The 55,824-nt window shown below is 65.7% G+C and carries 47 protein-coding genes and 1 pseudogene; 24 read left to right on the forward strand and 24 right to left on the reverse strand.

The window, feature by feature from the left end; translation table 11 throughout:
• The 3 genes and pseudogenes from BLEFHOIH_RS26520 to BLEFHOIH_RS01790 all read right to left on the reverse strand — a co-directional run.
• A pseudogene (locus tag BLEFHOIH_RS26520) lies at window positions 1–373 on the reverse strand (hypothetical protein); the annotation flags it as partial.
• A gap of 158 nt (window positions 374–531) precedes the next feature.
• Window positions 532–1,137, reverse strand: coding sequence for a YceI family protein (locus tag BLEFHOIH_RS01785; RefSeq protein ID WP_170936941.1), 606 nt, complete (start codon window positions 1,135–1,137; stop codon window positions 532–534).
• 328 nt (window positions 1,138–1,465) lie between these two features.
• The gene (locus tag BLEFHOIH_RS01790) at window positions 1,466–1,885 is read right to left on the reverse strand and encodes a VOC family protein (protein WP_088342794.1); all 420 of its coding nucleotides are present in this window, start codon (window positions 1,883–1,885) and stop codon (window positions 1,466–1,468) included.
• Window positions 1,886–2,473: 588 nt separating this feature from the next.
• Here BLEFHOIH_RS01790 and BLEFHOIH_RS01795 point away from each other — a divergent pair.
• The 3 genes from BLEFHOIH_RS01795 to BLEFHOIH_RS01805 all read left to right on the forward strand — a co-directional run bounded on the left by BLEFHOIH_RS01795 (window position 2,474) and on the right by BLEFHOIH_RS01805 (window position 5,032).
• Window positions 2,474–3,052 (forward strand): cold-shock protein, encoded by a 579-nt coding sequence (locus tag BLEFHOIH_RS01795; protein WP_088342795.1) that lies wholly within the window; start codon window positions 2,474–2,476, stop codon window positions 3,050–3,052.
• 76 nt (window positions 3,053–3,128) lie between these two features.
• Window positions 3,129–3,536 carry a DUF192 domain-containing protein gene (locus tag BLEFHOIH_RS01800; RefSeq protein ID WP_170936942.1) on the forward strand — a complete coding sequence of 136 codons (408 nt, stop codon included), beginning with the start codon at window positions 3,129–3,131 and terminating at the stop codon, window positions 3,534–3,536.
• Between the two features lie 80 nt (window positions 3,537–3,616).
• Complete coding sequence (locus BLEFHOIH_RS01805) at window positions 3,617–5,032, forward strand: mannose-1-phosphate guanylyltransferase/mannose-6-phosphate isomerase (protein ID WP_088342797.1); 1,416 nt, start codon at window positions 3,617–3,619, stop codon at window positions 5,030–5,032.
• On the opposite strand, the gene BLEFHOIH_RS01810 is transcribed toward BLEFHOIH_RS01805, so the two are convergent.
• Window positions 5,029–6,006, reverse strand: coding sequence for a LysR family transcriptional regulator (locus BLEFHOIH_RS01810; protein ID WP_088342798.1), 978 nt, complete (start codon window positions 6,004–6,006; stop codon window positions 5,029–5,031). The genes BLEFHOIH_RS01805 and BLEFHOIH_RS01810 overlap by 4 nt on opposite strands.
• Before the next feature lie 148 nt (window positions 6,007–6,154).
• Between BLEFHOIH_RS01810 and BLEFHOIH_RS01815 the strand changes: the two genes are divergently transcribed.
• The 4 genes from BLEFHOIH_RS01815 (at window position 6,155) to BLEFHOIH_RS01830 (ending at window position 8,891) form a co-directional block, all read left to right on the forward strand.
• Complete coding sequence (locus tag BLEFHOIH_RS01815; RefSeq protein ID WP_088342837.1) at window positions 6,155–7,024, forward strand: NmrA family NAD(P)-binding protein; 870 nt, start codon at window positions 6,155–6,157, stop codon at window positions 7,022–7,024.
• Window positions 7,025–7,098: 74 nt separating this feature from the next.
• The gene (locus BLEFHOIH_RS01820; RefSeq protein ID WP_088342799.1) at window positions 7,099–7,440 is read left to right on the forward strand and encodes a metalloregulator ArsR/SmtB family transcription factor; all 342 of its coding nucleotides are present in this window, start codon (window positions 7,099–7,101) and stop codon (window positions 7,438–7,440) included.
• Entirely contained in the window at window positions 7,437–7,913 is a 477-nt protein-coding gene (locus BLEFHOIH_RS01825; RefSeq protein WP_088342800.1) for an SRPBCC family protein, read from the forward strand. The genes BLEFHOIH_RS01820 and BLEFHOIH_RS01825 overlap by 4 nt, the downstream gene beginning before the upstream one ends.
• A gap of 147 nt (window positions 7,914–8,060) precedes the next feature.
• Window positions 8,061–8,891: a sulfite exporter TauE/SafE family protein gene (locus BLEFHOIH_RS01830; protein ID WP_088342801.1), complete on the forward strand. Its 831-nt coding sequence runs from the start codon at window positions 8,061–8,063 to the stop codon at window positions 8,889–8,891.
• A gap of 51 nt (window positions 8,892–8,942) precedes the next feature.
• Here BLEFHOIH_RS01830 and BLEFHOIH_RS01835 read toward each other — a convergent pair whose 3' ends face one another.
• The 3 genes from BLEFHOIH_RS01835 to BLEFHOIH_RS01845 all read right to left on the reverse strand — a co-directional run bounded on the left by BLEFHOIH_RS01835 (window position 8,943) and on the right by BLEFHOIH_RS01845 (window position 12,222).
• A complete protein-coding gene (locus BLEFHOIH_RS01835) occupies window positions 8,943–9,530 on the reverse strand; it encodes a hypothetical protein (RefSeq protein ID WP_088342802.1) in 588 nt (195 codons plus the stop codon).
• A gap of 634 nt (window positions 9,531–10,164) precedes the next feature.
• On the reverse strand, window positions 10,165–11,838 hold the full coding sequence (gene groL, locus BLEFHOIH_RS01840; RefSeq protein ID WP_088342803.1) for a chaperonin GroEL: 1,674 nt from the start codon (window positions 11,836–11,838) through the stop codon (window positions 10,165–10,167).
• 96 nt (window positions 11,839–11,934) lie between these two features.
• Window positions 11,935–12,222, reverse strand: a complete 288-nt coding sequence (locus BLEFHOIH_RS01845; RefSeq protein WP_088342838.1) for a co-chaperone GroES — start codon at window positions 12,220–12,222, stop codon at window positions 11,935–11,937.
• 298 nt (window positions 12,223–12,520) lie between these two features.
• On the opposite strand from BLEFHOIH_RS01845, the gene BLEFHOIH_RS01850 reads away from it, so the two are divergent.
• Entirely contained in the window at window positions 12,521–13,531 is a 1,011-nt protein-coding gene (locus tag BLEFHOIH_RS01850) for a TRAP transporter substrate-binding protein (RefSeq protein WP_088342804.1), read from the forward strand.
• A gap of 122 nt (window positions 13,532–13,653) precedes the next feature.
• Window positions 13,654–14,856 (forward strand): pyridoxal phosphate-dependent aminotransferase, encoded by a 1,203-nt coding sequence (locus BLEFHOIH_RS01855; RefSeq protein WP_088342805.1) that lies wholly within the window; start codon window positions 13,654–13,656, stop codon window positions 14,854–14,856.
• Between the two features lie 351 nt (window positions 14,857–15,207).
• Here BLEFHOIH_RS01855 and BLEFHOIH_RS01860 read toward each other — a convergent pair whose 3' ends face one another.
• Window positions 15,208–15,387 (reverse strand): hypothetical protein, encoded by a 180-nt coding sequence (locus tag BLEFHOIH_RS01860; protein ID WP_088342806.1) that lies wholly within the window; start codon window positions 15,385–15,387, stop codon window positions 15,208–15,210.
• A gap of 358 nt (window positions 15,388–15,745) precedes the next feature.
• Here BLEFHOIH_RS01860 and BLEFHOIH_RS01865 point away from each other — a divergent pair, with 358 nt between their 5' ends.
• Window positions 15,746–16,786, forward strand: a complete 1,041-nt coding sequence (locus tag BLEFHOIH_RS01865; RefSeq protein ID WP_170936943.1) for an AI-2E family transporter — start codon at window positions 15,746–15,748, stop codon at window positions 16,784–16,786.
• On the opposite strand, the gene BLEFHOIH_RS01870 is transcribed toward BLEFHOIH_RS01865, so the two are convergent.
• From BLEFHOIH_RS01870 to BLEFHOIH_RS01885, 4 genes are all read right to left on the reverse strand, one after another.
• Entirely contained in the window at window positions 16,711–17,814 is a 1,104-nt protein-coding gene (locus BLEFHOIH_RS01870) for a DUF4239 domain-containing protein (protein WP_088342808.1), read from the reverse strand. The two genes, BLEFHOIH_RS01865 and BLEFHOIH_RS01870, sit on opposite strands and share 76 nt — an antisense overlap.
• Window positions 17,815–17,926: 112 nt before the next feature.
• Entirely contained in the window at window positions 17,927–20,065 is a 2,139-nt protein-coding gene (scpA, locus tag BLEFHOIH_RS01875; protein ID WP_245296829.1) for a methylmalonyl-CoA mutase, read from the reverse strand.
• Between the two features lie 42 nt (window positions 20,066–20,107).
• Window positions 20,108–22,207 carry a methylmalonyl-CoA mutase family protein gene (locus BLEFHOIH_RS01880; RefSeq protein ID WP_088342810.1) on the reverse strand — a complete coding sequence of 700 codons (2,100 nt, stop codon included), beginning with the start codon at window positions 22,205–22,207 and terminating at the stop codon, window positions 20,108–20,110.
• Between the two features lie 212 nt (window positions 22,208–22,419).
• Entirely contained in the window at window positions 22,420–22,827 is a 408-nt protein-coding gene (locus BLEFHOIH_RS01885) for a DUF4332 domain-containing protein (protein WP_088342811.1), read from the reverse strand.
• Between the two features lie 161 nt (window positions 22,828–22,988).
• On the opposite strand from BLEFHOIH_RS01885, the gene BLEFHOIH_RS01890 reads away from it, so the two are divergent.
• The 3 genes from BLEFHOIH_RS01890 to BLEFHOIH_RS01900 are packed head-to-tail and all read left to right on the forward strand — an operon-like array spanning window position 22,989 to window position 26,134.
• Complete coding sequence (locus BLEFHOIH_RS01890) at window positions 22,989–24,494, forward strand: helicase HerA-like domain-containing protein (RefSeq protein ID WP_088342812.1); 1,506 nt, start codon at window positions 22,989–22,991, stop codon at window positions 24,492–24,494.
• Window positions 24,495–24,515: 21 nt separating this feature from the next.
• Complete coding sequence (locus tag BLEFHOIH_RS01895) at window positions 24,516–25,343, forward strand: DUF2066 domain-containing protein (RefSeq protein WP_088342813.1); 828 nt, start codon at window positions 24,516–24,518, stop codon at window positions 25,341–25,343.
• A complete protein-coding gene (locus BLEFHOIH_RS01900; protein ID WP_245296827.1) occupies window positions 25,340–26,134 on the forward strand; it encodes a ribonuclease T2 in 795 nt (264 codons plus the stop codon). The genes BLEFHOIH_RS01895 and BLEFHOIH_RS01900 overlap by 4 nt, the downstream gene beginning before the upstream one ends.
• Window positions 26,135–26,693: 559 nt before the next feature.
• Here the strand turns inward: BLEFHOIH_RS01900 and BLEFHOIH_RS01905 are convergent.
• The 3 genes from BLEFHOIH_RS01905 to BLEFHOIH_RS01915 form a co-directional block, all read right to left on the reverse strand.
• On the reverse strand, window positions 26,694–27,233 hold the full coding sequence (locus BLEFHOIH_RS01905) for an antibiotic biosynthesis monooxygenase (protein WP_088342814.1): 540 nt from the start codon (window positions 27,231–27,233) through the stop codon (window positions 26,694–26,696).
• Window positions 27,234–27,324: 91 nt separating this feature from the next.
• Entirely contained in the window at window positions 27,325–27,729 is a 405-nt protein-coding gene (locus BLEFHOIH_RS01910) for a carboxymuconolactone decarboxylase family protein (protein ID WP_088342815.1), read from the reverse strand.
• Window positions 27,665–28,093: a MerR family transcriptional regulator gene (locus BLEFHOIH_RS01915; RefSeq protein ID WP_088342816.1), complete on the reverse strand. Its 429-nt coding sequence runs from the start codon at window positions 28,091–28,093 to the stop codon at window positions 27,665–27,667. Before BLEFHOIH_RS01915 ends, BLEFHOIH_RS01910 begins: the two co-directional genes overlap by 65 nt.
• Window positions 28,094–28,280: 187 nt before the next feature.
• On the opposite strand from BLEFHOIH_RS01915, the gene BLEFHOIH_RS01920 reads away from it, so the two are divergent.
• Window positions 28,281–28,772 carry a hypothetical protein gene (locus tag BLEFHOIH_RS01920; protein ID WP_088342817.1) on the forward strand — a complete coding sequence of 164 codons (492 nt, stop codon included), beginning with the start codon at window positions 28,281–28,283 and terminating at the stop codon, window positions 28,770–28,772.
• A 40-nt stretch (window positions 28,773–28,812) separates the two neighbouring features.
• Here BLEFHOIH_RS01920 and BLEFHOIH_RS01925 read toward each other — a convergent pair whose 3' ends face one another.
• Window positions 28,813–29,022, reverse strand: coding sequence for a hypothetical protein (locus tag BLEFHOIH_RS01925; protein WP_088342818.1), 210 nt, complete (start codon window positions 29,020–29,022; stop codon window positions 28,813–28,815).
• Between the two features lie 576 nt (window positions 29,023–29,598).
• Between BLEFHOIH_RS01925 and BLEFHOIH_RS01930 the strand changes: the two genes are divergently transcribed.
• Complete coding sequence (locus BLEFHOIH_RS01930; protein ID WP_088342840.1) at window positions 29,599–30,348, forward strand: SDR family oxidoreductase; 750 nt, start codon at window positions 29,599–29,601, stop codon at window positions 30,346–30,348.
• Between the two features lie 7 nt (window positions 30,349–30,355).
• On the opposite strand, the gene BLEFHOIH_RS01935 is transcribed toward BLEFHOIH_RS01930, so the two are convergent.
• Both BLEFHOIH_RS01935 and mtnA read right to left on the reverse strand, forming a co-directional pair.
• The gene (locus BLEFHOIH_RS01935) at window positions 30,356–31,018 is read right to left on the reverse strand and encodes a class II aldolase/adducin family protein (RefSeq protein WP_088342819.1); all 663 of its coding nucleotides are present in this window, start codon (window positions 31,016–31,018) and stop codon (window positions 30,356–30,358) included.
• Window positions 30,999–32,105 carry an S-methyl-5-thioribose-1-phosphate isomerase gene (gene mtnA / locus BLEFHOIH_RS01940; RefSeq protein ID WP_088342820.1) on the reverse strand — a complete coding sequence of 369 codons (1,107 nt, stop codon included), beginning with the start codon at window positions 32,103–32,105 and terminating at the stop codon, window positions 30,999–31,001. Before mtnA ends, BLEFHOIH_RS01935 begins: the two co-directional genes overlap by 20 nt.
• A 164-nt stretch (window positions 32,106–32,269) precedes the next feature.
• On the opposite strand from mtnA, the gene BLEFHOIH_RS01945 reads away from it, so the two are divergent.
• Entirely contained in the window at window positions 32,270–33,520 is a 1,251-nt protein-coding gene (locus tag BLEFHOIH_RS01945) for a TIGR03862 family flavoprotein (protein WP_088342821.1), read from the forward strand.
• 23 nt (window positions 33,521–33,543) lie between these two features.
• On the opposite strand, the gene BLEFHOIH_RS01950 is transcribed toward BLEFHOIH_RS01945, so the two are convergent.
• Window positions 33,544–33,744 carry a DUF1674 domain-containing protein gene (locus BLEFHOIH_RS01950; RefSeq protein WP_088342822.1) on the reverse strand — a complete coding sequence of 67 codons (201 nt, stop codon included), beginning with the start codon at window positions 33,742–33,744 and terminating at the stop codon, window positions 33,544–33,546.
• 146 nt (window positions 33,745–33,890) lie between these two features.
• Here BLEFHOIH_RS01950 and htpX point away from each other — a divergent pair, with 146 nt between their 5' ends.
• Window positions 33,891–34,832 carry a zinc metalloprotease HtpX gene (gene htpX, locus BLEFHOIH_RS01955; RefSeq protein WP_088342823.1) on the forward strand — a complete coding sequence of 314 codons (942 nt, stop codon included), beginning with the start codon at window positions 33,891–33,893 and terminating at the stop codon, window positions 34,830–34,832.
• 149 nt (window positions 34,833–34,981) lie between these two features.
• On the forward strand, window positions 34,982–36,268 hold the full coding sequence (locus BLEFHOIH_RS01960; RefSeq protein ID WP_088342841.1) for an RsmB/NOP family class I SAM-dependent RNA methyltransferase: 1,287 nt from the start codon (window positions 34,982–34,984) through the stop codon (window positions 36,266–36,268).
• Between the two features lie 101 nt (window positions 36,269–36,369).
• Here the strand turns inward: BLEFHOIH_RS01960 and purH are convergent, their stop codons facing one another.
• The 4 genes from purH to dnaK all read right to left on the reverse strand — a co-directional run bounded on the left by purH (window position 36,370) and on the right by dnaK (window position 42,355).
• Window positions 36,370–37,971, reverse strand: a complete 1,602-nt coding sequence (gene purH / locus BLEFHOIH_RS01965) for a bifunctional phosphoribosylaminoimidazolecarboxamide formyltransferase/IMP cyclohydrolase (RefSeq protein ID WP_088342824.1) — start codon at window positions 37,969–37,971, stop codon at window positions 36,370–36,372.
• 122 nt (window positions 37,972–38,093) lie between these two features.
• Window positions 38,094–38,816, reverse strand: coding sequence for an orotidine-5'-phosphate decarboxylase (gene pyrF, locus BLEFHOIH_RS01970; protein WP_245296828.1), 723 nt, complete (start codon window positions 38,814–38,816; stop codon window positions 38,094–38,096).
• A gap of 73 nt (window positions 38,817–38,889) precedes the next feature.
• Entirely contained in the window at window positions 38,890–40,032 is a 1,143-nt protein-coding gene (gene dnaJ, locus BLEFHOIH_RS01975) for a molecular chaperone DnaJ (RefSeq protein ID WP_088342826.1), read from the reverse strand.
• Between the two features lie 385 nt (window positions 40,033–40,417).
• On the reverse strand, window positions 40,418–42,355 hold the full coding sequence (gene dnaK, locus BLEFHOIH_RS01980) for a molecular chaperone DnaK (protein WP_088342827.1): 1,938 nt from the start codon (window positions 42,353–42,355) through the stop codon (window positions 40,418–40,420).
• 190 nt (window positions 42,356–42,545) lie between these two features.
• Here dnaK and BLEFHOIH_RS01985 point away from each other — a divergent pair, with 190 nt between their 5' ends.
• On the forward strand, window positions 42,546–43,241 hold the full coding sequence (locus BLEFHOIH_RS01985; protein ID WP_088342828.1) for an alpha-ketoglutarate-dependent dioxygenase AlkB: 696 nt from the start codon (window positions 42,546–42,548) through the stop codon (window positions 43,239–43,241).
• Here the strand turns inward: BLEFHOIH_RS01985 and BLEFHOIH_RS01990 are convergent.
• The gene (locus BLEFHOIH_RS01990; RefSeq protein ID WP_088342829.1) at window positions 43,229–45,328 is read right to left on the reverse strand and encodes an FHA domain-containing protein; all 2,100 of its coding nucleotides are present in this window, start codon (window positions 45,326–45,328) and stop codon (window positions 43,229–43,231) included. The two genes, BLEFHOIH_RS01985 and BLEFHOIH_RS01990, sit on opposite strands and share 13 nt — an antisense overlap.
• Window positions 45,329–45,644: 316 nt before the next feature.
• Here BLEFHOIH_RS01990 and ahcY point away from each other — a divergent pair, with 316 nt between their 5' ends.
• The 5 genes from ahcY (at window position 45,645) to addB (ending at window position 55,658) form a co-directional block, all read left to right on the forward strand.
• The gene (gene ahcY / locus BLEFHOIH_RS01995) at window positions 45,645–47,045 is read left to right on the forward strand and encodes an adenosylhomocysteinase (protein WP_088342842.1); all 1,401 of its coding nucleotides are present in this window, start codon (window positions 45,645–45,647) and stop codon (window positions 47,043–47,045) included.
• A 257-nt stretch (window positions 47,046–47,302) separates the two neighbouring features.
• A complete protein-coding gene (locus BLEFHOIH_RS02000) occupies window positions 47,303–49,858 on the forward strand; it encodes an ATP-binding protein (RefSeq protein ID WP_088342830.1) in 2,556 nt (851 codons plus the stop codon).
• Between the two features lie 179 nt (window positions 49,859–50,037).
• Complete coding sequence (gene tsaE, locus BLEFHOIH_RS02005; protein WP_088342831.1) at window positions 50,038–51,591, forward strand: tRNA (adenosine(37)-N6)-threonylcarbamoyltransferase complex ATPase subunit type 1 TsaE; 1,554 nt, start codon at window positions 50,038–50,040, stop codon at window positions 51,589–51,591.
• Window positions 51,592–51,826: 235 nt separating this feature from the next.
• The gene (locus BLEFHOIH_RS02010; RefSeq protein WP_088342832.1) at window positions 51,827–52,552 is read left to right on the forward strand and encodes a nucleotidyltransferase family protein; all 726 of its coding nucleotides are present in this window, start codon (window positions 51,827–51,829) and stop codon (window positions 52,550–52,552) included.
• Window positions 52,533–55,658 carry a double-strand break repair protein AddB gene (addB, locus tag BLEFHOIH_RS02015; protein ID WP_170936944.1) on the forward strand — a complete coding sequence of 1,042 codons (3,126 nt, stop codon included), beginning with the start codon at window positions 52,533–52,535 and terminating at the stop codon, window positions 55,656–55,658. The genes BLEFHOIH_RS02010 and addB overlap by 20 nt, the downstream gene beginning before the upstream one ends.
• Window positions 55,659–55,824 lie beyond the last annotated feature (166 nt).

Below are 55,824 nucleotides of genomic sequence, written 5' to 3' on the forward strand. Positions count from 1 at the left end.
TCGACACCGATCGCGATCGGGTGGTCGGCGAGGGCGCGGGCGCTGCGGCAGGCGGGGGCGATTTCGGGTCGGGCACCAGCGCCTTGCCGGTCTCGGCGGCGGGCGGCTGCACGCCGGTCTGGGCTTGCGGAACGGGCGCGGGTGCTGGCGCGGGAGCAGGCGCCGGGGCGGGCGCAGCCTCCGGCTTGGCCGCCTGACGCACGTCCGTGCGGGCCGATGGCCGCTCCTCAATGCGCGTGTCGAAATGTTCGCCCGCGCCCTCGCCGACCACCCGATCGCGATCGGTGTCGAACGCCAGGAACAGGATCAAAACCAGCATCGCCAGGATAATCAACGACGCCAGGAGTTTTTCGAACGCTTCGAGGAGTGACACGCGGAGGCCCCTTCGCTGTCGCGAGCCGTACTGCCGACAAGTCTAAAGCCGCCCCGCCGGTTTCGCAAAGGCGGCATTAATTTTAAGCTAATTTGCCTAACCGGCGGTTTCGCGGCGGCGGAACGCTACGTTCCGCCTTTGTAACGCTCCCCGGCCCCCTAATTGTCGAGCCGGGTCGCGGCCAGGTCGAGCTTCACCGTCACGATATTGCCGATCACCGTGCCCGAGACCGGGCCGTTCGGCCCGAGGCCGAAGACGCTGCGATTGATCGTCGTCATGCCGCGCACCGTCGCCTCGCCCTCGACCACCTTCAGCGTGAACGGCATGGAGATCGGCGCGCTCTCGCCCTTGATCGCCAGATTGCCTTCCAGCACATAGCGGCCGCCGCTCCCCGCCGGCTTGATCGCCTTGGCGCGGAAGCCGACAGCCGGAAAGGTCTGGGCGTCGAACCAATCCTTGCCGAGCAGGGCGGCATCGACCTGCGACTGGCCGGTCGTCACGGTATTCACGTCTATGGCGGCGGCGACTTCCGCCATGTCGGGATAATCGGGGTCGAAATGGATTTCGGCCTGAAAAGTCTCGAACTCGCCGGTGAGCAACTGGCCGCCCGCGTCGACCTCGAAGGTGATCTTGCTCTTGGCCTTGTTGACGGCCCATTCCTGCGCCGATGCCTGCCCGCTGCCCCCCGCAGCGAAGGCGATCAAGGCGAGCGGGACGATCAGCATCCGTGTCGAACTCACAAAACGCGGCAACATACGCAACATGACGTCATCCCTCAGAACGATAAGTGCCGCGGGAGCCGCGGCGATGTGGAGTATGAGGGGCGCCGGAAGCGCCCTGCCCAAGGCTGCGTGCAGAGTTTTGCGCGTGGGTTCAATGGTTTTTTTGTAACCGGGCGTTACTAGTTCGAAGGCGGGGATATGCGGCCACGGTACGGCCCGGAGCGGGCGGGTGCCGGCGCGCTTTGGCATCGGCGTCCGGCCCCGGGCGACGGCGATTTAGCGTCTCGAAGGCGCGAAGGCGACGGCCGCGATCGGCGCGGCCGCGGGCGCCCCTTCCTCTGCACTCGGTCACCCCCCCGATGGCCGCCTGCTACCACTCGCCGACATTGGGCATCGAAGTCCACGGCTCCTTCGGCGGCAGCGCCCCGCCCTTCTGCAGCAGTTCGATGGAGATCTTGTCCGGCGAGCGCACGAAGGCCATGCGCCCGTCGCGGGGCGGCCGGTTGATGGTGACGCCGGCCTGCATCAGCCGCTCGCAGATCTCGTAAATATCGTCCACCGCATAGGCGAGATGGCCGAAATTGCGGCCGCCCTTATAGTCCTCGGCGTCCCAATTATAGGTCAGCTCGACCTGGGCGGATTCATCGCCCGGCGCCGCGAGAAATATCAGCGTATAGCGGCCCTGCTCGTTCTCCATCCGCCGCAGCTCTTTCAGCCCGAATTTGTTGACGAAAAAATCCAGCGACTGGTCGATATCGGTGATGCGCAGCATGGTGTGCAGATATTTCATGGCAATCCTCATGGGCCGGTGGCGCCGGTTGGCTTTGGCGCTCGTGCTGCAACTTTAGCCGCGCGGCGGGCATGACGGCAATGCGGGGCGCAATTCACAAAACCGTGTCGTCCCCACTCGGCACCCCTGCATGTGGATAGCCGCGCTTAACCACATTTCTGCCCCATCCTGACGAAATAGTTAACGATCCGGGGACAGGGGAACTTCAATAAAAAAACTGGCTCACATCTCACCTGTGAAGAGACGGTGATTCGTGAAAAAAGCGTTTCAGTGATGCAACGTCCGGTTGTATAAGGGGTTCTGAGGCAACCGAATCCTAGGGATGGGTAATCCCTAGAACAGGTCGCCGGCGTCACCGGGTGAAGAGTTAAAAACAATGTAGAACAATAACTTACGACTGCGTGCGAGCCACAGCCAGGCTCAGGTCCGGTACCCTCGCAAGCAGACTTATCCAGTGCGGCGGAAATTTCGCTAGCAAGCAATTCGCCGAATGGTATGGTCCATTAACGATTTGCAAAGATTAGGGTTAGGCGGAAGACCTGATCGAGCAAATAGGAATAACAGTTGAAGTAAGCGGGGGATCACAAAATGGGGGAAAAATTACCTCCAGTTGTCTCATCGTTCGGTCAGGCGTCCGAACAACCCGGAGTCGACGTCACCGTCGTCGCCGGACAGATCAAATGGTTCGATGCATCCAAGGGCTATGGCTTCATAGTGCCTGATAACGGAATGCCGGATATCCTCCTGCATGTCACGGTGTTGCGCCGGGACGGTTATCAGACAGCCTATGAAGGGGCCCGCGTGGTTTGTGAAGTTCTCAATCGCGACCGGGGCCTCCAGGCCTTCCGCGTGCTGGGAATGGATGAAAGCACGGCCATCCACCCATCGCAATTGCCGCAGCGCACCCACGTCACCGTGACGGCGGAAAGCGACTGGCAGCGCGCCATGGTCAAATGGTTCAACCGCCTCAAGGGTTTCGGCTTCCTGACACGGGGAGACGGCACGGAAGACATCTTCGTGCATATGGAAACCTTGCGCCGCTTCGGCTTCGCCGAGCTGCGTCCCGGGCAGACCGTCCTGGTCCGCTTCGGTCATGGCGAAAAGGGATTAATGGCAGCGGAACTACGGCCCGATGGGGTGGCCTCAACTTTCCCTACGTCCCACTGACGTGACGCCTGTTACGTCAGTCAAACAGATCAGTAGGGCGGTCATCGCTGCCCTGCTTTCGATAGGCGTCGGGCTTATGGGGGCCTATGCCCACGCCGACAATCTCGAAAAGCGGCCGCTGACCCTGATCACCAGCTCCGGGCGGCACCCGATCACCGTCGAGGTCGCCGATAACGATCAGGAACGCAGCAAAGGGCTGATGTTCCGGCGCTCCATGGGCGACGATGAAGGCATGATCTTCCTTTATCCGCAGGATGAGGAAATCACCATGTGGATGAAGAACACCTACATCCCGCTCGACATGGTTTTCGTCGAAGCCGATGGCACCGTCCATCGCATCGAGGAACGCACCGAGCCATTTTCGGAGAGCATCATCCGTTCGGGCGGAAAGGTGCGCGCCGTGATCGAGCTGAATGGCGGCAGCGCCAAGCGCCTCGGACTGAAGTCCGGCGACAAGGTGGACTATCCGGCATTCCGGCAATAGGCGGCTACCTAGCGGTCCGTGTTCATTGTGTCCGTGAGGAAAACCGGATAGATCTGGCCTCCTGCAACGGAGACCTGCGCATGGCCCCGATCTATCCTTTCATTCTATCCGGCGGGTCCGGAACGCGGCTTTGGCCGCTGTCGCGCCGCGCATTTCCGAAGCAGTTCCTGCCGCTGACCGATGCGCCCAAAAGCCTGTTCCAGCAAAGCTGCCGCCGCCTGGAGGCTCCCGGCTTCGCCGCGCCGACCGTTCTGGGCGGCAACGATCACCGCTTCATCATCGCCGAGCAGATGCGCGAGATCGGCATCACGCCAAAGGCCATCGTGCTGGAGCCGGCCGCGCGCAACACCGCACCCGCCGCCGCCATCGCCGCCCTGATGGCTGCCCGCGAGAGCGAAACCGCGCTCCTGCTGCTGCTCCCCTCCGACCACGTCATCGCCGACGCCGCCGCCTTCCGCGACACTGTCTTGCGCGGCGTGCCGGCGGCGATGGACGGCGCGCTGGTCACCTTCGGCATCGAGCCGACCGAGCCGCATACGGGCTACGGCTATATCGAGACATCGCCGGGCGGGGACGCGCTCCGCGTCAAGCGCTTCGTCGAAAAGCCCGACGCCCGCACGGCCGCGACCTATCTCGCCAGCGGCAATTTCTTCTGGAATGCCGGCATTTTCCTGATGCAGGCCCGCGCGCTGATCGAAGCCTTCGCCAATCACGCGCCGGATATTCTCCGCGGCTGCGAGCGCGCGCTTGCCTCGGCCCAGCCCGATCTCGATTTCCTGCGGCTCGATCCCGCCGCCTATGCCGCCTTGCCGGACATTTCCATCGACTATGCGATCATGGAGAAGTCGCCGCGCGTCGCCTGCGTGCCGCTCAGCGCCGGCTGGAGCGATCTGGGCGCATGGCCCGCGATCTGGGAAATCGCCGAGAAGGACGCGCAAGGCAATGTCGCGCGCGGCGATGTGATCTTCCACGAGAGCCGCGGCAGCTTCGCCTATACCGAAAACGCCTGCGTTGCCGTCGTCGGCCTCGAGGACGTCATGGTGGTGGCGACCAAGGACGCCGTGCTGGTGTCGTCCAAATCCCATGCGCAATCGGTGAAAGCCGTCGTCGAGCGGCTGAAGGCAGAGGGCCGCCCGGAGATCGACCTGCATAAGCGCGTCTACCGGCCCTGGGGCTGGTTCGAAGGGCTCGACAATGGCGACCGCTTCCAGGTCAAGCGCATCATGGTCAAGCCGGGCGCGCAGCTCTCGCTGCAAAGCCATTTCCACCGCGCCGAACATTGGATCGTCGTGCTCGGCACGCTGGAGGTCACCATCGGCGACGAGGTCAAGCTGCTGAACGAGAACCAGTCGACCTACATCCCCGTCGGCGCCCGGCACCGCATGTCCAATCCGGGGCGGATCCCGGCCTATCTGATCGAAGTGCAATCCGGCGCCTATCTCGGCGAGGACGACATCGTTCGCTACGAGGACATTTACGGGCGGACCGATCTTTAGGCATCCGCGCTGGTTTGCGGTACCCCTGCGGAAGCGGGCTTGCGGCGCGGCTTTGGCGCTGTGTTGGCATCCGCGGCCAGCCGCGACTGCACGAAATCGATAAAAGCGCGCACCTTGGCGGCGGGCAGGTGCCGGGACGGGTAGAGCGCATAGAGCGGAAAGCTGTCGCCGAGCCAGTCCGGCAGCAACTCGACCAGCGCGCCTTGCCGGATCAGCGGCTCGACGCCGATCGCCTTCACCCGCGCGATGCCGACCCCGTCCAGGCAGGCGCCGAGCATGGTGCCGAACTCGGCCACCATCAGCCGGCCGCTGGTGCGGATCTCGGCCCGCTCCTCCCCGCGCCGGAACTGCCATGTCTCGATCGGCTGCCCGGTCAAGGAATCGCGCACCTGAATGCAGGCATGGCTCGCCAGATCGGCCGGAGCCGCCGGCACGCCATTCGCCTTCAGATAGGCGGGCGAGGCGACCGTAATGGTGCGCGTCTCCAGCAGCTTTCTTGCCACCAGCGAAGAAACCGGCGGCGTCCCGAAGCGCACGGCGATGTCGAAACCTTCGCCGATCAGATCGCCCAACTGGTCCCGCGCCACGAGTTCAAGCGATAAATCCGGATAAAGCGACAAGAATTCTAAGATATGCGGCGTGAATAATTGGCGCGAGAAGAACGCGTCGACATTCACCCGCAGCCGGCCGCGCACCGCCACCGAAGAGCCCGACGCGACCGTCACTGCGTCCTCGATGCCCGTCAGGAGAGGCGCGATCTCGGAATAGAGCCTGCGGCCCTCGTCGGTCAGCGCGACGGCGCGCGTCGTGCGATCGAGCAGCCGGACGCCGACCCGCGCCTCCAGACGCGACACCGCGCGGCTCACGCCCGAGCGCGACAGGCCAAGCGCCTCCGCCGCGCGGGCAAAGCTGCCGCCCTCGACGACAGCCGCAAGCACGCCGGCATTGGAGATCACGCGCCCGTCGAAAGCCATGAAGGTCGATCCGTTGATTTCAGATCACCAATCATATGACTTAATGGCACTCAATGCAACATAGGGAATGCGCCTAATGCTGGTCTTCGGTAAAGGCGCCCGGCGCGAGACCGCAAGACCTGCGCCCTGGCAAGGATGGAGTCCGATCATGTACGCAATCACAGGCATCACCGGTAAAGTCGGCGGCGAACTGGCCCGCAACCTGCTCGCCGCCGGCCAGCCTATCCGCGCGGTGGTGCGCGATGCTAGGAAGGGCGCGGCGTGGGCGGCGCACGGCTGCGAACTCGCCATCGCCGACATGCAGGATACGGCCGCGCTGACGGCGGCGTTCTCCGGCGCGGCGGGCGTCTTCATCCTGCCGCCGCCGGAATTCGACCCGGAGCCCGGCTATCCCGAAGCGCGGGCGGTGAATGATAGCGTGGTCGCGGCGCTGATGGCGGCCCGCCCGGCGAGGGTGGTTTGCCTGTCGACGGTCGGCGCGGATGCGGTCGAGGACAATCTGCTCTCCCAGCGCTCGCTGCTCGAGGCCGCCTTGCGGGATCTGCCGATGCCGCTGGCGATCGTGCGCCCCGCCTGGTTCATCGACAACGTCGCCTGGGACGTCGCCTCGGCGCGCGACACCGGCATCATCCACAGCTTCCTTCAGCCCACGGACAAGAAGCTGCCGATGGTTGCCGCCAGGGATGTCGGGCGTCTCGCCGCTGAACTCATCGTGCAGCACTGGAGCGGCACGCGCATCTTCGAGCTGGAAGGCCCGGAGCGGGTGTCACCGGACGATCTTGCCGCCGCCTTCGCCGCCGCGCTCGGCAAGCCGGTGCGCGCCGCGCCGGTGCCGCGCGAGAGCTGGGAGCCGCTGTTCCGCCGGCACGGCATGAAGAACCCGGAACCCCGCATCCGGATGCTCGACGGCTTCAACGAAGGCTGGATCCGGTTCCAGAACGGCGGCGGCGAGACAATCAAAGGCCCCACCAGCGCCGCCGAAGTCATCGCCGATCTCGTTGCCGGACCAAAGGCATAGGTCCCCTCCGCGCCCCGCGCCGACGCCAGATACTTAGCCATTGCGCTAAGTATTTCGCCGTGATACTTAGCCTTATGGAACAGTATCAAGACCGGCTCGACGGCCTCTTCCAGGCGCTTGCCGACCCGACTCGCCGGGCGGTGATCGGGCGGCTGGGCGAGGGTCCGGCCAGCATCAGCGAATTGGCCAGACCGTTCGGGATCAGCCTGCCCTCCTTCATGAAGCACATTCATTCTCTGGAGGAGAGCGGCTGGATCCGGACGCGCAAGCAGGGCCGCGTGCGCACCTGCGCGCTGGAGGAGGCGCCGCTTGCCGCCGTTCAATCTTGGCTGTCCGCGCAGCGCGCCCTGTGGGAGGGCCGCACCAACCGGCTGGAGCAGTTCGTCACCGCCCAAGGCCAGGAGCATCCGGAATGACCCAAATTGTGAACCCCGATCTCGACCTGACCATATCGCGCGTGATCAAGGCGCCGCGTTCGGCCGTCTGGAATGCCTGGACGGACCCCGCCAGCTTCGAGCAATGGTGGATTCCGGCGCCGGCCAAATGCAAGGTCGCCGCCATGGAGCTGCGCCCCGGCGGGGCCTTCGTGACGCAGATCAGCGAGAACGGAGCCGCCTTCGCGCCGCATCTGAGCGGCTGCTTCCTCGCCGTCGACGCACTGGAGCGGATCGTCTTCACCAATGCCCTCACCGGCGGCTGGCGGCCGGCCGAGCAGGCGTTCATGACGGCGATCATCACGCTGCGCGACCACCCGCTCGGCACCGATTACGCCGCCCATGTCATGCATAAGAGCCCGGCGGACCGGGCGATGCATGACGAACTCGGGTTTTATAACGGCTGGGGCACCGTCATCGGGCAACTGGCGGCGCTCGCCGAAAAAGCTGTGTAGAAGGAGCGGCACGCTCTGCCCGCAAGCCCAACTCCGATCACGCAATCTTGCTTTTCGCGCGGGGCTCCGCCATGCGGGGACCGGGCGGAAATGCTTGCTGCCCATTCCCTGGGCATCTAAGGTCCGGCGGGATTTTGGAGAGATTTCATGGATTTGGGCATGCCTGCGGGCGAGGTCGTGCTGCTCGTCTGCGGGCTGATGGCCGGCGGACTGATCGCCGGCGTCCTATCGGGACTGTTCGGCGTCGGCGGCGGCGGCATATTGGTGCCGGTGCTGTATGAGCTGTTCGGGGCGATGGGCGCGGCGGAGGACATCCGGCTGCATCTGGCGGTCGGCACCAGCTTCGCCGTCATCATACCGACGGCGTTCCGCGCCGCGCGCTCGCATTACCTGCGCGGCTCGATCGACGGCGACGTGCTGCGGATGATCGCGCCCGCCGCGCTGCTGGGCGTCATTCTCGGCGCGCTGACGGCGAAATATTCCGATGACGACGTGATGAAGCTGGTCTGGGTCGGCTCGGCGAGCGTGCTCAGCATCAGCCTGCTGCTGCGGCGCGCCCATTGGCGCATTCCGGGCGAGATCTCGAACCCGGCCATCGCCTTGCCGGTCGGCACGGTCGTGGGCTATCTGGCGACGATCATGGGCGTCGGCGGCGGGGCTTATATAACGCCGGTGATGACGCTGCTCGGGCGGCCGATCCATCAGGCGGTCGGCACGTCGGCGGGGTTCGGCGTCATCATCGCGATCCCGGCGCTGATCGGCTATGTCTGGGCGGGCTGGGGGGCGGAGGGCTTGCCGGTCGGCTCGGTCGGCTATGTCAGCCTGATCGGCGCGGCGGCGATGATCCCGACGGGGGTGCTGGCTGCGCCGTATGGCGTGCGGCTGGCGCATGGCCTGCCGAGGCGGGCGCTGGAGATCGCCTTCGCGGCCTTCCTGTCGCTGGTCGGATTGCGCTTCCTGATCGCGCTGATCTACTGAGCGGCGCGTTCGCCTGCCTCAATCACAGGCGGATCGGGCGACAGCGACAGGCTAGAGGCTATGCTCGGCGGCAAAGATCTTGCGGACGGGGGCTTCGGTCGGCTCGATGACGGCTTTGGCGATCGGCTCGCCGGTTGCCGGGCAGGCCGTGATGGCGAGATCGACCTTCGGCAGATCCTCGGCCGGCTTGGCGGCGGGAGCGGCGCCGGGGCGCGCCCCGAGAATGCGGAAGGAGAAGGTCTGGCCGTTCTTGGTGGTGACGGTCATGCAGCCGCCGCCCGAGAGGCGATCCCAGCCCACAGGCGCGACATTCGGCGCGGGCGTGACGGCTTCAGCCTCGGCGGTGACCGCCGGCTTCGGCGCGCCGGGAACGAAGGTTTCCCCGCTGACGCCGGAGAGCACTTTCAGCGGCTGGGCCAGGCTGTCGTCGCGCAAAGCGGCGCCGAACAGGGTGGCGCCGGCATTATCGCCGTCGCTCAGGCCGAGCCCGAGCATGAGGCTGTTCGGCGAACCCGCGATCACCCCTGCGCTCAGGCAGCCGGCAAACAGCCCGACTCCGAGCGGGAGCCAGGGCAGGCGGCGCTTGGTGGAGGGGGCAGCGTCTGGCGTCCGGAGTGAGGTGGCACGCGTCAAATTCATCCGATTTCCTCCGCAGGAAAACAAAGGCTGCAACTCTAACGTCGCTGTTCGTCCGCGCTCTGTTCACATTGGTGGAAAAGCGCCGAATGTCCAGCCCAAGATCACAAAATCATTGTGACGATTCCAGGACGCGGCGGAAGGGAGTAGAACTCCTTAGAAAAACAGAGACCGCCCGGCGGACGCAAAACAAATCGCCAGGGGGCCACTGTTGTCCCCTTTGGATCCGTTCCGTGGACCCATCTGAGCGTGTTTTTCGACACGGAGATGGGTGCCAGCAGCGACGTCCCGCGAGAGACAATTCCTTTATACCACCGAAGACCCGGGCCACAAAGAAAAGCCACACAAAGTTCCGCAATGATTCACAGCTATCATAATTTCTTTTGATAACTGTAATCGAAACTCCTCAGGTTCATATTCCGGTCCGAATCAGCAGGCTTCCGAAGCTCTGCATCGCCCAAGTCTTACAACCAAGAGTTGTATATTTGGTTATTGCGGCGAAAATGCGGTGACGGATCGGGACAACCGTTTTTCGCGCTCGACGCAACCCCGCGAAAGCCGACCGGCCGCCGAAGGGTCGCCCCTCCCGCAGCCGGAAAAGCATTACGACGCATGGCGGCAGAAGCCGGCGGCTGGCCTACATCATGCCGTCCATGCCACCCATTCCGCCCATGCCTCCCATACCACCCATGCCGCCCATTCCCCCCATGCCGCCGCCGGCTTCCTTCTTCTTCGGCGCATCGGCGACACCGGCTTCGGTGGTGATCAGCATGGAGGCGACCGAGGCCGCGTCCTGGAGAGCGGTCAGCACGACCTTGACCGGATCGATGATGCCGGCCTCGATCATGTCGACATATTCATTGGTCTGGGCGTCGTAGCCAAAGCTGTCTTTCTTCTTGTTTTCCAAGAGCTTGCCGACGACGATCGAGCCCTCGACACCGGCATTTTCCGCGATCTGCCGGATCGGCGCCTGCAGCGCCCGGCGCACGATGTTGATGCCCGCCGTCTCGTCCTCGTTCAACCCCTTGGCGGTAATCGCCGAAGCCGCCCGCAAAAGCGCCACGCCGCCGCCCGCCACGATGCCTTCCTCGACCGCCGCGCGCGTTGCGTTCAGCGCATCGTCGACGCGGTCCTTCTTCTCCTTCACTTCGACCTCGGTCGCGCCGCCGACGCGGATCACCGCAACGCCGCCGGCGAGCTTGGCCAGACGCTCCTGCAGCTTCTCCCGGTCATAATCGGAGGTGGTGTCCTCGATCTGCGCCTTGATCTGGGCGACGCGGGCCTGGATTTCCTTCTTCTTGCCGGCGCCGTCGACGATCAGCGTGTTGTCCTTGTCGATGCGCACGCGCTTGGCCCGGCCGAGCATCTTCATCGTGACGTTTTCCAGCTTGATGCCGACATCGTCCGAAATCAGCTCGCCGCCCGTCAGCACGGCGATGTCCTGCAGCATGGCCTTGCGGCGATCGCCGAAGCCGGGCGCCTTGACGGCGGCGACCTTCAGCCCGCCGCGCAGCTTGTTGACGACCAGGGTTGCCAGCGCCTCGCCTTCGACGTCCTCGGCGATGATCAGCAGCGGGCGGCCGGACTGCACGACGGCTTCCAGCACCGGCAGCATGGCCTGCAAATTCGACAGCTTCTTCTCGTTGATGAGGATCAGCGGGTCGTCCAGCTCGGAGATCATCTTCTCGGCATTGGTGATGAAATAGGGCGAGATATAGCCGCGGTCGAACTGCATGCCCTCGACGACTTCCAGCTCGCTGTCGAGACTCTTGGCCTCCTCGACGGTGATGACGCCCTCATTGCCGACCTTCTGCATGGCGTCCGCGATCATGTCGCCGACCGAGCCGTCGCCATTGGCGGAGATCTTGCCGACCTGGGCGATCTCGGCCGAATTGGCGACCTTCTTGGCCTTCTTGCGCACGGCGATGACGACATCGGCGACGGCCTTGTCGATGCCGCGCTTGACGTCCATTGGGTTCATGCCGGCCGCGACCGCCTTGATGCCTTCCTTGACGATGGCATGGGCGAGCAGCGTTGCCGTGGTGGTGCCGTCGCCGGCCTTGTCATTGGTCTTGGAGGCGACCTCGCGCAGCAACTGGGCGCCCATGTTCTCGAACTTGTCTTCCAGTTCGATTTCCTTGGCGACGGTCACGCCGTCCTTGGTCGAGCGCGGCGCGCCGAAGGATTTGTCGATGATGACATTGCGCCCTTTCGGTCCCAGCGTAACCTTGACGGCATTGGCGAGCATGTCGACGCCCCGCATCATGCGGTCGCGGGCATCGGAGGAAAAGCGGACGGTTTTAGCGGACATTGTCGAATTCTTTCTTGAGAAAAATGGTGCCAGGCTGTGCGGTGGACCATGGGGCGGCGGGCGCACGCCGCAAGGCGGCTCGCCCGCCCGGCGTGCTTATTCCAGCACGCCCATGATGTCGGACTCTTTCATGATCAGCAGGTCGACGCCGTCGATCTTGACCTCGGTGCCGGACCATTTGCCGAACAGCACCCGGTTGCCGACCTTCACGTCGAGCGGGACCAGCTCATTGTCATCGCCGCGCGCGCCGGGACCGACGGCAATCACTTCGCCCTGCTGCGGCTTCTCGGTGGCGGTGTCGGGAATGATGATGCCGCCTTTGGTCTTGGTTTCTTCTTCGACGCGCTTCACCACAACACGATCATGGAGCGGACGGAATTTCATCTGCATCTCCCGCGGTTTCATCAATTGATTTCAAAGAAGAGCGGCGAGGGCCGCTTGGCACTCATTCTACGCGAGTGCTAATCTCGGGCTTAGTGGACAGGCCATGGCATTGTCAAGACGCTAGAGACCCTATGGCAGCCGTGAACGCTTCACCTTTAGCGTGAAGCCGGCCGCCTTCCACACACTTTCCCACAAGCCCGCAGATTCATGTGCAAAGCCGCGCATCCCCCTCGCCCCGGCAAGTTGCAAGGTCTATCCATGAGACCACACGCAATTTTCCTCGTTTTGGCAGGCCATTATGCGCTTTTCTTTAGCCTGTTTCTTCATTGCCGCTCAGCTTCTCGCCCCCGCCGGCACTCCCGCCAAGGCCGAGCCGCGCGAGCTGGTGCTGGTGCATAGCGGCGCGCCCGGTTCGCTCTATGAAATCGGCGCCAATGAATTTGCCCGTAGGGTGAATGAACGGTTGCCGGAGGACTACCGCATTAGCGTGATCTCCGACCCCGCCCTCGGCGACAGCCCGGCGCTGGTCGATGCGGTGCGCAGCGGCGCGGCGGTGTTCGCCCTGCCCTCCTCGGCGATGATCTCGGTGAGCGATGCCTTCGCCGTCTTCGAGCTGCCCTACCTGATCCGCAACCGCGCCCAGGTGAAGACTATCCGCTCCGCGCTGCTTGAAAATTACCTACAGCCGGAGGCGGCGAAGAAGGGTTTGCGCATCCTCGGCATCTGGGAGAACGGCTTCCGACAGTTCACCAATGATGTCCGCCGCATCGACCGTCCCGCCGACCTGCGCGGCATGCGGCTCGCCATCCCGCCCAATCCCTGGCGCGAGAAGGCCCTGCGCGCCTTCGGCGCCGATCCTGTGCCGATGGCCACCCGCGCGGTCAGCGATGCGCTGCGCACCGGCGTGGTCGACGGCTATGAGGCGCCGCTGACCGAGATCAGCGCCCAGCATCTGACCGACGTGCAGCACCGGCTGTCGCTGTCGGACCATCTCTACAGCCCGGCTTTCCTCATCACCAGCCGCACCCAGTTCGAGCGTCTGCCGATGCCGATCCGCGCCGTCATCATGTCCGAGGCGCGGGCGATGGAGGGCTGGATCTCCACCCTCGCCATCGACATGGAGAGCGAGCTCGTCGACCAGCTCGACCGCGACATGGAAGTCACCCATGTCGACACGCAAGCCTTCCGCGCCGCCAGCCGCGGCGTCTATGGCGAGTTCATCCGCACGGTGCCCGGCGGCGCCAAGATGATCGAGGCGCTGACCGATGATCTCGCCCATGTCTCGGCGAATGGCGCACCGACGGACTGAGGTGATCGGGGCGGCTGCCGCCCGCGTGACCACGGGCCGCGCGGAATTTCGGCAAAACCGGCTTCCACTTTGCCCGAACCTGCTCTAGTTTTGCGCGTCACCCCACGAGATCGGAGGTTATCATGGGCCTGATCGCCGATGCGCTTGGCCGCGTCCAGCCGTCTCAGACCATCGCCGTCACGACGAAAGCGCGCGAATTGCAGGCCGCCGGCCACGATGTGATCGGGCTCGGCGCCGGCGAGCCGGATTTCGATACGCCCGACAACATCAAGGAGGCCGCGATCAAGGCCATCCGCGAGGGCAAGACGAAATACACCAATGTCGAGGGCATCCCCGAGCTGAAGGAAGCCATCTGCCGCAAGTTCAAGCGCGAGAATGGCCTGACCTACAAGCCGAGCCAGGTCATCGTTTCGCCCGGCGGCAAGAAGATCATCTTCAACGCCATGATGGCGACGCTCAATCCCGGCGATGAAGTCATCGTGCCCGCGCCCTATTGGGTCTCCTATCCCGACATCGTCTCGCTGGTCGGCGGCACGCCGGTCATCGCCGAGGCGACGCTGGAGAACAAATTCAAGCTTCAGCCGGACGCGCTCGAGAAGGCGATCACCCCCAACACCAAGTGGTTCATCTTCAACCACCCGTCCAACCCGACCGGCGCCGCCTATTCGCGCGACGAGCTGAAGGCGCTGACGGATGTGCTGATGCGGCACCCCCATGTCTGGGTGTTCACCGACGATATGTATGAGCATCTGGTCTATGACGATTACCAGTTCGTCACGCCCGCCCAGGTCGAGCCGGGCCTGTACGAGCGCACGCTGACCATGAACGGCGTCTCGAAAGCCTATGCCATGACCGGCTGGCGTATCGGCTACGCCGCCGGGCCGGAAGTGCTGATCAAGGCGATGACCAAGCTGCAATCGCAGACGGTGTCGAACCCGTCATCGATCAGCCAATGGGCCTCGGTCGAGGCGCTGAACGGGCCGCAGGATTTCCTGAAGGAGCGGGCGCAGGCGTTCAAGGAGCGCCGCGATCTGGTCGTCTCGATGCTGAATCAGGCCAAGGGCATCGATTGCCCGACGCCCGAAGGCGCCTTCTACGTCTACCCGTCCTGCGCGGGCTGCCTCGGCAAGACCAGCGGCAAGGGCAAGAAGATCGAGACGGACGAGGATTTCGTCACGGCGCTGCTGGAAGAGGAAGGCGTCGCGGTGGTGCATGGCGCGGCATTCGGGCTGTCGCCCTTCTTCCGCATCTCCTACGCGACCTCGACGGACGTGCTCGAAGAAGCCTGCCGCCGCATCCAGCGCTTCTGCGCCGAGCTGCGCTGACGCGATCGCGTCAGCCGAGCGTTCGTGTTGGTACCCAGTGCCCGGCTTGACCGCAGCCTTGCCCTCTCCCTTGGGGAGAGGGCGGCGCGCGTCAGCGAGCCGGGTGAGGGGTTGTTGAGTTAATGGTGAGGCACGAACCCCTCACCCCAGCCCTCTCCCCAAGGGAGAGGGAGCTTGGCTGCGGCTCGTATGGCCCTATTGCCAAAATTTGCGAGCGTCGAGGCGCCACCGGTGATGTACTCACTGTCATCCCGCGAAGGCGGGAATCCAGTGCTCCGCAGCGACAGCGTCTTAGCCTTTACTGGATCCACGCCTTCGCGGGATGACAAGGAAGGGGAAATCGCGGCCAGCCTAGCGAACGCCGAGCAATTCCTTGAGGCGGGCCAGCGCCGGCAGGTGCGCGTCATGGACGCGCGGCAAGGCAAAGCTGTCGGCATGACGGTCTTCGACCAGGAAGCGCGGGGGCGGGCCAAAATACTCCTCGTCGAGGATGTCGATTTCCGCCGCGTCAAATCCGTTCATCATCGTCATAACTCTAACTCCCGAATTCTCCCGGCCCTGTCGAAGGCCGTATCGCTCCATAAATGCGCCAAATTCGTATTTGGTTCCCGGAAATTGACGCGAGCTTAACCGTGCTGATCTCGCATACAATGTAACCCGAACTGGTGTCCGCCGTCTTAATGGACGTCGCCGGATCGGCCTTTGGCCGCCGCTTTTCAGCGCCAAGTTGCATCGCTGCACCGCAGATTTGCCCCCTCGCCGGCCTTGTGCGGAGCCAAAACCACAGCCCTTGCGGAAACCATAGCGCTCGCGAAGGTTTGATCGGTCACAGCAACCTGACCGGGCACCGAACGCCATGCCGACCACGCGCCGCACTGGGGAATCGAAAATGAGCGACTGGACATTTTTTCGCCGCGTTTTGATCGTGGCGGCGATCGTCGTCCTAGCCCTTCTGATCTGGCAGCTTCTGCCTGCCCTGCTCTTGCTCTTCGCCGCCGTGCTGTTCGCGCTGATGCTGGACGGCGGCGCCGATTTCGTCGAGCGCCACACGCCGCTCTCGCGCTCCTTTGCGCTGGCGCTGGTCATCCTCGCCATCGTCGGCCTGCTCGGCGGCGTGCTGTTCCAGTTCGGCGGCCAGATCATGACCCAGCTCGACGATGTCGCCCAGCGCCTGCCTGGGGCGATCGCCAGCTTGCAGACGCGGCTCGGCGTCGGCGACATCACCGGCAAGCTGATGGAGGAGCTGCGCACCAATACCGGCAGCATCCTGATCCAGATCACCTCCGCCGCCGGCTTCCTGATCAACCTCGTCGGCAACCTGCTCCTGGTCTTCGTCGCCGCCGTCTTCCTTGCCGCGCAGCCCGACCTCTACCACAGGGGCGTGCTGATGCTGGTGCCCAATTCGGAGCGCGACCTCTTCGCCGATACGCTCGACACCTCCGCCTCCGCGCTCAAGCAATGGCTGCTGGCGCAGCTCATCGCCATGATGATGGTCGGCGCGCTGACCGGCATCGGCCTCTGGCTGATCGGGCTGCCCTCGCCGCTGGCGCTCGGCCTGATCTCGGCGCTGGCCGAATTCATCCCCATCGTCGGCCCGATCCTCGGCGCCATTCCGGCCGTGCTGCTGGCGGTCTCCATCGACTGGACCACCGCGATCTGGACCATCGGCGTCGTCGTCGTGGTGCAGCAGCTCGAATCCAACCTCATCATGCCGCTGATCCAGCAGAAGCTGGCCGCCCTGCCGCCCGTCGTCACGATGTTCGCCATCCTCGCCTTCGGCCTGCTGTTCGGCCCGGTGGGCCTCGTGCTGGCCACGCCGCTCGCGGTGCTCTGCTACGTGCTGGTCACCAAGCTCTATATTCGCGAGCTGCTGGACGAGCCGGCAAAAGTCCCCGGCGAGGACGACGCGACCGTCGCCAATGCGGCTTGAACCGGCCCGGCGGCGGAGATCTCACCCAGATCCTCGCCAAGGGCGGCGGACAGCACCCGGAAGGGCTGCATGCTGACCACCCAGAAGCCCTCGAACGGATCGCTGATATCCGAGAGCATGAGCAGCAGGAAGCTGTTCAGCGCCCCGAGCAGGAAAATGATGTAATACTGCCCGAAGCGCGCCGGATTATCGACGAGGCCGAGCTCCGGCGGCGTGGCCGGAATGACCAGCGGCTCAGCGGTGAACGGCAGGATCAGCGCCAGCGCCATCAGCCAGAGCGCGGCGATCAGATAGCGCGGGATTTTCTCGCCGATGGCGTTGATCCGCTTCGAGCGCAGCGTCCCCAGCTCGCTATGCGCCGAGACCATGACCTGCAGCGATTCCTGATCGTTGGCGTCGCGCGGCTCGAGCTTGGCGATGTGGCGCTGGCAGTCGCGCAGCAGCCGCAGATTCTCATCGTCGATCCGCTGATCCCGCAAGGCCGCGACGTTCGCCGTGTAGCGAAGCAAATTGCGCCGGAGGCTGAGCACGGCATTGCGCGCCTCGCCGTCCTTGTCGATCTCAAAATAATGCGTCATCTCGGAAATGGCGCGCACCTTATAGGCCTCGTCCGAGACGTGGCGCTTGGTGGCGTCAAAATCCTCGATGCCCTTGACCAGCGCCAGGGCGGTGATGATGGCGTAGAGCGTGGCGATGCCGGAATAGAAAATCTCGTTATATTTGTCGCCGAAAACGAAGAACTTCGTGATCTCCGGCGCGACATCCAACCCATGCAGCAGGATATAGCTCTCGACGCAGAACACCCCGATCAGCAGCGGCAGCACGCAGCGGCACAGGATCGGCCCGCGCGTCGTCGTCAGCGCGGTGAGCATGATGAGCGCCAGCAGCGCGACGAGGCCGAGGCGGAACACCGGATGCCAGCCGGGATAGACGATCAGCCCGGCCAGGAACAAAAGCGTCACGCCGCTCAGCGACAGGAGAAATTTGCGCGGCCGGCTGGCGCCTGCTTGCTGTCTGCGCTCCTGCATCGGTCCCCCCAGCGCTCGCGCCAATGCGCGTTCCCCCGGCGCCGGGGCCTCCTCGCGAAACCGGCGCGGCAATAACAGCCAAGGTTAACGCAGTCGAGATGAACAGTCGCCGCTATTCAGCCGCTTCCAGCGTCGAATAGCCAAGCTGTGCGTTCAATTTGCACAGCAGATCCGTCGCCGCCGTCGCGATCACCGTGCCGGGGCCGAAAATGGCCTTGGCGCCGGCGGCGTAAAGCGCATCGTAATCCTGCGGCGGGATGACGCCGCCGACCGCGATCATGATGTCCGGGCGGCCTTGCGCCGTGAGTTCGCCCTTCAGCTCGGGCACCAGCGTCAGATGGCCGGCGGCGAGAGAGGAGACGCCGATAATATGCACGTCGTTCTCGATGGCTTGCCGCGCGCATTCGGCGGGCGTCGCGAACAGCGCGCCGATATCGACGTCGAAGCCGAGATCGGCGAAGGCCGAGGCGATCACCTTCTGGCCGCGATCATGGCCGTCCTGGCCGATCTTGGCGACCAGGATACGCGGGCGGCGGCCATCATTGGCCTCGAACGCATCGGTCAGCGCGAGCACGCGGCGCACATCCTCATTCATATGCCCGATCTCCTGCCGGTAGACGCCCGACACGGCGCGGGTGTCGATGCGGTGGCGGCCAAAGGCCTTCTCCATGGCGTCGGAAATCTCGCCGACCGTGGCCTTGGCCCGCGCCGCCTTGATCGATAGCTCGAGCAGATTGCCCTGCCCGCTTTCGGCGGCCTTGGTCAACGCGGCGAGCGCGGCCTGGGTTTCGCTTTCCTTGCGTTCGGCGCGCAGCCGCTTCAGCTTCTCGATCTGCTTGGCCCTGACCGCCGAATTGTCGACCACCAGCACGTCGATGGGCCGGTCGGCGAGCGGCTTGTATTTGTTGACGCCGACGATGGTCTGCGCGCCTGAGTCGATGCGGGCCTGCGTCCGTGCGGCGGCCTCCTCGATGCGCATCTTCGGCAGGCCGGCGTCGATGGCCTTAGCCATGCCGCCCAGCGCCTCGACCTCCTCGATATGCGCCCAGGCCTTCTTCGCCAGCTCATAGGTCAGCCGCTCGACATAATAGCTGCCGCCCCAGGGGTCGATGACGCGGGTGGTGCCGGTCTCCTGGGCGATGAAAAGCTGCGTGTTGCGGGCGATGCGGGCGGAGAAATCGGTCGGCAAGGCGAGCGCTTCGTCGAGCGCATTGGTGTGCAGCGACTGCGTGCCGCCATGGGTCGCCGCCAGCGCCTCGACGCAGGTACGGGCGACATTGTTGTAGACGTCCTGCGCCGTCAGCGACCAGCCCGAGGTCTGGCAATGGGCGCGCAAGGAAAGCGAGCGCGAGTCCTTCGCGCCGAGGTCCTTCATGATCTTCGCCCAGATCAGGCGGCCCGCGCGCATCTTGGCGACTTCCATGAAGAAGTTCATGCCGATGGCCCAGAAGAAGGACAGGCGCGGCGCAAAATCGTCGATGGCGAGGCCGGTCTTGATGCCGGCGCGCACGTAATCCATGCCGTCGGCCAGCGTGTAGCCCAGTTCCAGGTCGGCCGTCGCCCCGGCTTCCTGCATGTGATAGCCGGAGATCGAGATCGAGTTGAACTTCGGCATGTGCTTCGAGGTGTAGGCGAAGATGTCGGAGATGATCCGCATCGAGGGCGTCGGCGGATAGATGTAGGTGTTGCGGACCATGAACTCCTTGAGGATGTCGTTCTGGATGGTCCCGGCGAGTTTTTCCGGCGGCACGCCCTGCTCTTCCGCCGCCACGATATAGAGCGCGAGCACCGGCAGCACTGCGCCGTTCATGGTCATCGACACGGTCATCTCGCCGAGCGGGATGCCGTCGAACAGCGTGCGCATGTCGTAGATCGAATCGATCGCGACGCCCGCCATGCCGACATCGCCTTTGACGCGGGGATGGTCGCTGTCATAGCCCCGATGGGTGGCCAGATCGAACGCGATGGAGAGGCCCTTCTGCCCGGCGGCCAGATTGCGGCGGTAGAAGGCGTTCGACTCTTCGGCGGTCGAGAAGCCGGCATATTGCCGGATGGTCCAGGGCTGCTGGACATACATGGTCGGATACGGCCCGCGCAGATAGGGAGCCATGCCGGGAAGCGTTTCGAGGAAGTCGAGGCCGTCGAGCGCCGATGCGTCGTAAACCGGATCGAGCGCGATGCCTTCCGGCGTCATCCAGCCTTCGCCCGGCGCGGCCGATGCTGCTCCCGATTCCGGAAGCGCCCAGTCCATCTGACCAAAATTCGGCAAGCGGCTCATGGCGTCACGGGTCCGTTATGATCGGCTGCGGGGTTCGGCGGCGTCGTCATCCTCGTCGAATTCCTCCGACTCGACCTCGCCGAGTTCCTTCACCCGCATGATATGATGCAATTCCGTAAGCATCTTCAACATGTTGCAGCCATCGTGAACGATCCGGTCGATGGCCCGCTTATCGGCATCGGCCAGCATCGCCAGCGCCGAGGGCTCCGCCGCCAGATAGACCGCGACCGCCCCTGCCCCTTTTAGCGCGGCGGCGACGCCGGGCATGGCGGCGAGCGTCTTGTCCGAGGCGCAGATGCACACGCTCGGCGCGGGGCTGCGCTGGAAGGCGCGGGTCAGCTTGGCGAGGTCGGTGAAGCCGCCCTCATCGAAGGCTTCGATGCCGCCGGCGGCGAAGAAATTCTTGGCCCAGCCCGCGCGCGCATTGTAGTCGGCGAGCGCGCCGAGATTGGCGAGGAATATCGGCGGCCGGGCGCGGACGCGGCTCATGGCGCGGTCGGAGGCGGCACGGAGCTGTTCGAAGGCCTCGGCGGTACGGTCGGCGGTCGGCGGAATGAAGTCGAAGCGCTCGAGCAGGTTCTCGCAAGCGCGCTCGAGGCCTTTGAGCGTCGCGCCATTGGCGGCGGCGGCGACGATGGCGCCGAAACGCTTGCCCTTGCCGGCCGGCGGCAATTGCGGGACTTCGCCTTCCTCGTCGAGCGCGGCGAGGTCGATGGCAAGATCCTCGGGGCGCGAAAAGATCGGCTCTTCGGCGAGATTGGGATAGGACGAGACGCCGGTGATCTTGTCGCGGTTGCGGGCGAGGTTGGCGCTGCGCCGCAACAGCACATCGGTCAGCTTGCGCTCGACGAGCCCGGCTTCGAGCGCGGCGAGCAGGCCGCCGGTCGCTTCGACCGCGCGGAATTCGCCCCAGGCGGCGGCGGCGAGCTGATGCGTCAGGCTCTCGACATACCAGGAGCCGCCCGCCGCGTCGGCGACGCGGCCGATATAGGCCTCTTCCTGCAGGACGAGCTGCGTGTTGCGGGCGAGGCGGCGCGCGAAGGCGTCGGGCGTGCCGTGGCGGGTGTTGAACGGGATCAGCAACACGGCATCCGCACCGCCGACGCCGGCGCCGAAAGCGGCGGCGGTCGCGCGCAGCAGATTGACATGCGGGTCGCGCTCGGTGATGGCGCGGAAGGACATGGCGGCGATCAGCGGGGCGCGGCGCGGCTTGATGCCGGCGGCTTCGGTGACGCGCGCCCAGAGCGCCCGCATGGCGCGGAATTTGGCGATGGCGACGAAAATGTCGGTGTCGGCGGTCAGCGAAAAGCCGATGGCGTCGGCGGCCTCGTCGAGCGGCCAGCCGGCATCGATCAGCGCCTGCCAATAGGCGACGGCGGCGGCGAGTGAGAAGGCCAGCTCCTCACGCGCCGATCCGCCCGCCTGGTGCCAGGCGCGGTCGGAGACCAGGAACGGCCGCCAGCCGTAGGATTTCTCGCGCAGATAGGTGGCGACGTCGACCGCCTCGGACAGCGCCCGCTCGCGCTCGGCGGGGACGGAGCCGCTGGCGGCATAGAGGCTGAGCGGGTCGAGCCCGGCCGAGCCCTTGAGCCGGGCGGGCGGCGTGCCGCGCTTCTCCACCAGCGCCGCCATCAGGCCCGTGCCGGCAATGGCGTCGAAACCGCCGGAAATCAGGATGCCGATTTCGTCCAGCGCGACGCCGCTGAAAACCTTCTCCAGCGTCTCGACCCGGCGCGCGCCGATGGTGGCGCCGCCATAGGGGATCTGCCCGCCGAATTGCAGCCAGAAGCATTTGGCGCCGCCCGCAATATCTTCCTTGAGCTGACGGTTGGCTTCGGCGATGTCGAGATGGTCGAGGAACTGGATGATCGACCAGGGGCGCTCCGTCGCCGGCCGCCGTTCGCCGCGAATGAAGGGCGAGGCGCCGAGCTGGCCCGACAGGCGCGCGGCTTCCCCGCCATCGGCGGCAGTGTAGAGCGGCGCGGCCTCGATGCCCTCATAGAGCGCGGAATTCAGCTCGCCGAGCGCGCCGCCGCGCAGGGCCTTCAGCGCGGCCCGCTGCCAATCCGCGAAAGAAACGCCCGGAAACGCGCCGGCCAAATGCAAGTCGTTCATGCCCGTATCTTAATCAGAGGCGCCCCCGAGCGTCCAGCATCACTGGACCGCCGACGGCGGAATCATCCGGCTGCCGACGCCTCTATCACCCTTTACGGAAAATTGCCGCAGCGATTACCGTGTTTACGTCTAAGGGCTAATACGGATGCGGGAAGCGGGCGCGCGATGTATCCGAAAGGTTATCGAATACGCGGCGGCGCAACCCGGCCGTATCAGTATTTCATCACCGGCTCGATGGTCTTGGCCTGCGCGACCCAGCTTTCGACCTGCGCGAGGCCGGGCAATTGCCGGACCATTTTGCGCTTCTCATTGGCCTCCAGCATCGCCTTGTGCAGATTGTCGGCGCGGCGCTTCGACAGCTCCTTCACCGTGTCCACCCCGGCGACTTCCAGCAGCTCGGAAAATTCCTCGCCGACCCCTTTGATCCGCATCAAATCGGCCATATTTGCCCATTTCAAAATCAGGGTCTCGTCGACCCCGCTTTCGGTCGACAGATCCTTGCGGCCCTTGCGGGTCGCGGCCTTGTCCAGAAGCTGCTGGGTGTTCTTGATGCCGACCTTTTCGAGCTTTGCCGCGAATTTCGGACCGATGCCTTCAATCTTTTCAATTTTGTAGTTCACACTGCCCTCCTCAGTCTTCCTTAAAGTCCCGCACCCCTACAGCAATGGACCGATAAGATTGCGAACCTCTTAGAAAATGTTATGCAGTTCGCGCAATAGCTCAATCGGAATTTGAAGCAGCGAAGCTGCATGAGACCGGATTCATCAACAAGGACAGGATTATGAGCGGCCCAACGGATGATGCGGTTTTTCTCGGCGCGAGCGTCAAGCCGGAGCGGCTGCTGCTTCGGCTGGCGAACCGGCACGGGCTGATCACCGGCGCGACCGGCACCGGCAAGACGGTGTCGCTGCAGATCATGGCGGAGGGCTTTTCCGATGCCGGCGTCCCGGTCTTCGCCGCCGACGTCAAGGGCGACCTCGCCGGGCTCGCCGAGGCGGGCGTGTCGAAGCCGTTTCTGGAAAAGCGCGCCAAGGAGGTGGGGCTCGAGGATTATGCCTACCGCGCCTTCCCGGTGATGTTCTGGGATCTGTTCGGCGAGCAGGGCCATCCGGTCCGCGCGACCGTCGAGGATATGGGCGCGCTGCTGCTCGCCCGGCTGATGGAGCTGAACGATGTGCAGGAAGGCGTGCTCAACATCGCCTTCCGCGTCGCGCAGGACGAGAAGCTGCCGCTGATCGACCTGAAGGATCTAAGGGCGCTGATCGGCAATGTCTCCGAGCGCGCCGACGAGCTGTCGCAGAAATACGGCAATGTCTCGAAGAGCTCGGTCGGGGCGATCCAGCGGCGGCTCCTGGTGATGGAGCAGCAATCGGCGGCGCATTTCTTCGGCGAGCCGGCTTTCGATATCGCCGATTTCATGCGCAAGGATTCGGACGGGCGCGGCTATATCAGCATCCTCGCCGCCGACCGGCTGATGTCGACGCCGCGCCTCTATTCGACCTTCCTGCTCTGGCTGCTGAACGAGCTGTTCCGCAAGATGCCGGAGGCGGGCGACCCGGACAAACCCAAGCTCGTCTTTTTCTTCGACGAGGCGCATCTGCTGTTCGACGAAGCGCCCAAGGCGCTGATCGAGCGCATTGAGCAAATCGCCCGGCTGATCCGCTCCAAGGGCATCGGCGTCTATTTCGTGACGCAGAACCCGCTCGACGTGCCGGACAGCGTGTCGAGCCAGCTCGGCAACCGCATCCAGCACGCCCTGCGCGCCTTCACCCCGCGCGAGCAGCGGGCGGTCAAGGCGGCGGCCAGCACCTTCCGGCCGAACCCAAAATTCGATGCCGAGCGCGTCATCATGGAGCTCGGCGTCGGCGAGGCGCTGGTCTCGACGCTCGAGCCGAATGGCGAGCCCTCCATCGTGCAGCGCACGCTGATCCGTCCGCCCTCATCGCGGCTCGGCCCGCTGACGCCGGAGGAGCGCCGCGCGGTGATCGCGCAGAGCCCGGTGAAGGGCGTCTATGAGGAAGCCTTGGATCGCTCCACCGCCTATGAGATGCTGAAGCGCAGAACGGAAGCATCAACTTCCGCCGATACGGGAGAGGACGGCTTTGCGCGGCACGGCGAGTTCCGGGTGCCGAAAATTCCAGGCAGGGGTGAGGTCAGGGACCGGCCGGCGCGCTCATCCGGGCGGGACACGCCGACCGACACGTTCCTCAAATCGCTGGCCCGCTCGGTCGGCACGGTGCTGCCCCGCATCCTGGAACGCGTGCTCCGCAAGCCGCCCAGGCGCTAATTTTCTAGCAAGGGCTTCATCATGCATCTCATTCAAGGCGCAAGGATCGCCGCCGCTTTGGTGTCCGCAATGCTCGCCTTGCCCGCCGGGCCGGCGCGCGCGCAGAGCGATGAACTTTACAAGGCCGAAACCATTGTCACCGGCACGGATGAACGCGAGCGCGGCCGTGGCTTTGCCATCGGCGCGGAGGATGTCTTGATCAAGCTGACCGGAAAGGCGCAACTGGCCGGCACAGGAGAGGGCAAGGCCATCATCGCGCGCGCCGCCGAGCTGATGGCCGAGTTCACCTATGAGGACCGGATGAAGGGCATTCCGATCCATGACGAGCAGGGCACGCGCGACCGGCCGCATTTCCTGCGCATGCGGTTCGACGCGGAAAAATTCGACTCGGCGCTGAAGGTAGCGGGGCTGGCGAAATGGTCGGCGAAGCGCCCGGTGGTCGCGATCTGGGTCGGCGTCAGCGAGCCTCGGGGGAAATACCTACTGTCCCGCGAGGGCCGCGACGGCTATGGACAGCGCGAGGTGCTGAAGGGCGCGTCCGCCAAACGCGCCGTGCCGATCGTGCTGCCGGAGGAGACTCAAAACGCCGTGAGCTATGACGAGGTGGCGGTGGGCGACAGGGCCAGGCTCATGAAGGCGGCCGAGGCGCTTGGGGCCGATGCGGCGCTCTACGGCACGCTGGATTTCGACGGCAATGCCTATTGGAACGTCAACATGGCGGTGACGGGGGCGGCGGATGCGCAATGGAAAATGACGGGCGTCAGTTTCGACACCGCCTTGAAAGGCGCAATCGACAATGTCGCGGGGGCCTATGCGGCACTGGCGGAAAAAGAGGGTAAAGGCAAATGACATTCATGGGGCGGCTGCTTGCGGCCTTGCTCGCGCTGATCGTCCTGGCGCCGGCGGATGCGCGGGCCCAGGACAAGAACGTGCCGGGCGAGTTCGACTATTACGCGCTGGTGCTGAACTGGTCGCCGAGCTATTGCGCGACGCGTGCCGCCAATCCCCGGCCCGGCGAACCGCAATGCAGCGGCGAGCGCCCCTATTCCTTCATCCTGCATGGGCTGTGGCCGCAATATGAGCGCGGCTGGCCCGGCGATTGCCGCCTGCCCCAGCGCCCCTGGGTGCCGAACGAGCTGATCGACAAGATGCTCGACATCATGCCGAGCAAGCGGCTGGTGATCCATGAATACCGCAAGCACGGCACCTGCTCGGGCCTGCCGCCGCAGGAATATTTCGGCACCGCGCGGCGGCTGTTCGACAGCATCAAGATCCCGGCGCGGTTCCAGAATCCGGACGGCTCGCTGACGATATCGCCCGGCGAGGTCGAGAACGAGTTCCTGAAGGCCAATCCGCAATTGACGGCCGATATGATGAGCGTCTCCTGCCGCGACCGGCGGCTCGGCGATCTGCGCATCTGCTTCAGCCGCGATCTCAAGCCGCGCGCCTGCGGCGTCAACGAGCGCCAAGATAAGCTGTGCAACAGCCCCACGGTGGTGATGCCGCCGGTGCGGCGCGGCGCATCCAACGGCTCGGAGCGGAACGAGGGACAAGGCGGCAATCGCAGCTACCGCCAGGACCGCAACGACGACAATGGCGGCGACGACAATGACGATTACGAGAGCAACGACCGGTATTAGGGCAGCCACGGTTAAAACCCGATCCGCAGCAGTCCCCTGAGACCTTTGCGTATCGAAGGTCCTCTCCCCGTCGTCCCGGACGGCCGTCAGGCCGAGCCGGGACCCAATCATATTTCCGNCTCCCTCTCCCCTTGGAGACCTTTGCGTATCGAAGGTCCTCTCCCCGTCGTCCCGGACGGCCGTCAGGCCGAGCCGGGACCCAATCATATTTCCGCTATTGCTGCGGCAAGCGGAGAGGCGAGTGGGCCCCGGCTCTAACGGCCGGGGCGAAGGAATCGAAGTTTTGCAAAGGTCTTCATGGGGAGAGGGATAGGGTGAGGGGGTAATGCCTGTCGGTGAAATGGCGCGGCTCCTTCCGTCCGCAGCTCTTCGGCCGGGGCGATTTACCAAAGTCCCTAAGGATTTTCCGTGAGCCGCCGTGTCACACGGAGAGGCATTACCCCCTCACCCGGCACGCTTCGCGCGCCACCCTCTCCCCCTGGGAGAGGGAAAGGCTGCGGCGACTTGGGCTGGTGAGACAGATCGCGGCGCTGGCCCATACCGCCTTATGCGATCCCGCTCAGATCGTCCGGTAAAGCTCGACCTCGACCGCATCAGCGCCAGAATCCGCCGCGAGCCCCTGCTCGGCAATCTGCCGGCGCAGGACATCGAGACGCGCATGGGCGTAGTGCTCGAATGCCGCCTCGTCGGGACATTGCTGGTAGAGCACGAAGCGGTCGGGATCGCCCGTCGAGCGTTGCGGCGGACCGGAAAGCAGTCCGGGCCAATCCGGGCTGCCCGGCGGCAGATGATCGCGCAAGAGCTCGGCCATCGCGTCGCCTTTGCCCGGAGCCGCGCGGATGCGGGTCACGGCGGTCAGCGTTCCGGCTTGGGGGCCGCTCGCGGCAATGTCGAGCCGCCCGACCACCAGTTCCCCGATCTCCACCCGCCGCAGCCGCGCGCGGCCGACCGAGAGCCGCCCGATCGCCAGCGCGCCGACGGCCATCGCGCCGAGCGCCATCGCGCCCAAAGCAAGCGATCCAAGAGCGGCGGTTCCCGTCGCCTGCGCCCCGGTTGCCGTCGCGCCCCGTGCGGATTTCATCGGCGCCCGTCTCACCATGCTTGCCTCCCTACACTGCGACCATCGGATTTATCACGCTGCCGGCCCGATATCCGTGAACAAGACATCCAAAGCAACCATAGCGCACGCTCTATCCCTTGTCAGACCGCTGCGCAAACACCTCCTTGGCGGCGAACAGCCCGTTGACCGCCGCCGGAAAGCCCGCATAGACCGCCATCTGCATGATGGTCTCGGTGATCTCCTCGCGCGTCAGGCCGACATTGAGGCCGGCCTCGATATGCACCTTGAGCTGCGGCGCCGCATTGCCGAGCGCCGTCAGCGCGGCGATGGTCGCGATCTCGCGGGCGCGCAGATCGAGGCCGGGGCGGCTGTAGATGTCGCCGAACGGGAATTCGAGCACATAGGTGGCAAAATCCGGCGCGATGTCGGCGAGCGAGGCGACGACTTTCTCTCCGGCCTCGCCGTCGATTTCAGCGAGCACGCGCCGTCCGCGCTCCAACCGGCTTTCGGCGGCGTACTGGTGGGGTTGCGTCATAGTCCTTCATCCTCTGGTCGGGGCCGGCATAGCCGGCGATCTTGCTGTCGAGGACGAGAAGCGAGGCTTCGAGTTCGGCCAGATGGGCGCGGACGCGGTCGCGATGCCGCTCCAGCATTTCACGCCGCTCCGCCTCGGTGCCGGCGCCGCGCTCCCGCAGAGCCGCATAGCGCAGCATGTCCCGGATCGGCATCCCGGTCGTGCGCAGACGGCCGAGGAATTCGATCCAGATCAGGATCGATGCGTCGTAGTCCCGTTGGCTCGAAGAGTCCCGGTCCGCATAGGGCAGCAGCCCGATCCGCTCATAATAGCGGATGGTATGGGCCGACAGACCCGAGCGCTTTGCCAGTTCACCGATCTTCATGAGCCCCTGCTCTCGTCACGACGCAGCTACGGATACGGGTTAGAGCGCGCTCTAAGTCAAGAGGGCTTTTTCTGGTATTCGCGCGGCCCGGACGGCGCTGCACTCCCGCCCGTAATATTCCACACCTGTGGTCGGCGGGCGACAGACGGAACCGGGCGGCCCCTATAGGTTCGCGCCGGGGAATGATGTGGGGGACATCGTGTACAAGCATTCGAAGATTTTTCTGCCGCTGGCGGCATTGCTGCTCGGCGGCGCTCTGTCCGGCTGCGCCTCGCAGGGCATCGCGCAGAATGCGGAGCTCGCCGCCAAGCCGCTCGCCAAGTCGCAATCGCGGGTGAAGATCTTCCGCGCCGACACCACATTGGCGAGCGCTGCGGGCGCGCGGGTCAAGGTCGACGGGCGGGAGATCGCCGAGATCGACAATGGCGGCTCGACCATTCTCGACCTCGCCGCCGGCAAGCATGAGATCGTCGTCGACAATTGGCAGCATCCCAATGTCTTCAAGCTCGACCTCGTGGCCAAGCCGGGCATGATGTATGTGCTCGAGATCACGCCGCGCGAAGAGGCCGCCGTGGCCGGCGCCATGCTGGGGCTGGTGGGGATGCTCGCCGAAGCCGCCGCGAATGAGAATGGCGGCGTCTACAGCATTCGCGTCGTCGAGGAAAAGCGGATCAGCTAAGGTTTGGTTGCCGAGCCGTTAAGCACGAGGCCGCCGCGCGTCAGTCCATGCGCGCGGTGAGGCCGCCCTGCGCCTTGGCGGCGGTGAGCATGGGGTGATGTTCGTATTCGCCCGCCATGGCGGCGTCGAGGCCGGCGATGATGTCGCTGATGCTGCCGCGCACCGTGCTCATGAAGAATGCGGGGCTGTAATGGGCCTCATGGGCGAGCCACATCATGCAAATGGCGAAGAGGGCGGTGCGGGGGGCCATAAGAACCTCTGATATGCGTCTTGGTGCAGATCTCTGAACGCCGGTCCCGATTGACTGGCCACGCCCTGAATACGAGAAGATCCTTAATGCACCGTCGACGTGCCGGTTCTAAATGACACTACCGGAGATTTTACTCCGAAGACGGACGAACTGTGATTCCCCGGCAACAGCACCGCCGCGCCACCAACACGTGTCGCGCCGCGACCGAAGCCGCTGCGTGAAAAATCGGAATTGTTGTGGAAAGAGGGTGGCCGGATCCCGATGGGGGCTAGGATCCGGCCTTTTGGGCACTAGAGAGGGAGAGGATTGGTCATAAAGAGACAAGCCGAAACTTGTTGTCTTCACTTCCCATCCACTTACGCTACGCTACGCTTACAAAGCTCGCGCGCAACACAGCCTCCGCATTTGGCTTCAGAGCTAACCGGGAACTGGTTCATCGCGCCTCTTGGGATTACACTTAATACGTGCGTTTGGTGAACGCAACTACTTTAAGTGGCGGCGCTCGATTTTTCGCGGATAAGCTGTGAAAAAAGCGGCGGAGCGGCCGCCATTCCTGTGCCGCAAAGGACGGTGAAATTGAACCAGCCACGGCAAAAAACCACGCAAAATCAGGTGGTTCTGATCACCGGCGCGGCGCATCGCATCGGCCGGGCGATCGCGTTGAGCTTCGCCGGGCAGGGCTGGAAGATCGGCTTGCATCACCGCCATTCGCAGGAGGCGGCGCAGGCTCTGGCCGATGAGATTTTCACGCGCGGCGGCGCGGCGGCGATTCTTGCCGCCGATCTATCGCGGCCGGACGAGGCGCGCGGGCTTATTCCCCGCTGCATCGAGGCGCTCGGCGTCCCCTCATGCCTCGTCAACAATGCCTCGCTGTTCCAGAAGGACGATCTGGCGACGCTCGACGAGGCGAGTTGGCAGGCGCATATGGACGTCAATCTGCGCGCGCCGGTGCTTTTGGCGCAGAGCTTCGCCGCGCATCTGCCCGCCGGCGCGAGCGGCCATATCGTCAACATCATCGACCAGCGCGTGACGCGGCCGGCGCCGGAATTCTTCTCCTATGCGGCGAGCAAGGCCGGGCTGTGGTGGGTGACGCAGACCATGGCGCAGGCGCTCGCGCCCGCCATCCGGGTCAATGCCGTCGCGCCGGGGCCGGTGCTGCAGAGCATCCACCAGACCGAGGCTGAATTCGAAGCCGAGCGCGCCGCGACCCTGCTGGGGCACGGAGCGGCCCCGGAGGAGATCGCGGCGGCGATCCACTTCCTGCAGAATTCGCCCTCGATCACCGGGCAGATGATCTGCGTCGATGCCGGGCAGCATCTGAGCTAAAGGCGGCTCATTGCTGGCCGTAGCCGCGGAATTGGTCCAGCACGCGCTGCATGTCGTCATCGCTGAGCAGCGGTCCGCCGCCGATCTGCAGCGTGCGCAGATATTGGCCGGCGAGCGTCTCCACATCGCGGGCGAGGTCGGCGGCGGCGGCGAGGTCCTTGCCGCAGGCCACCTGTCCGTGATGCGCCAGCAGCGCCGCCTTGCGCCCGTCCAGCGCCGCGACCACTGCCGCCGCCAGTTCCGGCGTGCCGAAGGTGGCGTAGGGCGCGAGCCGGATGTCACTGCCGCCGCCGGCCGTGACCATGTAGTGAAAGGCCGGGATCGGCTTGCCCGCGCAGGCGAGCGCCGTCGCATCCATCGAGTGGCAATGGACAATGGCGGCGATTTCCGGCCTCGCCGCGTAAATGGCATGATGCAAATGCCATTCCGAGGACGGCCTGAGGCTCCCCGGCAAAGTCTCGCCACCCTCGCCGACGAAGACGATATCGGCCTCGCCGAGCCCGTCATAGGCAAGGCCGCTCGGCGTAATCAGCATCCCGCCGGGCACGCGCGCGGAAACATTGCCGGAGCGGCCGGGACTGAGCCCTTCGCGGCTCATGGCGCGCGCCGTCTCGATTACCGCGCGGCGCAGGGCAACGTCACCCGGCAGTTCAGGCGGCTGCTTGCCCATCGGCTCTTTCGGGATAGAGCGACAAAAGGCCGGCGGCGGAGGCCGGGCAGATGCCGCGCTCGGTGATGAAGCTGGTGATGAGCCGCGCGGGCGTCACGTCGAAGGCCGGGTTGGCGGCGCCGCTCCCCGGCGCGGCGATATCGACGGTCACCACCTCCCCGCTCGGAAGCCGGCCGGACATGCGGGTGACTTCGGCCGGGTCGCGCTCCTCGATCGGGATGGTGCGGCCGTCGGCGATGGTCCAATCGATGGTGGAATAGGGCACGGCGATATGGAACGGCACGTCATTGTCGCGTGCGGCGAGCGCCTTCAGATAGGTGCCGATCTTATTGGCGGCGTCGCCATTGCTGGTGACGCGATCGGCGCCGGTGATGCAGAGATCGACCTGCCCCGCCTGCATCAGATGGCCGCCGGCATTGTCGACGATGATCGTGTGCGGCACGCCATGCGCGCCGAGCTCATAGGCGGTGAGCGCCGCGCCCTGGTTGCGCGGGCGGGTCTCGTCGACCCAGACATGCACGGCGATGCCGGCATCATGCGCCTGATAGATCGGCGACAGCGCGGTGCCCCAGTCGACGGTCGCGACCCAGCCGGCATTGCAATGGGTGAGGACGTTGACGGTGGCGCCGCCTTTGCGCTGCGAATGATCGCGGATGAGCTGAGCGCCATGCGCGCCGATCAGCCGGTTGGTCTCGACATCGTCGTCGCAGATCCGGGCGGCCTTGGCATAGGCGGCGTCGGCGCGGGCGGATGCGGGGAGCGGGCGCAGCGCGCGGTCCATCTCGTCGAGCGCCCAGCGCAGGTTGATGGCGGTCGGGCGCGTGGCGGCGAGCTGGGCTATGGCGGCGTCGAGCGCGGCGTCGGACGGGTCGCGGCGCATGGCGAAGCAGACGCCGTAAGCCGCCGTCGCCCCGATCAGCGGCGCGCCGCGCACCTGCATGATCTTGATCGCGCGCGCGGCATCGTCGAGCGTGGACAGCGTCAGCGTTTCAAAGACATGCGGAAGCTTGGTCTGGTCGATGATGACGGCGGATTGTCCATCCTTGCCGAGCCAGATCGTGCGATAGGGTGTGCCGTTGATCTTCATGGGAAACTCCGCCCGGCCGGTGCCGCGAAATCTTGCACCTTATATAGGTGCCGATGTGGCTGTGTTGCAAAAATAAAGCGCGGGCGCATGGGCGATCCTCGCTTTCGGCAGCCGTCTCAAGCTGATAGGGAGTGGGTTCGCGGTCAAGCGGGATAAGCAGACTCATGACAATTGAAACGTCGCCTCAGGCCGCGATTATCGGCGCGGGACCGGCCGGGCTGATGGCCGCCGAAGTTTTGGCGGCCGCCGGCATCGGCGTCACGGTGTATGAGCGGATGCCGTCGGCGGGGCGGAAATTCCTGCTGGCCGGGCGCGGCGGGTTGAATGTGACGCATAGCGAGCCGCTGGCGGCGTTTTTGGGCCGCTACCGCGAGGCCGAAGCGGCGCTCCGCCCCGCCATCGAGGCGTTTTCGCCTGAGGATCTGCGCGGCTGGTGCGAAGGGCTGGGACAAACGACGTTTGTCGGGTCCAGCGGGCGGGTGTTCCCGGTGTCGTTGAAGACCTCCCCGCTGCTGCGCGCCTGGCTTGGGCGGCTCGGCGGGCTCGGCGTGCAGTTCAAGCTGCGGCATCGATGGCTCGGCTGGGATGCGGATGGCGCGCTGCAATTCGCCGCGCCGGACGGGACGGTGGCCGTGAAGCCGGACCTGACCGTGCTGGCGCTCGGCGGCGCGAGCTGGCCGCAGCTCGGCTCGGACGGATCGTGGACGGCGGCGCTAGCCGCAGCGGGCGTCGAGATCGCGCCGTTGCGGCCGTCCAACAGCGGCTTCCTGGCGAACTGGTCGCCGCATTTCCGCGAGCGCTTTGCCGGGCAGCCGCTGAAAGGCATCGCGCTGACCATCGGCCGGACGCGCGTGCGCAGCGAGGCGATGATTACGCAAACCGGCCTCGAAGGCAGCGGCATCTATGCGCTGTCGCCGGAGCTTCGCGAGGCCATCGCGGCGACCGGCGAGGCGCGGCTCTATATCGATCTCTTGCCGCTGATCCCATTGCATGAGCTCCAGCCCCGCCTGGCGAAGTCGCGGGAAAAGCAGTCGCTGTCGGGGGTGTTGCGCAAGGCGACGAAGCTGCCGCCCGCCGCCGTCGGACTGATGCATGAGGTTGCCATCAGTCAGGGCACGCCGCTATCCGGCCTGTCGCGCGACAAGCTGGCGGAGTTCATCAAGGGCGTGCCGGTACGGCTGGTGGGCGTGGCGCCGATCGAACGCGCGATTTCGACGGCCGGCGGTGTCGCGCTGGAGGCGGTGGACGCGGGTTTCATGCTGAAGGCGAAGCCCGGCACTTTCGTCGCGGGCGAAATGCTCGACTGGGAGGCCCCGACCGGCGGCTATCTGCTGCAAGCCAGCTTCGCGACCGGCGCCGCCGCCGCGCGCGGGGCGCTGGAATGGCTCGCGGAACGGCGGCAAAGCGAGAACTGACGGGCCGAATGCGGCCCCGCCCACTAGAAATCCGAGGCGATGCCGCCCTTTTCCCAATCGCCATAGCGGGTCGGCTCCGGGCCCTTCCGGCCGACTTCCTTCGGCCCGCTCTCCGTCGCCGCCGCCTTCCGGCGCCGTTCTTCCGCTTCGGCGAGCGCCCGTTCGGCCGGTGTCGATCCCCGATCCGCCGCCTCGTCTCCCGTCTTGCCGCTATCGTTAGCCATCAATTCACACTCCATGCCTGCAGGGCCCTAATCACCCCGCCATCCGGGCCCGACGTCTTGAACAGCCGGCCTTATTCCATGATATAGGGCTTGCGCGCCGGTCAATCACGCGCGCGTGACGATCCTTGTCAAAACGGGGGCTGACCATGAATTATTTTCGCACAACGCTGCTGCTGGCCGTGCTCACGGCGCTGTTCATGGCGATCGGCTATGGCCTCGGCGGCGCGTCGGGCATGGTCATCGCCTTCGTCATCGCGGCGGGCATGAACATCTTCAGCTATTGGAATTCCGACAAAATCGTCCTCAGCATGCACAATGCGCAGGAGGTCGACGCACGCTCGGCGCCGGAATTCTACGATCTCGTCCGCCAGCTCGCCGCCAATGCCGAGCTGCCGATGCCGAAGGTGTATCTGATCCAGGCCGACCAGCCCAACGCCTTCGCCACCGGCCGCAATCCGGAAAATGCCGCCGTCGCCGCCACCACCGGCCTGCTCGACCGTCTCACCCAGGAGGAAGTCGCGGGCGTCATCGCGCATGAGCTGGCCCATGTCAAAAACCACGACACGCTGACCATGACCATTGCGGCGACCATCGGCGGCGCCATTTCTATGCTGGCCAATTTCGGCATGCTGTTCGGCGGCGGCCACCGCGACAACAACAATAGCGGCGGCCTCGGCATGGTCGGCACCTTGATGATGGTGTTCCTCGCCCCGCTCGCCGCCGGCGTCATCCAGATGGCGATCAGCCGCTCGCGCGAATATGAGGCCGACCGGGGCGGCGCCTATATCAGCCAGCGCCCGCTCTGGCTCGCCTCCGCGCTGAACAAGATCGCCCGCGCCGCCGAGGAAATCCCCTATGAGCAGGCCGAGCGCAATCCCGCGACCGCCCCCCTGTTCATCATCAACCCGCTCTCGGGCCAGGGCATGGACAATCTGTTCTCGACCCATCCGAACACCGAGAACCGCATCGCCGCCCTGCAACAGATCGCCCAGGAGATGGGTCAGGCCGGCGGCGGCATGAATACTGCCCGCCCCGCCCAGGGGCCGTGGAGCCACACGCAAAGCGGGGAAAAGGGCCCCTGGGGCTAGAGCGGGGGTTGCAAGCCGCCCCCGCCCGTCGCATGGATGATGCTGGCCTTTAAGAATTGCAAGATTGGCTAAATGTGTTCGGCTCCTTTTTTAGCCCCAGTGAGGACCGGTTGAGCGCGCAGGATCGAGCCGGCCTCAAGGCGCGGCGCATGGCGGTCGACCTGCTGAGCGCGGTCATGACCGACCGGCGGCCGTTCGACGACGCCCTGGAGCGCATCGGCGCCGAGGACCGCTATGCGTCCATCGAGCCGCGCGACCGGGCCTTCGCCCGCGCCATCGCGGCGACGGCGCTGCGGCGGCACGGGCAGCTCGCCGACATCATCAAGCGCTTCATCGAGAAGCCGCTGCCGGAGAAGCGCGGCCGGCTCGACGCCATTCTGCTTTGCGCGGCGGCCCAGCTCGTCTTCCTGAAATCGCCGCCCCATGCGGTCATCAATCTGTCGGTGTTCCAGGTCCAGGACGATCCGCAGGCGCGCCGTTTCAGCCGGCTCGCCAATGCCGTCCTGCGGCGGGTGTCCGAGCAGGGGGCAACGCTCGCGGCGCAGCAGGATGCGGGCAAGCTGAACACACCGGACTGGCTCTGGCAAAGCTGGAGCCACAGCTTTGGCCCCGACGAGGCCGAGCGCATCGCCGCCCAGCATCTGCGCGAGCCGCCGCTCGACCTCACCGTGAAATCCGACGCCGAGGATTGGGCGCGCCAGCTCGGCGGCGTCGTGCTGCCGACCGGCAGCGTCCGGCTCGCCGCCAAGGGCCGCATCGAGGAGCTGGCCGGTTTCAGCGAAGGCGAATGGTGGGTGCAGGACGCGGGCGCCAGCCTTCCCGCGAAGTTCTTGGGCGAAGTGGCGGGCAAGCGCGTCGCCGATCTCTGCGCCGCGCCGGGCGGCAAGACCGCGCAGCTCGCCCATGCCGGCGCGCTTGTCGTGGCGATCGACAGTTCCGCCAAGCGGCTCGAGCGGCTGAAGGACAATCTCGCGCGCCTCCGCCTCGACGCCGAAATCGTCACCGCCGATGCACTGAACTGGCAGCCCGAGGAGCCGCTCGACGCCGTGCTGCTCGACGCGCCCTGCTCCGCCACCGGCACCATCCGCCGCAACCCCGACATCCCCTATTTGAAGCGCCCGTCCGACATTAACGAGCTCTCCCGCTTGCAGCAGAACATGCTCGGCAATGCCATGGCCATGCTGAAGCCGGGCGGCGTCCTGGTCTATTGCACCTGCTCGCTGGAAGCGGCGGAGGGGCCGGACCAGATCGCCCGCCTGCTCGCCATCCGCGACGACGTCCGCATCTCGCCGATTGCGGCGGACGAAATCGGCGGCCGCACCGAATGGATCGACCGCTACGGCGCCCTGCGCACCCTGCCGAACTACCTCCAGCTCAGCGACCCCGAACTCACCGGCATGGACGGCTTCTACGCCGCAAGGCTGGTGAAGAGCTAGCGGCGGGATGAAATCGGATCGGATCGTGTCGCCAAGCCCTAAAACGAAATTCCCGCCTTCGCGGGAATGACAAAACAGATGGCGCCGATTGAGACCCCGCCCTAATGCCGGAAGTGCCGCATGCCTGTCAGCACCATGGCGAGGCCGCGCTCATTCGCCGCCGCGATCACCTCGTCGTCGCGCATGGAGCCGCCGGGCTGGATGACGGAGGTCGCTCCGGCATCGGCAAGGGCGAGCAGGCCGTCGGCGAAGGGGAAGAAGGCGTCCGAGGCGGCAACCGACCCTTCGGTCAGCGAACCCGGCAGCCCGGCGGCCTTGGCGGCGGCCTCGCCCTTCCAGGCGGCGATGCGGGCGGAATCGACCCGGCTCATCTGGCCCGCGCCGATGCCGACGGTCGCGCCGCCCTTGGCGAAGACGATGGCATTCGACTTCACATGCTTGCAGACGCGGAAGGCGAAGATGAGGTCCGCCAGCTCCTGGGCCGAGGGCGCGCGCTCCGTCGCCACCTTAAGCTCCAGCGCATCCGGCGAGCCATTGTCACGCGACTGCACCAGGAAGCCGCCGGCTACCGTGCGCAAGGTGAACCCGCCCGCCTTCGGATCGGGCAAGGCCCCGGCGAGCAGCAGCCGCAAATTCTTCTTCTTCGCCAGGATCTCCTGGGCCTCGGGCGTGGCGTCCGGGGCGATGATGACTTCGGTGAAGATCTCGGCGATGGCGCGCGCGGCCTCGGCATCGAGCGTGCCGTTCAGCGCGACGATGCCGCCGAAGGCGCTGACCGGGTCGCAGAGGAGCGCCTTGCGGTAGGCATCGACCAGCGAGGCGCCGACCGCGACGCCGCAGGGATTGGCGTGCTTGATGATGGCGACGGCCGGCGCGAGGGCGGGGTCGAATTCCGCCGCCAGCTCATAGGCCGCGTCGGTATCGTTGAGATTGTTGTAGCTCAGCTCCTTGCCCTGCACCTGCCGCGCGGTCGCAACGCCGGCGCGGATACGGCCATCGGCCGGGCTGACATAGAAGGCGGCGGACTGATGCGGGTTCTCGCCATAGCGCAAGGTCTGGCGCAGCGTGCCGGGCAGCGCCAGATGGCGCGGCGCGGCCTCGCCGACCTGTCCGGCAAACCAATTGGCGATGGCGGCGTCATAGACCGCCGTGCGCGCGTAGGCTTTGGCGGCGAGCGTCCGGCGCAAGTCCAGGCTGGTCGCGCCGCCGAGCCTCTCCATCTCGGCCAGCAGCGCGGCGTAATCCTGCGGATCGGTGACGACGGCGACCCAATCATGGTTCTTGGCGGCGGCGCGGATCATGGCCGGGCCGCCGATGTCGATATTCTCCACCGCCACCTCGAAACCGGCATCCCGCGCGATGGTCGCCTCGAACGGGTAGAGATCGATCACCAGCAGATCGATGGCGGCGATGCCATGCGCCTCGGTGGCGGCGCTATGTTCGGCATTGTCGCGGATGGCGAGGAGGCCGCCATGCACCGCCGGATGCAAGGTCTTGACCCGGCCGTCGAGCATTTCGGGGAAGCCGGTCAGCTCGGAGACGTCGCGGACGGCGAGGCCCGAATCGCGCAGCGTCTTCGCCGTGCCGCCGGTCGAGACCAGCTCGACGCCGCGCGCCGCGAGCTGTTGCGCGAAATCGGCGATGCCGGTCTTGTCCGAGACGGAAATCAGGGCGCGGCGGATGATGGGATTTGCTTGGGTCATGGCGATCCTCCGCCTTGGTGGTAGGCCGCCGGCGCGAGGCGGGCAAGCGAAACAAGGTCGCGGCAGGCGGCGATAGCCGGCGCCGCGCCCTCCACGCGAAAATTCCGGTGCCGGAACGCGGTTCAGCCGCCGAGCGCCGCTTCGATTTCCCCGATGATCGCGTTGGCGGCCTGCCGCGGGTCGGCGGCGGCGCTGATCGGGCGGCCGACGACGAGATAATCGGCGCCGGCGGCGATGGCCTCGGCGGGGGTGACGACGCGGGCCTGATCGCCGGTCGCGGCCCCCGCTGGGCGAATCCCCGGCGTCACGATCAGGAAGCCGGGTCCGACCTCCGCGCGGATGGCGGCGGCTTCCTGCGCGGAGGCAACGACGCCGTCAAAGCCTGCCTCCCTGGCAAGCGCCGCGCGGCGCAGCACCATCTCGGCCGGCGTGGCGACAATGCCCTGCTCCGCCAGATCGGCGCCGTCCGTGCTGGTCAGGACAGTGATCGCCAGGAGCTTCGTCGCGCTGCCGCCACGCCCCCGGACGGCGGCGTCGAGCGTCTTTCTGTCAGTGCCATGGACGGTGAGGAACCCCGCGCCGAGCCGGGCGGCATTGGCGGTCGCGCGCTCGACGGTATTGGGAATGTCGAGCAGCTTGGCATCGAGGAAGAACGGACAGCCGGAATCGGCCAGTGTGCGGGCGAATGGCAGGCCGTCGGCATAGATCAGCTCGAGGCCGACCTTGAAGATCGCGACCTCGCCATGCAGCGCGGCGACCAGATGGCGCGCGCCCTCGACCGAGGGGAAGTCCAGCGCGACGATCAGCTTCCCCGCCGCAGCGCCGCGCTTGGCATCGACATGCATGGCTGGCCTCATGGCTGAAGTTCGGCGCCCGATGCGCGGTGCGCGGTGCGCGGCGGCGTCAGGCAAGCAAGGTTCAGTCCTTGCCCATCCGCTCCCAAAAATCCTTCACCCGCTGGGCAAAGCCGCTGAGGCCGGGATTGGTGTTGTCCGTCGAGGCCTTCTCGAATTCCTTCAGCAGCTCTTTCTGCTTGCGGGTGAGGTTCTGCGGCGTCTCGATCTCGACCTGGACATAGAGATCGCCGGTCAGCGTCGAGCGGAGCACCGGCATGCCCTTGCCCTTCAGGCGGAACTGCTTGCCGGTCTCGGTGCTCTCCGGGATTTTCACCCGCGCCCGGCCGCCGTCGATGGTTGGCACTTCGAGCTGGCCGCCGAGGGCGGCGGTGGTGATGGTGATCGGCACCTTGCAGAACAGGTCGGAGCCGTCGCGCTGGAAAATCTCGTCCGGGGCGACCGACAGGAAAATGTAGAGATCGCCGGGCGGGCCGCCGCGCACCCCGGCCTCGCCCTCACCGGCTAGCCGGATGCGGGTGCCGTCCTCGACGCCGGAGGGAATATTAACCGAAAGCGTGCGCTCGCGCAGAACCCGGCCCATGCCGGAGCAATTGTTGCATGGATTCTGGATGATCTCGCCGCGGCCCTGGCAATTCGGGCAGGTTCGCTCGATGGTGAAAAAGCCCTGGCTCGCCCGCACCTTGCCGAAGCCGGCGCAGGTCGGACAGGCCATCGGGCTCGATCCGGCCTCGGCGCCGCTGCCCGAGCAGCTATCGCAGATGATCGAGGTCGGCACGCTGATCTGCGCCACCTTGCCCATGAAGGCGTCGGCGAGGGTGATCTCCATGTTGTAGCTGATATCGGCGCCGCGCTCGCGTCCCGACCGGGTGCGGCGGCGGCCGCCCATGAACTCGCCGAACAGGTCGTCGAAGATCTCGGACATGGAGGCGGAGAAATCGGCGCCAAAGCCGTGCGCGCCGGCGCCATTGCCGTTGCCGCCCTCGAAGGCGGCGTGGCCGAAGCGGTCATAGGCGGCCCGCTTGCGCGGGTCCTTCAGCGCTTCATAGGCCTCGTTGACCTCCTTGAAGCGCATTTCGGCGTCGCCATTGCCGGGATTGCAGTCGGGATGATATTCCTTGGCCAGCTTGCGGAAAGCATTCTTGATTTCCTGTTCGCCAGCTCCCCTGCCCAAGCCGAGCACATCATAATAGTCGCGCTTGGCCATGTCTTACCCATTCTCCGTATTCAGATGATCCGTGCCGCTTGCGACGGGACGGCAGGCATTGATGTCCAGCGAAGTGCCCTTCGCCACTATGCGGCGTCTTTCCATTCGGATTGTGCCCAGCACGTTGCCCGATCTGGACACGGCGATAGATCCGACTCCAGGCTCTCCCAAAATCGTCGGGAGCGCAAGGCCGGGAAGACGCGCAAGCTCATCGAGGTTTGCTGTGTCGCGGGCGGTCACCTGAGGCGTGCCGCGCCCGCGAGCCGAAAGACCAGCCGCAGCGAGACGCAATGCCGCGACTGGCGGCGCTGCGTCCCATGCTGAGCTGCGTTGATCCATAGACTTACCCGATTGCGGTAAGACCGTGCGGTACAGCCGATCGGACTTAGGCGGATTTCTTCTTGTTCTCGTCGTCGCGGACTTCCTCGAACTCCGCATCGACGACACCGTCGCCGCCACCGCCCGGCTGCTGCTGGGCGCCGCCGGCCGCACCCGCCGAGGCGCCGCCATCGGTGCTGGAGCCCTGGGCATAGGCCGCTTCGCCCAGCTTCATGGAGGCGCGGGCAAGCGCTTCGATCTTGGTGATGATCTTCTCGCGGTCCTCGCCCTCGAGCGCGGCGCGCAACTCGGTCATGCCGGTCTCGATGGCGGTCTTATCCTGGGCGGACACTTTGTCGCCCAGATCGCCCATCGAGCGCTCGGTGGTGTGGATGAGAGCCTCACCCTGGTTCTTGGCCTCGACCAGTTCGCGGCGCTTCTTGTCGTCGGCGGCGTGCGACTCGGCTTCCTTGACCATGCGCTGGATGTCAGCCTCGTTGAGACCGCCCGAGGCCTGGATGCGGATGGACTGAGCCTTCTGCGTGGCCTTGTCGAGCGCGGAGACGTTGACGATGCCGTTGGCGTCGATGTCGAAGGTGACTTCGATCTGCGGCACGCCGCGCGGCGCCGGCGGAATGCCGACGAGGTCGAACTGGCCCAGCATCTTGTTGTCGGCCGCCATTTCGCGTTCGCCCTGGAAGACGCGGATGGTCACGGCGTTCTGGTTGTCCTCGGCCGTCGAAAAGACCTGGCTCTTCTTGGTCGGGATGGTGGTGTTGCGGTCGATGAGGCGCGTGAACACGCCGCCCAGCGTCTCGATGCCGAGCGACAGCGGGGTGACGTCCAGAAGCAGCACGTCCTTGACGTCGCCCTGCAAGACACCGGCCTGGATCGCGGCGCCCATGGCGACGACTTCGTCCGGGTTGACGCCCTTATGGGGCTCCTTGCCGAAGATGGTCTTCACGGTCTGCGCGATCTTGGGCATGCGGGTCATGCCGCCGACGAGCACCACTTCGTCGATCTCGGCCGCCTTCAGATTGGCGTCGCGGAGCGCGGCCTGGCAGGGGCCTGCCGTGCGCTGCACCAGATCGTCGACGAGGCTTTCGAGCTTGGCGCGCGTCAGCTTCATCGTCAGATGCTTGGGGCCGGTCTGGTCGGCGGTGATGAAGGGGAGATTGATTTCGGTCTGCGGGACGGAGGAGAGTTCGATCTTGGCTTTTTCAGACGCCTCTTTCAGGCGCTGCAGCGCGAGCTTGTCGCCGCGCAGATCGATGCCGTTCTCCTTCTTGAATTCGGCTGCCAGATATTCGACGAGGCGCATATCGAAATCCTCGCCGCCGAGGAACGTATCGCCATTGGTCGATTTCACTTCGAAGACGCCGTCGCCGATCTCGAGGATCGAGATGTCGAACGTGCCGCCGCCAAGATCGTAGACGGCAATGGTCTTGCCTTCCTTCTTGTCGAGGCCGTAAGCGAGCGCGGCAGCGGTCGGCTCGTTGATGATGCGCAGCACGTCGAGGCCGGCGATCTTGCCCGCGTCCTTGGTAGCCTGGCGCTGGGCGTCGTTGAAATAGGCCGGAACGGTGATGACGGCGCGCGTCACCTTCTCGCCGAGATAGGACTCAGCCGTTTCTTTCATCTTCTGCAGAATGAAAGCGGAAATCTGTGAAGGCGAATATTTCTCGCCGCGCGATTCGACCCAGGCGTCGCCGTTTTCGGCTTTGACGATCTTGTACGGGACGAGCTTCTTGTCCTTCTCGACCATCGGGTCGTCATAGCGCCGCCCGACGAGGCGCTTGATTGCGAAGAACGTATTTTCCGGATTCGTCACCGCCTGACGCTTCGCCGGAAGCCCGATCAGCCGCTCGCCTTCGCTGGTGAAAGCCACCATTGACGGCGTGGTGCGCATACCCTCCGAACTCTCGATAACCTTCGGAGTCATGCCCTCCATGACCGATACGCAGGAATTCGTCGTACCGAGGTCGATTCCTATGACTTTCGACATCCGATAACCCTCTATATATCTTCCATCAGGCAGACTGGTGGGCCTTGCTTAGCACCCCTCGCGTCCGCGCCAAATTTGAACCTTGCGCGACCGCCAGTCCCCTAAACACTTGCTCCAGTAAGTTGGCGGTTATATAGGCCGCACTGTATGCGCGTACAAGCCGCCGAATTCAAGCACGCTCCTTGAAGCTATGACAAAAGATTATGGTGGCGACGTGTTTCTTCAAGGGTGCGGCAGCGAAGGCACAGAAGAATTGAACGAGGCCAAAATCCCAGCCGGATGCGGTTACTTTCCCGGCCATCTCGGGCCCGCCGAGCAGTCCGAATTGCTGGCGGTGATTCGCGCGGCGATCGCTCAAGCCCCGCTTTACACACCAACCATGCCCCGGACGGATAAGCCTTTTTCCGTGGCGATGACAAATTGCGGGCCGCTCGGCTGGGTGTCCGACAAAGCGGGCGGCTACCGCTACGAGCAGCGCCATCCGGGGACCGGCGAGCCCTGGCCGCCGATCCCGCCGCAATTGCTGCTTCTGTGGAGCGCGCTGACCGGGGATAGCCGTTTGCCGCAGGCCTGCCTGATCAATTATTACGGTGGAAAGGCAAAGCTCGGCCTCCACCGCGATGAGGATGAAAGCGATTTCTCCGCGCCGATCCTGTCGGTTTCGCTGGGCGACAGCGCCCTCTTCCGCATCGGCGGCCTCGCCCGCCGCGACCCGACCACGCGCATGATCCTGGCCTCCGGCGACGTGCTGGTGATGGGCGGTCCGTCGCGGCTGCGCTATCACGGCATCGACCGGATCATGCCGGGCACGTCCGATCTGCTCGCCGAGGGCGGCAGGTTCAATTTGACGCTGCGCTATGTTGGCGCCGGCCCTCAGGCGGCGTGAAATTTCAGCCTGATATCGCCGAGCTGGACGACATCGCCGTCCCGGAGCGCGGCGCTCTGCACACGGACGGAATTGACGAAAATGCCATTGCCGTTCGAGCCGCTGAGATCGGTGATGGTCAGATCGCGCTTGGGCGATAGCTGCACGGCGGCGTGCCGCCGGTGGACAGTCGGGGCATGGAGCTGGATGTCGTTTTCGTCATGCCGGCCGATATTCATGCCCGGCTTGTCGAGCGCGATGCGCCTGCCGCTGCCGAGCTCCTCGAACCAGCCGAGCGTCGAGACGGCTTTGCGCGGCGGCAAGGTGGCGGAGGGCTGGGCGCGCGCGGGGGTTTTGCCTAGGATCGAATAGTCCGGCTGTTCCACCGCCTTGCGCGATTTGAGCAAGATGTAATGCGCCAGGATCGCGCCCGCATGGTAGGCGTCGCGGGTGCGCAGGCTGCTGACGATGGCGGTCACATCGCCCTCGGTATGCAGCACGATGCCGCGAATGCGGCGCGCGTCGACGGATTGCAGCTCGTTCAGCGCTGACGCCCAGCGCGTCCCTCGCATTGCGGCGAGGAAATAGTCGCGGCGCTCCTTGGCGCGATCCTGGCTGTTCTCGCGCAGATAGCGCTGGGTTTCCTCAGGGAAAATGATGATGAGCTTGTGCCAGTAGCGGCGCGCGATGACCTGTTCCAGCTCCCAATTCAGCCAGTAGCTGACGCCGAGCATCAGCACGATGGTCTCGGCGGAATCCATCCATTTCTTGATATGCGCCTGCCACTCGTCGTCGGCGAGATTGGCGCGGACCGCGCCCAGCTTGGGCGAATGGTCGGTCGGCGAGCCGACCGCCACGAACGGCCCGGTATAGATGAAATAGCTCGCCAGCCGGTCTTCGAGCGAATAGTCGAAAATGGAGACGCCGAGCGGGTCGGCGCGCACCTGCTTCACCTCATCGGCGAAGGAGCGCAACAGGATGGTCGGCGGACGCCGGTCCATGGCCAGCAGCTTTTTGAGCGACGGCTGAAATTTCTGCCGCGCGTAAATAATCATGGTGAAGATCGGTATGAAGAACAGAAACGTATAATTCGCAATCGCATTGGCGTATTCGGACCTGCTGCCGAGCGCCAAGGCATTGATCTTATAGGCAACCACGAACAGGATAAAAGCGCCGGCGAGATAGAAGACGCCAACCACCGGGTCCTTGGCCTCGACCGAGATCTTGCCGTGACTATGGCTGTAATATTCGTTTCTGAATGCGATGATTTCTTCGGGTTTGCGCCAAATATCCTCGACGCGCACCGATTCCATCCAGATCAGGCCCATCAAGCCGGTTAAGCTTAGCGCCGTGAGGATCATGCCGCCCCAGGCTTCGACACGCATCTGCTGGGCTTGCGCCGTGTTCTCCGATATGCGGTCCCAGGCGACGGCGCACAGGCCCAAGACCCCCGTCAGCAGCAGAATGGCAAAGATCAGCCAGACCGATTTGCTGCCGGAGAAGCCGATATTGCCGATGTTCTTCCAGCCGACGAATGAGAACAAAACGAACAGGATGCCGATGACGAGCTGGAAGCGCGCGTCGCTCACGCTGGCGACGTCGGAGTGCAATCCGATAACGACCATGAGCATGTAGACGCCGGCCACGCCGCATATCACAACCAGGAAATATTTGGCGATGTTGATCAATATCAGCGGATACAGGCTGGTGCTGATGTCGATCAGGCGCAGGCGGCCGCGCGGATAGAGCCGGGAGGCGTCGGGCTCCTTGATGATGGTGTAGGGGTTGTACTCGAATTGCGTCTCCCGCAGCTTGATGCTCGGGCTGACCAGCCAATATAGGAAAACCAGTCCGCCGACGACCGGCACCAGCGACACGAACCACCAGCGTCCGCTGCGGCCCGTATCGTGCAGCCGCCTGATCGAGGCAAGCGATGTCAGGATGGAGGCGATCGCCGGGCTGAAGGTCAGATCCTCGGCCACGACGCAGATCGTGCCGAAGACAACGACGACGAAAGCCACGAAACTCCAGAACTCGGCCCGGTTCGAGCGGCCGGACAGATCGGTGAATTGCTCGAAGAATTTCGTAACAAGCTTTTCAAAATCCATGAATAAACGCTCCTAAATAAGGGTCGTCGCCGGCAAAATCAAAAAACGCGTCGGTGCCCATGCGGGCGAGAGCTGCAATATCTACTTTTTATATTCTGCAAAGCATTGACGGACAAGCGCTTCGGCAGTCTCTGCAAACAACCCGGACCCTCCGCGCCCGCCATCCGTAGCAATGCGGACCCGTTGCGGCGTCGGCGCGAAACCCGCCCCTTCATCCAAGGATATAACGACATCTTTATATGTTGTTGCCTTGATCGGCCATCCGCCCTATAGCTAAGGTCGATTTCCCAACCTTCGAGGCGACGCGATGAACGATATGAGCAGCAGCAAGGACTTCCTGGTGAAGGACCTCTCCCTGGCCGACTGGGGCCGCAAGGAGATGGACATCGCGGAAACCGAAATGCCCGGCCTGATGGCGGCGCGCGCCGAGTTCGGGCCGCAGCAGCCGCTGAAGGGCGCCCGGGTCGCGGGCTGCCTGCACATGACCATCCAGACCGCCGTGCTGATCGAAACGCTCCAGGCCATCGGCGCGGAAGTGCGCTGGGCCTCCTGCAACATCTTCTCGACCCAGGATCACGCCGCTGCCGCCATCGCCGCGCGCGGCACGCCGGTCTTCGCCGTGAAGGGCGAAACGCTCGCCGAATATTGGGATTATGTCGACCGCATCCTGGAATGGCCGAATGGCGAGACCGCCAACATGATCCTCGACGATGGCGGCGACGCGACCATCCTCGTGCTCTTGGGCGCCGAAGCCGAGACCAACCCGTCCGTGCTGGCCAATCCCAAGAACGAGGAAGAGGAACAGCTTTTCGCCACCATCAAGCGCCGCCTCGAGCGCACGCCCGGCTGGTATTCCAAGGTGAAAGCCAATATACGCGGCGTCTCGGAAGAGACGACGACCGGCGTGCTGCGGCTCTACCAGATGGAGAAGAAAGGCACGCTGTCCTTCCCGGCCATCAACGTCAATGACAGCGTCACCAAGTCGAAATTCGACAATAAATATGGCTGCCGCGAAAGCCTTGTCGACGGCATCCGCCGCGCCACCGACGTCATGATGGCGGGCAAGGTTGCGCTGGTTTGCGGCTATGGCGATGTCGGCAAGGGCTCGGCGCTGAGCCTGCGCGGCGCGGGCGCGCGCGTTGCCGTCACCGAGATCGACCCGATCTGCGCCTTGCAGGCGGCGATGGACGGGTTCGAGGTCGTCACGCTCGAAGATGCCGCGCCGAAGGCCGACATCTTCGTCACCGCGACCGGCAACAAGGACGTCATCACCATCGACCACATGCGCGCCATGAAGGACATGGCGATCGTCTGCAATATCGGCCATTTCGACAATGAGATCCAGGTCGGCTCGCTGCGCAATCTGAAATGGACCAATATCAAGCCGCAGGTCGACATGATCGCCTTCCCGGACGGCAAGCGCATGATTCTGCTGTCGGAAGGGCGTCTGGTCAATCTCGGCAACGCGACCGGCCATCCGAGTTTCGTGATGAGCGCCAGCTTCACCAACCAGGTGCTCGCCCAGATCGAGCTGTGGAAGCACAACGGCAAATACGAAAACAAGGTCTACACGCTGCCCAAGCACCTGGACGAGCGCGTCGCCAGCCTGCATCTCGACAAGCTCGGCGTGAAGCTGACCAAGCTGACCCCGGCGCAGGCCGACTATCTCGGCGTGTCCGACACGGGTCCGTTCAAATCCGATCAGTATCGCTACTGATCCGTACCGACCGCAGGCCGAGGGGTTCCAGCGCGAACCCCTCGCGCGCCCTCACCGGCGCAGGCGCTCGGCGCCGACTATGATTTTCCCCACTGTCCGATCCCGGCTTATCCCCAGCCCCGCGCGAAATTCCGCCGCAATACACGCTCTCGCTTAGGCGCTCCCGCCCGTTAAGGATAAAGTAACGGTCGATTCGTCCCTTATGGACGCTGTGGGAATGTGGACGCGCTTCCCAATGCGCCTTGCGGAGAAGCCTGATGCAGGCTGAGAACCTTCTGGCACATCGCGGGCTCCGGCGCGCCGCGATGATTGCCGCCATGGCCCTGGCGGGGCTCGCCTTGCCGGGCGGCTCGGCGCGCGCCGCCGCCGCCGGCGCGGCCGCCTCGGTCAGCGAACTCCTCCTCGTCGCCATCGTCAGCGGCGTCATCATGGCGGCTGCCGGGGCGGCGATCCTGTTCCTGCGCGCCGCCGCTCGCGCCAAGCTCAGCGAGACCCGCGCCGCCGACGCCATGAAGGCGCTGCGCCAGGAGCTGGAAGTCGCCCAGTCCATCGTCATGGCCGAGCCGCAGGTGCTGATCGCCTTCGAGGCCGACGGCACGCCCCGCCTCGTCAATCATGTGCTCGACAGCAAGCTCGGCGTGCCCGTGAAGCTGCGCAATCTGATGCGCTTCGCCTCCTGGCTGGAACGCGGCGCGGCGCTCGGCCTCGAAGGCCGGCTGAAGGAGCTGAAAGCCAGCGGCCGCCCTTTCGAGCAGACGCTGAAAACGCTGGCCGGACCGCATATCGAAGCGGAAGGCCGCGCCTCGGGCAGCGGCTATTACCTAAAATTCCGTGACCTCGCCGGACGCCGCGTCGAACTCGCCAATCTGCTCCGCGCCCAGCGCTCGGCCAATGAAGAACTCGCCTCGCAAAAGGCCCTGCTCGACGCGCTGCCGATGCCGGTCTGGTTCCGCGACGCGGAGGGCTCGCTGGTCTGGGTTAACCGCGCCTATGTCTCCGCTGTCGAGGCCGCCCGCTCGGACGAGGTCATCGAGCAGCAGCGCGAATTGCTGGAAGCCCGCCAGCGCCGCGCCGCCGAAACCGCCCTCGCCGGCGGCGAGACCTTCCGCAAGCGCCTGCAAACCGTCGTCGCGGGCGAGCGGCGCAGTTTCGACACCATCATCGTGCCGGTCGGCCGGGCGAGCGCGGGCGCGGTGATCGACGTCGCGCCGCTGGAGAACGTGCAGGACAAGCTCTCCCGCCAGATGGCCGCGCATGAGCGCACGCTCGACAAGGTCTCGACCGCCGTCGCCATTTTCGCCGCCGACCACCGGCTCAGCTTCTACAACCAGAATTTCCGCGAGATGTGGAAGCTCGAACCCGGCTGGCTCGAAGGCAAGCCGCAATTGGGCGAGTTCTTCGACCATCTGCGCCAGAAGCGGCAATTGCCGGAGCAATCCGACTACCGCAAATGGCGCGACGCCCAGCTCAAGACCGCCGAGGAATCGGAGGCCGTCGAGGATTGGTGGCATCTGCCGGATGGGCGCACCGTGCATGTGCTCGGCGACCGGCGCCCCGATGGCGGCGTCACCTATCTGATCGACGATGTGACCGAGCGCCTGTCGCTCGAAAGCCGTTATAACGCCCTCATCAAGGTGCAGCGCGAGACGCTCGAAAATCTGCGCGAGGGCGTCGCCCTGTTCGGCTCGGACGGGCGGCTAAAGCTGTTCAACGCGGCGTTCGCGGCGATCTGGAAGCTCGATCCGGCCTTCCTCGAAACCGGTCCGCATATCGATGAGGTCCGCAGCCAGTGCCAGCCGCTGCTCGACGGTCCGGAACCCTGGACGACGGCGCATCGCGCGGTGACCGGCGTCTTCGAGACCCGCGAAAGTTTTGACGGCACGCTGACGCGCCCCGACGACATCACCCTTGCCTATGCCGGCGTGCCGCTGCCCGACGGCAGCACCGTGCTGACCTATATCGACATCAGCGACACCAAGCGGGTGGAATTCGCGCTCAGCCAGCGCAACGAGGCGCTGGAGGCGGCGGACAAGCTGAAGAACACCTTCCTCAGCCATGTCTCCTATGAGCTGCGCACGCCGCTCACCAACATCATCGGCTTCTCCGACCTGATGGCCGAGCCGCCGATCGGGCCGCTGCAGGGCAAGCAGCGCGAATATCTCGAGGACATCCGCACATCGAGCACGAAACTGCTCGCCATCATCAACGACATTCTCGACCTCACCACCATCGATGCCGGCGGGCTGGAGCTGAAGCTTGCCCCCGTCTCGGTGCGCGACATCGCGGATGGCGCGGAGCTGGGCGTGCGCGAGCGGCTGACCAAATCGCGCATCACGCTGGAAACCCAGATCTCGCCCGATCTCGACATGGTGATGGCGGATCGCCAGCGTCTGACCCAGGTGCTGTTCCACCTGCTCTCCAACGCCATCGGCTTTTCGCCGGAAGGCTCGGTCATCACCCTGTCCTGCCGCACGGAGGACAATATGGTGGCCTTCGCCGTGCAGGATTCCGGCGTCGGCATCCCGGAGGAATATCAGGCCAGCGTCTTCGGGCGCTTCGAGAGCCGGTCGCAGGGGTCGAAGCATCGCGGCGCGGGGCTGGGCCTTGCCATCGTCAAAAGCCTCGTCGAGCTGCATGGCGGCCGCATCACGCTGCGCTCGGCGCCCGGCGTCGGCACCACGGTGACGGCGCTGATCCCGCAAGGCCTGTCGCGGCGCACCCTGCCCGGCCCCAACGGCCAATCCGGCACGGACGCCCCGGCGGGAAACAATGGCGCGGGCCACGACCATCATCCGCCGTCGATTTTTGGCTGAGGCCGCGCAACGGGATGGGGCGTTCCGGGTTATTACGGAAAATAAGCTTAGCTCCACATTGACCGAGGCGACCCATCCCCCACAAATCCCAACCTTTCCGGCGATCATTCGCGCTTGACGCCCGCCGCCGCCTGGCGTCTTTAACCCGAACTCTTTCCGACGGATGGTTGAGGGACGCCATGTCCGCCACGGGGCGCATCGAGCACAGGGATTGCAGCGAGGACGCCCTGCGCGATCTGGCCGAGGTGCTTGCACCGCGCCTGCGGATGGGCGATTTCCTGGCCCTGCGCGGCGAACTAGGCGCCGGCAAGACCGCCTTCGCCCGCCACCTCATCCGCGCCCTGCTGGAGCGTCCCGACGAGGACGTGCCAAGCCCCACCTTCGCGCTGGTGCAGCCTTACGATTCGGCGCGCTTCCCGATCCACCATTTCGACTTCTACCGCCTGTCCGGCCCCGCCGAGGCGCTGGAACTCGGCCTCGGCGAGGCGCTGGAAACCGGCCTCGTCATCGCCGAATGGCCGGAGCGGCTGGGCGATGACCTGCCCGCCAACCGGCTCGAGGTCGCCCTGGCGGACGCCGCAGCGCCGGACCGCCGCCATGTCACCCTCCAGGCCGTCGGAAACTGGGCGCCGCGCTTGGCCCGCTTCGCCGCCATCGACCGCTTCATCGCGGCAACCGACTGGTCCGGCAGCCGTCATTTCTACGTCAATGGCGACGCCTCGGCGCGCGGCTATACGCGGCTCTACCGCGAGGGCGAGACGGCGCTGCTGATGGACTGGCCGAAGGGACCGCTCGGCCCGCCGGTCCGCCATGGCAAGCCCTATACCGAAATCGCGCATCTGACGACGGACGTAAAACCCTTCGTCGCCATCGCAGAGGCGCTGCGCGAGGTTGGGCTCGCCGTGCCGGAGATTTACGCGCAGGACCTCGACGCCGGGCTTCTGCTGCTCGAGGATTTCGGCGACCTGACCTTCACCGGCCTCGCCGCGAGCAGCGCCGAAATGCGCCCGCTCTACCGCCTCGCCGTCGACGCCCTGCTCGCTTTGCGCCCGCATTCGCCGCCGCCGGTGCTGACGGCGGGCGGCATCAGCCACAGCCTCTCCGATTTCGACCACGAAGCGCTCGCCATCGAGACCGAACTGGTGCCGGACTGGTTCCTGCCCGCCTTGCGCGGCGCCGAGACGCCTGCCGCCCTGCGCGCCGAATTCGCCGCGCTGTGGAGCGAGCAATTCGACTGGCTGCGCGCCCAGCCGGATGGCTGGCTGCTGCGCGATTTCCACTCGCCCAACCTGCTCTGGCGCCCGAACGAGACCGGCCTTGCCCGCCTCGGCATCATCGATTTCCAGGACGCCATGCGCGGCCACGCCGCCTATGATCTCGTCTCGCTGCTGCAGGACGCCCGGCTCGACCTGCCCGACGATCTCGAAGCTGAATTGCTGCAGCATTACTGCCTCGCCGCCGCCAAGGCCGACCGCCAATTCGACCGCGCCGAATTCCTGCGCGCCTACCGCCTGCTCGGCGCCCAGCGCGCGACGAAACTGCTCGGCCTGTTCACCCGCCTCGCCCGCCGCGACGGCAAGCGCTTCTATCTTCGGCATCTGCCGCGCGCGGCGCGGCGGCTCGCCGCAAATCTCGCCGACCGTCATCTTGCCAAATTGCGCCTGTGGTATGAACGCGAAGTCCCGGGCGGCGACTCGCTCGGCGATGGCGACCGCCTCGCGGCAAGACTCTAAGGCAGGACCGGATTTCGATGGCCCAACTCACCCGTCGGACGAAATCCCCGCGCAGGCGGGGATCCAGTACGCCGCAGCAATCGAGGTGAGGCAGAGCCTGAATTTCGAGTTTGCGAATACTTGATCCCCGCCTGCGCGGGGATTTCGGAGACTTTAGACTTAGAACTGACCTCGCTCTGGCTCCGCGCGGGCGTCTCGGCGCAAGAGCGTGCCTTAAGACTTTGGGGAGTAGGATATGTCCGGCAAACCAACCCGCGCCTTGGTGCTCGCGGCAGGCCTCGGCCAGCGCATGCAGCCATTGACCGATAAACTGCCGAAGCCGCTGGTCCGCCTCGGCGGGCGGCCCTTGCTCGACCATGTGCTCGAACGCCTCGCCGCCGCCGGCATCGGCGAAGCCGTCGTCAACGTCCACTACCTCCCCGAGCAGATCGAAGCCCATCTGCGCAACCGCACCGTGCCGCGCATCACCATTTCCGACGAGCGCGCGCAGATCCTCGACACCGGCGGAGCTGTGAAAAAAGCCCTTCCGCTGCTTGGCGATGCGCCGTTCCTGGTCCACAATTCCGATTCGGTTTGGATCGAACGCCAAGGATCGACACTCGCCCGCATGATCGACGCCTGGAACCCGGAAACCATGGACAGCCTCTTGCTGCTCGCGCCCGTCGCCGCCTCGCTCGGCTATGACGGCAGCGGCGATTTCGCCGTCGGCGAGGATGGCCGCGTGCGCCGTCGCCAGCGCGGGGAGACGGTGCCCTACGTGTTCGCGGGCGTCTCCATCAACCAGCCGCACCAATTCGCGGACTGCCCGGACGGCGCCTTCTCGCTCAATCGCGTGTGGGACGAGGCGCTCGCCGCCGGCCGCCTCGCCAGCATCGCCCATGACGGCCTGTGGATGCATGTCGGCACCCCGGCGGCGCTGGCCGATGCGGAAAGATGCCTGGATGGCCTCAACGCAGCCTGAGCTGCCCCTCTTCGCCCGCGACAGCGGCGCGCGCGGGCGCATCGTCACTATTCCGCCCTCCGCGCCGTTTCTCGACGTGCTCGCTCGCGCCGTGCTGAGCGGGGACCTGCCGCACGCCGGTGGACGTCCGCCTGGGCCGCTGGAACTGGCCGATACGCAAATCTATCTGCCCAACCGCGCCGCCTGCCGGGCGCTCGCCGACGCCTTCCTGCACGCCTCCGAAAGCGGGGCGACGCTCTTGCCGCGCATCCGCCCGCTCGGCAGCGCGGAGGAAGATTCTCTGCTCATCCTCTATGGCGACGACGAGGCCGATGGCCGTCCGGACTTGCCCGTCGCCCCCTCCATCGGCGCGCTCGACCGGCGCATGGCGCTGACCCAGCTCGTGCTCGCCTGGGCGCGAAATCTGAGCCGTGGACAGTTTTCCGGCGAATCCGGCCTGCGCATCGCCGACACGCCCGCCGCCGCGGCCGAACTGGCGCTGGAGCTGATGCGGCTGATGGACGAGGCCGAGACCGAAGGCGTCGATCTCGGCCGCCTGCGCGAGCTGGTACCCGAGCGCTTTGCCGGGCATGAGCAGCTTTCGCTGAGCTTCCTCGACATCGTCTTACAGGCGTGGCCCGCCTATCTCGCCGGCCAGGAATTGCTCAACCCGGTCGACCGCCGCAACCGCATCATGGCGCTGGAAACGCAGCGCCTTAAGGATACCGCGCCGGAAACGCCCGTCATCGTCGCCGGCTCGACCGGCAGCATCCCCGCGACGGCCAATCTGATGAAGGCCATCTTCGGACTGCCGAACGGCGCCATCGTGCTGCCCGGCGTCGACCTGATGCTGGACGAGGCCGGATGGGCCGCCGTCGCCGACCATCCCGAACACCCGCAGGCCGGTCTGCACGCCTTGCTCGGCGAGTTGGGCGCAGAGCGCGCCGACGTTTCCTATCTCGCGGGCGCCGAACCGCAGCAGGACGGCCTGCACCGGGCGCAATTTATCAGCGAGGCGATGCGGCCCGCATCGACGCTCGGCGTCTGGCCGCAATTCGCCGAGGCGGCCAAGCCCGAGGCCATCCGCGCCAGCCTCGCGCCGGTCTCGCTGATCGAGGCGGCGACCGAGCAGGAAGAGGCGGCGGCGATCGCCCTCATCCTGCGCGAGGCGATGGAAGTGCCCGGCAAGACCGCCAGCCTCGTCACGCCCGACCGCACGCTCGCCCGGCGCATCACCGCCGAGCTGGGGCGCTGGGGCCTCGCCCTCGACGCCACCAGCGGCGAGATGCTGCGCACGACGCAGGCCGGCGTGTTCTACGACCTGATCGCCGAAGCCGCCGCGACCGGATCGCAGATCCCGCTGCTGGCGCTCCTAAAACACCCTCTGACCCGGCTCGGCCTGCCCGCGGGCGAGGCGCACAGGACCGCACGCATCGTCGAGATCGCCGGGATGCGCCAAGCCTGGTGCGGCGAGGGGCTGGATGGCTTGTCGAAAAGCCTCGATCTGGCGAAGAAGAAAAAGCCGCGCCATGCCGTTCTCGACCGGCTGACCGAGGAGGAATGGGCCGCCGCCGCCGATCTGGTCAGCCGCCTGAAGCGCGCCTTCCAACCGCTGACCCGCCTTGCCCGCGCCAAAAGCTCCGCCTTCGGCGCGCTCGCCGCCGCCCATGCCGATACCGCCGCCGCGCTCACCACGGACGAGACCGGCGAGCGCGTGCCGAGCACCGGCCCGGACAGCGACGCCATGGCCGTCTTCATGGCCGCGCTCTGCGGCGACATCCCCGGCCCGGCCATCGCCCTCACCGACTACCCCGCCCTGTTCCGTAGCCTGATCCGCCTGGAAAAGCTGCCCGGCGGCGCGCCCGCCCATCCGCGCTTAAAAATCCTCGGCGCGATGGAGGCGCGGCTGACCTCCGCCGATCTGGTCGTCATCGCCGGCATGAACGAAGGCGTCTGGCCCGAGGCCGCCGATCCCGGTCCGTGGCTGAACCGCGCGATGCGCGAAGCCCTCGGCCTGCCGCCGCCGGAGCGCCGCACCCGCCTTGCCGCGCATGATGTCTGCCAGCTCATGGGGGCGCCCGAAATCGTCCTCACTCGCGCGCTGAAATCCGGCGGCGCGCCGACCGTGCCGAGCCGCTGGCTGATGCGGATGCAGGCGCTGCTGCAAGGCGTCGGCGCCAAGGACGCTCTAGCGCCCGCCCGCCCCTGGCTGCATTGGGCCGCCGCGCGCAACGAAGCGCCGACCATCCCGCCGGCCAAGCCGCCAGCGCCCTGCCCGCCGCTCGACGCCCGCCCGCGCCGCCTCAGCGTCTCCGAGATCGAAACGCTGATCGCCAACCCCTATGCCATCTACGCGCGCCGCATTCTCGGCCTCTCGCCGCTCAACCCGCTCGACGCCGAGCCGGGCGGTTCCGAGCGCGGCCAGATCATTCACGACATGCTGCACCGCTTTGCCCGCCGCTATGGCGACGCGCTGCCGGGCGACTGCGCGGGCGAATTGCTGGCGCTGTTCGACGAATGCGCCGCGCTCTATGGCGACCGCGCCCGCATCAGCGCCTTCTGGCGGCCGCGCCTGGAACGTTTCGCCGGCTGGTTCGCCGAGACCGAATTCGAGCGCCGCGCCGCCTCCGCCGTGCTCAGCGAATTGCGCGGCGAGTTCGTGTTCGAGACCGATGGCGGCCCCTTCACCCTGCATGCCCGCGCCGACCGCATCGACCTCGCCCCCGATGGCCGGCTCGCCATTTACGACTACAAGAGCGGGTCGATGCCGACCGACGCCGCCGCCGCCGATTTCAAGGCTCCGCAATTGCCGCTGGAAGCGCTGATCGCCATCGAGGGCCGGTTCGAGGGCATCGCCAGCCGGAGCGTTGCGAAGCTCGCCTATATCTCGGCCAAGGGCGGCGAACCGGCCGGGCTCGAACGCGCGCTGGTCAAATTCCCGCCGGACGAACTGGCGAGAGGCGCGCGCGACGGCCTGTTCGCGCTGATCGCCCGCTTCGACCGCCCGGACACCCCCTACGCCGCCATGCGCCGCGCCGCCTTCACCGACGCCTACCGCTATGACGACTACGCCCATCTCGCCCGCGTCCCCGAATGGGCCGGCACGCAGGAGGAGGGCGCGCCATGACCGCTTTTCGTTGTCATCCCCGCGCAGGCCGGGATCCAGTCATCCCCGGAGACGCCGCGGCATCCCGGCTTCCCGCTTGCGCGGAGCCCTGCAACTCTATCCTCCGTCGCCCCGGCCGTCAGAGCCGGGGCCTACTCGCCTCTCCTCTTGCCGGAGTGCGTGCGGA

Source organism: Rhodomicrobium sp. R_RK_3, from assembly GCF_002198715.1.
Taxonomy (GTDB): Bacteria; Pseudomonadota; Alphaproteobacteria; order Rhizobiales; family Rhodomicrobiaceae; genus R-RK-3.

What these genes read in the sequence shown, in the direction of transcription:
- tsaE (WP_088342831.1), top strand. Translation starts at nt 50,038, where the DNA reads ATGTCCGCCACGGGGCGCATCGAGCACAGGGATTGCAGCGAGGACGCC.
- BLEFHOIH_RS01915 (WP_088342816.1), bottom strand. Translation starts at nt 28,093, where the DNA reads ATGAAGATCGGTGAACTGGCAAAGCGCTCGGGTCTGTCGGCCCATACC.
- htpX (WP_088342823.1), top strand. Translation starts at nt 33,891, where the DNA reads ATGAATTATTTTCGCACAACGCTGCTGCTGGCCGTGCTCACGGCGCTG.
- BLEFHOIH_RS01895 (WP_088342813.1), top strand. Translation starts at nt 24,516, where the DNA reads ATGCATCTCATTCAAGGCGCAAGGATCGCCGCCGCTTTGGTGTCCGCA.
- BLEFHOIH_RS02000 (WP_088342830.1), top strand. Translation starts at nt 47,303, where the DNA reads ATGCAGGCTGAGAACCTTCTGGCACATCGCGGGCTCCGGCGCGCCGCG.
- BLEFHOIH_RS01905 (WP_088342814.1), bottom strand. Translation starts at nt 27,233, where the DNA reads ATGGTGAGACGGGCGCCGATGAAATCCGCACGGGGCGCGACGGCAACC.
- pyrF (WP_245296828.1), bottom strand. Translation starts at nt 38,816, where the DNA reads ATGCATGTCGATGCCAAGCGCGGCGCTGCGGCGGGGAAGCTGATCGTC.
- dnaJ (WP_088342826.1), bottom strand. Translation starts at nt 40,032, where the DNA reads ATGGCCAAGCGCGACTATTATGATGTGCTCGGCTTGGGCAGGGGAGCT.
- BLEFHOIH_RS01910 (WP_088342815.1), bottom strand. Translation starts at nt 27,729, where the DNA reads ATGACGCAACCCCACCAGTACGCCGCCGAAAGCCGGTTGGAGCGCGGA.
- BLEFHOIH_RS01985 (WP_088342828.1), top strand. Translation starts at nt 42,546, where the DNA reads ATGACAAAAGATTATGGTGGCGACGTGTTTCTTCAAGGGTGCGGCAGC.
- BLEFHOIH_RS01805 (WP_088342797.1), top strand. Translation starts at nt 3,617, where the DNA reads ATGGCCCCGATCTATCCTTTCATTCTATCCGGCGGGTCCGGAACGCGG.
- purH (WP_088342824.1), bottom strand. Translation starts at nt 37,971, where the DNA reads ATGACCCAAGCAAATCCCATCATCCGCCGCGCCCTGATTTCCGTCTCG.
- BLEFHOIH_RS01900 (WP_245296827.1), top strand. Translation starts at nt 25,340, where the DNA reads ATGACATTCATGGGGCGGCTGCTTGCGGCCTTGCTCGCGCTGATCGTC.
- BLEFHOIH_RS01950 (WP_088342822.1), bottom strand. Translation starts at nt 33,744, where the DNA reads ATGGCTAACGATAGCGGCAAGACGGGAGACGAGGCGGCGGATCGGGGA.
- BLEFHOIH_RS01830 (WP_088342801.1), top strand. Translation starts at nt 8,061, where the DNA reads ATGGATTTGGGCATGCCTGCGGGCGAGGTCGTGCTGCTCGTCTGCGGG.
- BLEFHOIH_RS01990 (WP_088342829.1), bottom strand. Translation starts at nt 45,328, where the DNA reads ATGGATTTTGAAAAGCTTGTTACGAAATTCTTCGAGCAATTCACCGAT.
- BLEFHOIH_RS01800 (WP_170936942.1), top strand. Translation starts at nt 3,129, where the DNA reads ATGGGGGCCTATGCCCACGCCGACAATCTCGAAAAGCGGCCGCTGACC.
- BLEFHOIH_RS01880 (WP_088342810.1), bottom strand. Translation starts at nt 22,207, where the DNA reads ATGAACGACTTGCATTTGGCCGGCGCGTTTCCGGGCGTTTCTTTCGCG.
- groL (WP_088342803.1), bottom strand. Translation starts at nt 11,838, where the DNA reads ATGTCCGCTAAAACCGTCCGCTTTTCCTCCGATGCCCGCGACCGCATG.
- BLEFHOIH_RS01960 (WP_088342841.1), top strand. Translation starts at nt 34,982, where the DNA reads ATGGCGGTCGACCTGCTGAGCGCGGTCATGACCGACCGGCGGCCGTTC.
- BLEFHOIH_RS01815 (WP_088342837.1), top strand. Translation starts at nt 6,155, where the DNA reads ATGTACGCAATCACAGGCATCACCGGTAAAGTCGGCGGCGAACTGGCC.
- BLEFHOIH_RS01935 (WP_088342819.1), bottom strand. Translation starts at nt 31,018, where the DNA reads ATGGGCAAGCAGCCGCCTGAACTGCCGGGTGACGTTGCCCTGCGCCGC.
- BLEFHOIH_RS01845 (WP_088342838.1), bottom strand. Translation starts at nt 12,222, where the DNA reads ATGAAATTCCGTCCGCTCCATGATCGTGTTGTGGTGAAGCGCGTCGAA.
- BLEFHOIH_RS01945 (WP_088342821.1), top strand. Translation starts at nt 32,270, where the DNA reads ATGACAATTGAAACGTCGCCTCAGGCCGCGATTATCGGCGCGGGACCG.
- BLEFHOIH_RS01855 (WP_088342805.1), top strand. Translation starts at nt 13,654, where the DNA reads ATGGGCCTGATCGCCGATGCGCTTGGCCGCGTCCAGCCGTCTCAGACC.
- BLEFHOIH_RS01890 (WP_088342812.1), top strand. Translation starts at nt 22,989, where the DNA reads ATGAGCGGCCCAACGGATGATGCGGTTTTTCTCGGCGCGAGCGTCAAG.
- BLEFHOIH_RS01785 (WP_170936941.1), bottom strand. Translation starts at nt 1,137, where the DNA reads ATGTTGCGTATGTTGCCGCGTTTTGTGAGTTCGACACGGATGCTGATC.
- ahcY (WP_088342842.1), top strand. Translation starts at nt 45,645, where the DNA reads ATGAGCAGCAGCAAGGACTTCCTGGTGAAGGACCTCTCCCTGGCCGAC.
- BLEFHOIH_RS01860 (WP_088342806.1), bottom strand. Translation starts at nt 15,387, where the DNA reads ATGACGATGATGAACGGATTTGACGCGGCGGAAATCGACATCCTCGAC.
- BLEFHOIH_RS01810 (WP_088342798.1), bottom strand. Translation starts at nt 6,006, where the DNA reads ATGGCTTTCGACGGGCGCGTGATCTCCAATGCCGGCGTGCTTGCGGCT.
- dnaK (WP_088342827.1), bottom strand. Translation starts at nt 42,355, where the DNA reads ATGTCGAAAGTCATAGGAATCGACCTCGGTACGACGAATTCCTGCGTA.
- BLEFHOIH_RS01835 (WP_088342802.1), bottom strand. Translation starts at nt 9,530, where the DNA reads ATGAATTTGACGCGTGCCACCTCACTCCGGACGCCAGACGCTGCCCCC.
- BLEFHOIH_RS01850 (WP_088342804.1), top strand. Translation starts at nt 12,521, where the DNA reads ATGCGCTTTTCTTTAGCCTGTTTCTTCATTGCCGCTCAGCTTCTCGCC.
- BLEFHOIH_RS01790 (WP_088342794.1), bottom strand. Translation starts at nt 1,885, where the DNA reads ATGAAATATCTGCACACCATGCTGCGCATCACCGATATCGACCAGTCG.
- mtnA (WP_088342820.1), bottom strand. Translation starts at nt 32,105, where the DNA reads ATGAAGATCAACGGCACACCCTATCGCACGATCTGGCTCGGCAAGGAT.
- BLEFHOIH_RS01925 (WP_088342818.1), bottom strand. Translation starts at nt 29,022, where the DNA reads ATGGCCCCCCGCACCGCCCTCTTCGCCATTTGCATGATGTGGCTCGCC.
- BLEFHOIH_RS01795 (WP_088342795.1), top strand. Translation starts at nt 2,474, where the DNA reads ATGGGGGAAAAATTACCTCCAGTTGTCTCATCGTTCGGTCAGGCGTCC.
- addB (WP_170936944.1), top strand. Translation starts at nt 52,533, where the DNA reads ATGGCCTCAACGCAGCCTGAGCTGCCCCTCTTCGCCCGCGACAGCGGC.
- BLEFHOIH_RS02010 (WP_088342832.1), top strand. Translation starts at nt 51,827, where the DNA reads ATGTCCGGCAAACCAACCCGCGCCTTGGTGCTCGCGGCAGGCCTCGGC.
- BLEFHOIH_RS01820 (WP_088342799.1), top strand. Translation starts at nt 7,099, where the DNA reads ATGGAACAGTATCAAGACCGGCTCGACGGCCTCTTCCAGGCGCTTGCC.
- BLEFHOIH_RS01870 (WP_088342808.1), bottom strand. Translation starts at nt 17,814, where the DNA reads ATGCAGGAGCGCAGACAGCAAGCAGGCGCCAGCCGGCCGCGCAAATTT.
- BLEFHOIH_RS01865 (WP_170936943.1), top strand. Translation starts at nt 15,746, where the DNA reads ATGAGCGACTGGACATTTTTTCGCCGCGTTTTGATCGTGGCGGCGATC.
- scpA (WP_245296829.1), bottom strand. Translation starts at nt 20,065, where the DNA reads ATGGACTGGGCGCTTCCGGAATCGGGAGCAGCATCGGCCGCGCCGGGC.
- BLEFHOIH_RS01825 (WP_088342800.1), top strand. Translation starts at nt 7,437, where the DNA reads ATGACCCAAATTGTGAACCCCGATCTCGACCTGACCATATCGCGCGTG.